Annotated in this window: 46 protein-coding genes, 1 tRNA gene, 1 pseudogene and 2 riboswitches (1 of these 50 running past the window's edge); of the genes and pseudogenes, 14 read left to right on the top strand and 34 right to left on the bottom strand. The window is 67.4% G+C overall.

What is annotated here, in order from left to right; translation table 11 throughout:
- On the bottom strand, positions 1–585 hold the beginning of the coding sequence (gene rnr, locus AC3WRN_RS05675; RefSeq protein ID WP_407071430.1) for a ribonuclease R. It extends 2,049 nt beyond the left edge of the window; only the first 585 of its 2,634 coding nucleotides appear in the window; its start codon is at positions 583–585; the stop codon falls past the left edge of the window.
- A 132-nt stretch (positions 586–717) separates the two neighbouring features.
- Between rnr and AC3WRN_RS05670 the strand changes: the two genes are divergently transcribed.
- Positions 718–804: transfer RNA gene (locus tag AC3WRN_RS05670), tRNA-Leu, on the top strand.
- A gap of 237 nt (positions 805–1,041) precedes the next feature.
- Here the strand turns inward: AC3WRN_RS05670 and AC3WRN_RS05665 are convergent.
- Complete coding sequence (locus tag AC3WRN_RS05665) at positions 1,042–1,449, bottom strand: VOC family protein (protein WP_492622235.1); 408 nt, start codon at positions 1,447–1,449, stop codon at positions 1,042–1,044.
- 124 nt (positions 1,450–1,573) lie between these two features.
- Positions 1,574–1,675: riboswitch (glycine riboswitch) on the top strand.
- Position 1,676: 1 nt separating this feature from the next.
- Positions 1,677–1,765: riboswitch (glycine riboswitch) on the top strand.
- Positions 1,766–1,810: 45 nt separating this feature from the next.
- Between AC3WRN_RS05665 and gcvP the strand changes: the two genes are divergently transcribed.
- Entirely contained in the window at positions 1,811–4,726 is a 2,916-nt protein-coding gene (gene gcvP, locus AC3WRN_RS05660) for an aminomethyl-transferring glycine dehydrogenase (RefSeq protein ID WP_492622234.1), read from the top strand.
- A gap of 108 nt (positions 4,727–4,834) precedes the next feature.
- Here the strand turns inward: gcvP and AC3WRN_RS05655 are convergent, their stop codons facing one another.
- The 3 genes from AC3WRN_RS05655 to AC3WRN_RS05645 form a co-directional block, all read right to left on the bottom strand.
- The gene (locus AC3WRN_RS05655; protein WP_492622233.1) at positions 4,835–5,773 is read right to left on the bottom strand and encodes a GGDEF domain-containing protein; all 939 of its coding nucleotides are present in this window, start codon (positions 5,771–5,773) and stop codon (positions 4,835–4,837) included.
- A 209-nt stretch (positions 5,774–5,982) separates the two neighbouring features.
- A complete protein-coding gene (locus AC3WRN_RS05650) occupies positions 5,983–6,741 on the bottom strand; it encodes an anti-sigma factor family protein (protein WP_492622232.1) in 759 nt (252 codons plus the stop codon).
- On the bottom strand, positions 6,738–7,229 hold the full coding sequence (locus tag AC3WRN_RS05645; protein WP_492622231.1) for an RNA polymerase sigma factor: 492 nt from the start codon (positions 7,227–7,229) through the stop codon (positions 6,738–6,740). The genes AC3WRN_RS05650 and AC3WRN_RS05645 overlap by 4 nt, the downstream gene beginning before the upstream one ends.
- A 120-nt stretch (positions 7,230–7,349) precedes the next feature.
- Here AC3WRN_RS05645 and AC3WRN_RS05640 point away from each other — a divergent pair, with 120 nt between their 5' ends.
- Together AC3WRN_RS05640 and AC3WRN_RS05635 are read left to right on the top strand one after the other, a co-directional pair.
- Positions 7,350–8,597, top strand: coding sequence for a S8 family serine peptidase (locus AC3WRN_RS05640; protein WP_492622230.1), 1,248 nt, complete (start codon positions 7,350–7,352; stop codon positions 8,595–8,597).
- A 106-nt stretch (positions 8,598–8,703) separates the two neighbouring features.
- Entirely contained in the window at positions 8,704–9,696 is a 993-nt protein-coding gene (locus AC3WRN_RS05635) for a hypothetical protein (protein WP_068091497.1), read from the top strand.
- A gap of 83 nt (positions 9,697–9,779) precedes the next feature.
- On the opposite strand, the gene AC3WRN_RS05630 is transcribed toward AC3WRN_RS05635, so the two are convergent.
- Positions 9,780–11,543 carry a type I restriction enzyme subunit R domain-containing protein gene (locus AC3WRN_RS05630; protein WP_492622229.1) on the bottom strand — a complete coding sequence of 588 codons (1,764 nt, stop codon included), beginning with the start codon at positions 11,541–11,543 and terminating at the stop codon, positions 9,780–9,782.
- A 90-nt stretch (positions 11,544–11,633) separates the two neighbouring features.
- Here AC3WRN_RS05630 and AC3WRN_RS05625 point away from each other — a divergent pair, with 90 nt between their 5' ends.
- Positions 11,634–11,822 (top strand): hypothetical protein, encoded by a 189-nt coding sequence (locus AC3WRN_RS05625; protein ID WP_153021657.1) that lies wholly within the window; start codon positions 11,634–11,636, stop codon positions 11,820–11,822.
- A 9-nt stretch (positions 11,823–11,831) separates the two neighbouring features.
- Here AC3WRN_RS05625 and AC3WRN_RS05620 read toward each other — a convergent pair whose 3' ends face one another.
- The 6 genes and pseudogenes from AC3WRN_RS05620 to AC3WRN_RS05595 form a co-directional block, all read right to left on the bottom strand.
- Positions 11,832–12,449, bottom strand: a complete 618-nt coding sequence (locus AC3WRN_RS05620; RefSeq protein ID WP_492622228.1) for a Fic/DOC family protein — start codon at positions 12,447–12,449, stop codon at positions 11,832–11,834.
- Positions 12,446–14,398 (bottom strand): DUF262 domain-containing protein, encoded by a 1,953-nt coding sequence (locus AC3WRN_RS05615; RefSeq protein WP_068091515.1) that lies wholly within the window; start codon positions 14,396–14,398, stop codon positions 12,446–12,448. Before AC3WRN_RS05615 ends, AC3WRN_RS05620 begins: the two co-directional genes overlap by 4 nt.
- Positions 14,395–14,796: a restriction endonuclease subunit S gene (locus AC3WRN_RS05610; protein ID WP_492622271.1), complete on the bottom strand. Its 402-nt coding sequence runs from the start codon at positions 14,794–14,796 to the stop codon at positions 14,395–14,397. Before AC3WRN_RS05610 ends, AC3WRN_RS05615 begins: the two co-directional genes overlap by 4 nt.
- 59 nt (positions 14,797–14,855) lie before the next feature.
- Positions 14,856–15,065: pseudogene (locus AC3WRN_RS05605) on the bottom strand (HD domain-containing protein); the annotation flags it as partial.
- 141 nt (positions 15,066–15,206) lie between these two features.
- Positions 15,207–16,280: an alanine racemase gene (alr, locus tag AC3WRN_RS05600; protein WP_492622227.1), complete on the bottom strand. Its 1,074-nt coding sequence runs from the start codon at positions 16,278–16,280 to the stop codon at positions 15,207–15,209.
- Positions 16,280–17,560, bottom strand: a complete 1,281-nt coding sequence (locus tag AC3WRN_RS05595; RefSeq protein WP_492622226.1) for a D-amino acid dehydrogenase — start codon at positions 17,558–17,560, stop codon at positions 16,280–16,282. The genes alr and AC3WRN_RS05595 overlap by 1 nt, the downstream gene beginning before the upstream one ends.
- 145 nt (positions 17,561–17,705) lie before the next feature.
- Between AC3WRN_RS05595 and AC3WRN_RS05590 the strand changes: the two genes are divergently transcribed.
- Positions 17,706–18,218 carry an Lrp/AsnC ligand binding domain-containing protein gene (locus AC3WRN_RS05590; protein WP_492622225.1) on the top strand — a complete coding sequence of 171 codons (513 nt, stop codon included), beginning with the start codon at positions 17,706–17,708 and terminating at the stop codon, positions 18,216–18,218.
- Positions 18,219–18,297: 79 nt separating this feature from the next.
- On the opposite strand, the gene AC3WRN_RS05585 is transcribed toward AC3WRN_RS05590, so the two are convergent.
- The 10 genes from AC3WRN_RS05585 to AC3WRN_RS05540 form a co-directional block, all read right to left on the bottom strand.
- Complete coding sequence (locus AC3WRN_RS05585) at positions 18,298–19,590, bottom strand: adenylosuccinate synthase (protein ID WP_492622224.1); 1,293 nt, start codon at positions 19,588–19,590, stop codon at positions 18,298–18,300.
- A gap of 62 nt (positions 19,591–19,652) precedes the next feature.
- Positions 19,653–19,835: a DUF2065 domain-containing protein gene (locus tag AC3WRN_RS05580; RefSeq protein ID WP_492622223.1), complete on the bottom strand. Its 183-nt coding sequence runs from the start codon at positions 19,833–19,835 to the stop codon at positions 19,653–19,655.
- A 10-nt stretch (positions 19,836–19,845) separates the two neighbouring features.
- A complete protein-coding gene (gene hflC, locus AC3WRN_RS05575; RefSeq protein WP_407071429.1) occupies positions 19,846–20,715 on the bottom strand; it encodes a protease modulator HflC in 870 nt (289 codons plus the stop codon).
- Complete coding sequence (gene hflK, locus AC3WRN_RS05570) at positions 20,712–21,782, bottom strand: FtsH protease activity modulator HflK (RefSeq protein WP_068091538.1); 1,071 nt, start codon at positions 21,780–21,782, stop codon at positions 20,712–20,714. Before hflK ends, hflC begins: the two co-directional genes overlap by 4 nt.
- A gap of 167 nt (positions 21,783–21,949) precedes the next feature.
- Positions 21,950–23,251, bottom strand: a complete 1,302-nt coding sequence (gene hflX, locus AC3WRN_RS05565; RefSeq protein ID WP_492622222.1) for a ribosome rescue GTPase HflX — start codon at positions 23,249–23,251, stop codon at positions 21,950–21,952.
- A 57-nt stretch (positions 23,252–23,308) separates the two neighbouring features.
- Entirely contained in the window at positions 23,309–23,596 is a 288-nt protein-coding gene (hfq, locus tag AC3WRN_RS05560) for an RNA chaperone Hfq (protein WP_063089731.1), read from the bottom strand.
- Positions 23,597–23,730: 134 nt separating this feature from the next.
- Entirely contained in the window at positions 23,731–24,699 is a 969-nt protein-coding gene (gene miaA, locus AC3WRN_RS05555) for a tRNA (adenosine(37)-N6)-dimethylallyltransferase MiaA (protein ID WP_492622221.1), read from the bottom strand.
- 167 nt (positions 24,700–24,866) lie between these two features.
- Entirely contained in the window at positions 24,867–27,029 is a 2,163-nt protein-coding gene (locus tag AC3WRN_RS05550) for a S46 family peptidase (protein WP_492622220.1), read from the bottom strand.
- A gap of 116 nt (positions 27,030–27,145) precedes the next feature.
- Positions 27,146–29,299 carry a S46 family peptidase gene (locus tag AC3WRN_RS05545; protein ID WP_492622219.1) on the bottom strand — a complete coding sequence of 718 codons (2,154 nt, stop codon included), beginning with the start codon at positions 29,297–29,299 and terminating at the stop codon, positions 27,146–27,148.
- A 199-nt stretch (positions 29,300–29,498) separates the two neighbouring features.
- Positions 29,499–31,646, bottom strand: a complete 2,148-nt coding sequence (locus AC3WRN_RS05540) for a hypothetical protein (RefSeq protein WP_492622218.1) — start codon at positions 31,644–31,646, stop codon at positions 29,499–29,501.
- 142 nt (positions 31,647–31,788) lie between these two features.
- Here AC3WRN_RS05540 and tdh point away from each other — a divergent pair, with 142 nt between their 5' ends.
- From tdh to kbl, 3 genes are all read left to right on the top strand, one after another.
- Complete coding sequence (gene tdh / locus AC3WRN_RS05535) at positions 31,789–32,823, top strand: L-threonine 3-dehydrogenase (RefSeq protein ID WP_201028717.1); 1,035 nt, start codon at positions 31,789–31,791, stop codon at positions 32,821–32,823.
- Positions 32,824–33,027: 204 nt separating this feature from the next.
- The gene (locus tag AC3WRN_RS05530) at positions 33,028–36,663 is read left to right on the top strand and encodes a DUF748 domain-containing protein (RefSeq protein WP_492622217.1); all 3,636 of its coding nucleotides are present in this window, start codon (positions 33,028–33,030) and stop codon (positions 36,661–36,663) included.
- Between the two features lie 87 nt (positions 36,664–36,750).
- A complete protein-coding gene (kbl, locus tag AC3WRN_RS05525; protein WP_492622216.1) occupies positions 36,751–37,950 on the top strand; it encodes a glycine C-acetyltransferase in 1,200 nt (399 codons plus the stop codon).
- Between the two features lie 73 nt (positions 37,951–38,023).
- On the opposite strand, the gene AC3WRN_RS05520 is transcribed toward kbl, so the two are convergent.
- From AC3WRN_RS05520 to AC3WRN_RS05510, 3 genes are all read right to left on the bottom strand, one after another.
- Positions 38,024–38,797, bottom strand: coding sequence for a pseudouridine synthase (locus AC3WRN_RS05520; RefSeq protein ID WP_068091559.1), 774 nt, complete (start codon positions 38,795–38,797; stop codon positions 38,024–38,026).
- 119 nt (positions 38,798–38,916) lie between these two features.
- Entirely contained in the window at positions 38,917–40,035 is a 1,119-nt protein-coding gene (locus tag AC3WRN_RS05515) for an OmpA family protein (RefSeq protein WP_492622215.1), read from the bottom strand.
- Positions 40,036–40,395: 360 nt separating this feature from the next.
- The gene (locus tag AC3WRN_RS05510) at positions 40,396–41,847 is read right to left on the bottom strand and encodes a bifunctional 2-methylcitrate dehydratase/aconitate hydratase (protein WP_068091564.1); all 1,452 of its coding nucleotides are present in this window, start codon (positions 41,845–41,847) and stop codon (positions 40,396–40,398) included.
- Between the two features lie 278 nt (positions 41,848–42,125).
- Here AC3WRN_RS05510 and AC3WRN_RS05505 point away from each other — a divergent pair, with 278 nt between their 5' ends.
- A complete protein-coding gene (locus AC3WRN_RS05505; RefSeq protein WP_492622214.1) occupies positions 42,126–42,848 on the top strand; it encodes a TerC family protein in 723 nt (240 codons plus the stop codon).
- An 81-nt stretch (positions 42,849–42,929) separates the two neighbouring features.
- Here AC3WRN_RS05505 and prpC read toward each other — a convergent pair whose 3' ends face one another.
- Together prpC and prpB are read right to left on the bottom strand one after the other, a co-directional pair.
- Entirely contained in the window at positions 42,930–44,075 is a 1,146-nt protein-coding gene (gene prpC, locus AC3WRN_RS05500) for a bifunctional 2-methylcitrate synthase/citrate synthase (RefSeq protein ID WP_492622213.1), read from the bottom strand.
- Positions 44,076–44,203: 128 nt separating this feature from the next.
- Positions 44,204–45,088: a methylisocitrate lyase gene (gene prpB / locus AC3WRN_RS05495; RefSeq protein WP_492622212.1), complete on the bottom strand. Its 885-nt coding sequence runs from the start codon at positions 45,086–45,088 to the stop codon at positions 44,204–44,206.
- Between the two features lie 163 nt (positions 45,089–45,251).
- Here prpB and AC3WRN_RS05490 point away from each other — a divergent pair, with 163 nt between their 5' ends.
- From AC3WRN_RS05490 to ahpF, 3 genes are all read left to right on the top strand, one after another.
- On the top strand, positions 45,252–46,568 hold the full coding sequence (locus AC3WRN_RS05490) for a dicarboxylate/amino acid:cation symporter (protein ID WP_492622211.1): 1,317 nt from the start codon (positions 45,252–45,254) through the stop codon (positions 46,566–46,568).
- 179 nt (positions 46,569–46,747) lie between these two features.
- Entirely contained in the window at positions 46,748–47,311 is a 564-nt protein-coding gene (gene ahpC, locus AC3WRN_RS05485) for an alkyl hydroperoxide reductase subunit C (RefSeq protein ID WP_492622210.1), read from the top strand.
- Positions 47,312–47,443: 132 nt separating this feature from the next.
- Positions 47,444–49,057, top strand: coding sequence for an alkyl hydroperoxide reductase subunit F (gene ahpF, locus AC3WRN_RS05480; protein ID WP_492622209.1), 1,614 nt, complete (start codon positions 47,444–47,446; stop codon positions 49,055–49,057).
- Between the two features lie 99 nt (positions 49,058–49,156).
- On the opposite strand, the gene prpE is transcribed toward ahpF, so the two are convergent.
- The 5 genes from prpE to AC3WRN_RS05455 all read right to left on the bottom strand — a co-directional run bounded on the left by prpE (position 49,157) and on the right by AC3WRN_RS05455 (position 55,848).
- Positions 49,157–51,052: a propionate--CoA ligase gene (gene prpE / locus AC3WRN_RS05475; RefSeq protein ID WP_068091580.1), complete on the bottom strand. Its 1,896-nt coding sequence runs from the start codon at positions 51,050–51,052 to the stop codon at positions 49,157–49,159.
- Between the two features lie 108 nt (positions 51,053–51,160).
- On the bottom strand, positions 51,161–51,799 hold the full coding sequence (locus AC3WRN_RS05470; protein WP_492622208.1) for a trimeric intracellular cation channel family protein: 639 nt from the start codon (positions 51,797–51,799) through the stop codon (positions 51,161–51,163).
- A 297-nt stretch (positions 51,800–52,096) separates the two neighbouring features.
- A complete protein-coding gene (locus tag AC3WRN_RS05465) occupies positions 52,097–53,326 on the bottom strand; it encodes a metal-dependent hydrolase family protein (protein WP_492622207.1) in 1,230 nt (409 codons plus the stop codon).
- A 217-nt stretch (positions 53,327–53,543) separates the two neighbouring features.
- A complete protein-coding gene (locus tag AC3WRN_RS05460) occupies positions 53,544–54,530 on the bottom strand; it encodes a malate dehydrogenase (RefSeq protein ID WP_492622206.1) in 987 nt (328 codons plus the stop codon).
- 118 nt (positions 54,531–54,648) lie between these two features.
- A complete protein-coding gene (locus tag AC3WRN_RS05455; RefSeq protein WP_492622205.1) occupies positions 54,649–55,848 on the bottom strand; it encodes a pyridoxal phosphate-dependent aminotransferase in 1,200 nt (399 codons plus the stop codon).
- Between the two features lie 212 nt (positions 55,849–56,060).
- Here AC3WRN_RS05455 and AC3WRN_RS05450 point away from each other — a divergent pair, with 212 nt between their 5' ends.
- Positions 56,061–56,327, top strand: a complete 267-nt coding sequence (locus AC3WRN_RS05450; protein ID WP_068091594.1) for a GlsB/YeaQ/YmgE family stress response membrane protein — start codon at positions 56,061–56,063, stop codon at positions 56,325–56,327.
- Between the two features lie 118 nt (positions 56,328–56,445).
- Here the strand turns inward: AC3WRN_RS05450 and AC3WRN_RS05445 are convergent, their stop codons facing one another.
- The gene (locus tag AC3WRN_RS05445) at positions 56,446–56,877 is read right to left on the bottom strand and encodes a YidB family protein (protein ID WP_068091596.1); all 432 of its coding nucleotides are present in this window, start codon (positions 56,875–56,877) and stop codon (positions 56,446–56,448) included.
- Positions 56,878–57,016: 139 nt separating this feature from the next.
- On the bottom strand, positions 57,017–57,526 hold the full coding sequence (locus tag AC3WRN_RS05440; RefSeq protein ID WP_492622204.1) for a peptidylprolyl isomerase: 510 nt from the start codon (positions 57,524–57,526) through the stop codon (positions 57,017–57,019).
- Between the last annotated feature and the right edge of the window lie 145 nt (positions 57,527–57,671).

Here is a 57,671-nt window from a genome sequence, read left to right as displayed (position 1 = left end):
GCCGACCAGCCGCGGCGAGCGGCGCTGCAGCACTTCGGCGATCGCGCCCTGCCGCCGGCCGCGCCGGTCGATGCCGACCACGCTGGCCAGCACGCGGTCGCCATGCATCACCGCGCGCATCTGTTGCGGCGACAGGTACAGGTCGTCGCCGCCCTCGTCCGGGCGCAGGAAGCCGTAGCCCTCGGCATTGGCCAGCACCACGCCGGCGATCAGGTCCAGCTTCTGCGTCGGCGCGTAGCCGCCGCGACGGCCCAGCAGCAGCTGGCCGTCGCGCACCATCGCGGCGAGCCGCTTGCGCAGTGCCTCGAGGTCGGTTTCCTCGTGGATATCCAGCGCCTCGGCGATGCGCGCCTCGGTCAGCAGTTCGCCGCGTTCTTCCAGCAGGGCGAGGATCGCCTCGCGGCTGGGAATCGGGCGCGCATAACGCTGCGCCTCGCGATCGGCATGCGGGTCGCGCACGGCGCCTGCGGCGGCCTTGCTGCGCTTGTCCGGCGCAGCGGCGGCCCGCGGCGCCCGTTTGGCGGGCTTCTTCGCGGAAGGCGCGTCGCCGGGATTGCCGGAACGGGGGGGAGTTTTTCTGGTCACTCAGGATCCTTGTGATGTTTGCGCCGCGGAGAATGCCACGTCGCCATGAACGGATGTGAAAAAGTGTTGACAAGCCGTCGGCAGGTGCCTAAATTACGCGGCTCACGCAGCTCGCCGAGCGACGTGACACCTGCCCAGGTGGCGGAATTGGTAGACGCACTAGCTTCAGGTGCTAGCGGGGGCAACTCCGTGGAGGTTCGAGTCCTCTCCTGGGCACCAATTGTAAACGAAGGCCGCCTCCCGAGGCGGCCTTCGCTTTTTCCGGGCTTGATTAAAGTCAGGAAGGCCGCCTCCCGAGGCGGCCTTCGCTTTTTCCGGGTTTGATTAAAGTCAGGAAGGCCGCCTCCCGAGGCGGCCTTCGTTTTTCCGGGGTTTGATTGAAGTCAGGAAGGCAGGCGGACAGTGCACTGTCCTACGGCGCGCAATCATGCGGGGCGGGCGCCGCCCGCCGGCTTTTCAGGTGGCCGCCGGTCCCTTCAGCTCGATCATGTTGCCCTGCGGGTCGTACAGGTAGATCGACGGGCCCTCGCCTTGCGCGCCATAGCGCGAGCCCAGCTCGCCGATGCGTACGCCATGCGCCTTCAGGTGCGCCAGGATCGCCGCCTCGCCGTAATCCTCCACGCGCAGGCACAGGTGGTCCATGTTGTGGCCTTCCTTGCCTGGTGCAGCGCCGCCATGGCGGCCGAGCTTGCCGTCGATGGCCACCAGGTCGATCAGCGAGGCGCCGGCGCGCAGCTGCACCAGGCCGATATCGTCCTGCCGGCGTTCCTCGCGGCAGCCGAGCACGTCGCAGTAGAAGCGTTGCATGGCCACGATGTCGATGGCGCGCAACACCACGTGGTCGATTTCGCCGATACGGATCATGGCTGCTCCGGCGGGTCGGGGGATGGGGTGTCCGAGCATAGCGCGGACCAACGATCGGGATTCCCTGAACCCCGCCCCGGCAAGCTGCAACACGCCCCGGATCCCCCTGTATAATCGCCGCGGTAAACGCATGGTGGGAGAAGCGGGCGGCCCGGAGACCGGGCACGTACCGCTGCCGAAGACGCAACGCCCGTAATCGCTCAGGCTCCCATACCATCATGTGCGAACACTCTGGAGAGACCGGTTGAATCCGGCGCCGAAGGGGCACGAAGCGCAGGCATCGCGTTTCCAAACTCTCAGGCAAAAGGACAGAGGGGCGCCCCGCGTGCGGCACGGCACGCGAGTCTTCGGATGCCCGCTCATGAGCCACAACTCCTCCCCTTCCCTGCGCGACCTCGAACACCACGGCGCGTTCATCGAACGTCACATCGGTCCGGACGACGCCGAGATCACGCAAATGCTGCACGTGATCGGCCACGATTCGCTGGAGTCGATGACCGACGCCATCGTCCCCGGCTCGATCAAGTCCGCCGCGCCGCTGGCGTTGCCGGAGGCGATCACCGAAGAGGAAGCGCTGGCCAAGATCCGCGCGATTGCCGACAAGAACCAGGTGTTCCGCAGCTTCATCGGCCAGGGCTACTACGGCACGCTCACGCCGAACGTCATCCTGCGCAACATCCTGGAGAACCCCGCCTGGTACACCGCGTACACGCCGTACCAGGCGGAAATTTCGCAGGGCCGCATGGAGGCGCTGATCAACTTCCAGACGATGTGCGCCGACCTCACCGGGATGGAGATCGCCAACGCCTCGCTGCTGGACGAAGCCACCGCCGCGGCCGAGGCGATGACCCTGGCCAAGCGCTCGTGCAAGTCGAAGTCGAACGTGTTCTTCGTGTCGAACGGCGTGCACCCGCAGACGCTGGAAGTGGTGCGCACGCGTGCCGAGCCGCTGGGCATCGAGCTGGTGGTCGGCGCGGACAGCGACGCGGCCGGCACCGAGGCGTTCGGCGTGCTGTTGCAGTACCCGGACACCTTCGGCAGCATCAACGATTACCAGGCGATCGCCGACGCCGTGCACGCGCGCGGCGGCCTGGTCGCGGCCGCCACCGACCTGCTCGCGCTGACCCTGATCGCCGCGCCCGGCGAATGGGGCGCGGACATCGTGGTGGGCAACTCGCAGCGCTTCGGCGTGCCGTTCGGCTTCGGCGGCCCGCATGCCGCGTTCATGGCCTGCCGCGACGCGTACAAGCGCTCGATGCCGGGCCGCCTGATCGGCGTGTCGATCGACACCGAAGGCAAGGCCGCCTACCGCCTTACCCTGCAGACGCGCGAGCAGCACATCCGCCGCGAGAAGGCCACCTCCAACATCTGCACCGCGCAGGTGCTGCTGGCGGTGATGGCCTCAATGTACGCGGTCTACCACGGCCCCAAGGGCCTCACCCGCATCGCCCGCCGCACACATCGCCTGGCCGCGATTCTCGCCGCCGCGCTGCGCCAGGCCGGCGTCGCCGTGGGCAAGGACTTCTTCGACACCTTGCACATCACCGGCGTCGATGCGGCCGTGCTGCACGCGAAGGCGGCAGCCGCACGCATCAACCTGCGCCGCATCGACGACAAGAGCGTCGGCTTCAGCCTCGACGAAAGCACCACCCGCGCCGACGTGGTCGCGCTGGCGGCGTTGTTCGGCGCGAAGATCGAAAATGTCGACGCCCTCGACGCCGCCACCGCCGACGCCCTGCCTGCTGCCCTGGTGCGCAAGAGCGCGTTCCTCACCCACCCGGTGTTCAACACGCACCACAGCGAGCACGAGCTGTTGCGCTACATGCGCGCGCTGGCCGACAAGGACCTGGCGATGGATCGCACGATGATCCCGCTGGGCTCGTGCACCATGAAACTCAACGCCACCGCCGAGATGATCCCGATCACCTGGCCGGAATTCGCCAACATCCATCCGCTGGCCCCTGCCGCGCAGACGCAGGGCTACAAGGAACTGATCGACGGCCTGGAAGCGATGCTGGTCGAATGCACCGGCTACGACGCGGTGAGCCTGCAGCCGAACTCCGGCGCGCAGGGCGAATACGCCGGCCTGCTGGCGATCCGCGCCTACCACCGCTCGCGCGGCGACACGCATCGCGACATCTGCCTGATCCCCGAATCCGCCCACGGCACCAACCCGGCCTCCGCGCACCTGTGCGGCATGACCGTGGTGGTGACCAAGTGCGACGGCAACGGCAACGTCGACGTCGAGGACATCCGCCGCGCCGCAGAGAAGTACAGCGACCGTCTCGCCGCGCTGATGATCACCTACCCGTCCACCCACGGCGTGTTCGAGGAGGACATCGTCGCCATCTGCGACATCGTCCACCAGCACGGCGGCCAGGTGTATACCGACGGCGCCAACATGAACGCGCTGGTCGGCGTGGCCAAGCCCGGCAAGTGGGGCTCGGACGTGTCGCACCTCAACCTGCACAAGACCTTCTGCATCCCGCACGGCGGCGGCGGCCCGGGCGTCGGTCCGTGCGCGGTGAAGTCGCACCTGGCGAAGTTCTTGCCTGCCAGCTTCCCTGCTGGCGAAGATCAAGAAGCGGCCATCCATGGCCGCACTCCTCACAACAGCCGCTCCGTAGGGATGGTCAGCGCGGCCAGCTTCGGCAGTGCCAGCATCCTGCCGATCAGCTGGATGTACATCACCCTGATGGGCCAGCAGGGCCTGCGCAAGGCCACCCAGGTCGCCCTGCTCAACGCGAACTACATCGCCAGGCGGCTGGAGCCGCACTACCCCACTCTGTACACCGGCCGCAACGGGCTGGTGGCGCACGAGTGCATCCTCGACCTGCGCCCGCTCAAGGACGCCACCGGCATCGGCGCCGAGGACGTGGCGAAGCGGCTGATCGACTTCGGCTTCCACGCGCCCACGCTGAGCTTCCCGGTGTCCGGCACCTTGATGGTGGAGCCGACCGAGAGCGAATCGCGTTACGAGCTGGACCGCTTCATCGACGCCATGATCCAGATCCGCGACGAGATCCGCGCGATCGAGGAAGGCAAGCTGGACCGCGAGGACAACCCGCTGAGGAACGCCCCGCACACCGCCACCATGGTCAGCGGCAGCGAGTGGACCCACGCCTACCCGCGCGAACTGGCCGCCTTCCCGCTGGCCAGCCTGAAGTTGCAGAAGTACTGGCCGCCGGTGGCCCGCGTCGACAACGTCTACGGCGACAAGAACATCATGTGCGCCTGCATCCCGGTGGATGCGTACAAGGAAGAAGCCGAGGCGTAAGCCAGGCCGCCTTGAACTGTAGGAGCGCACCCTGTGCGCGAAGCTCTTTCGCCACGTGACGAAGAGCTTCGCGCACAGGGTGCGCTCCTACGGGATTTACCGAACGGACTACCCAGCCACGATGCGGTTGCGGCCCTGCTGCTTGGCCTGGTACAGCCGCTTGTCCACCGCATCGATGAACGGCCGCAGTTCGTCGTCGTGGCTGGGAATCACGGTGCCCACGCCGAGGCTGATCGTCAGTACGGGCCCGATCGGGGACGACTCGTGCGGGACTTGTTCGGCCAGGATCAGCTCGCGGCAGCGTTCGGCCAGCTTGCCGGCGGCGGCCTCGTCGGTTTCCGGCAGCACCAGCACGAACTCCTCGCCGCCGAAGCGGGCCAGCAGGTCACGCGCACGCGTGGCCGCCGAGCTCAGCACCCGTGCCACGTGCTTGAGGCAGGCATCGCCCTCCAGGTGGCCGTAGCAGTCGTTGTACTGCTTGAAATAGTCGATGTCGATCAGCAGCAGCGACAGCGGCTGCCGGTTGCGCCGCGCGTTGCTCCATTCGAGCTCGATGATCGCGTCGAAACGCCGCCGGTTGGCGACGCCGGTCAGGCCGTCGCGGAAGGAGAGCTCCTCCATCTCCTTCTGCAGGCTGACCAGCTGCTGCTCGGTGCGCTTGCGCTCGCTGATGTCGAACATGAAGCCGATCAGCGAATCGACCGTGCCGTCGTGCCGGCGCACCACGTGCACCACGTCGCGGATCCACACGTAGTGGCCGTCGCGGGTCAGCGCGCGATAGTCGGCCTCATGGTCCACCCCCGCCTGGGACTGCGCCACGCAGAAGTCCACCACCCACTCGCGGTCTTCAGGGTGCATGCGGCTGGCCCAGTCGCCCACGCTCTCCCAGCTCGAGGGTACCCAGCCCAGCAGCGCCTCGATCTGCGGCCCGATATAGGCGAACTGCTTGCTGGCCCAGTCAATCTTCCACGGGATCGCCCTGGTCGATTCCAGCAGCGTCTTGTAGACGCCGCTGTCGGATTCCACCCTGCTCTCGATATCCACCATCTCGCCGCCCCCGGAATGTTCCTGTCTGTGCCGCGCAGGCCACGGCGCTTGCAAAATATATATCAGGCCATCGACGCGCCAGGCCACGTCCGGCAAGCCGGCTCGGCGACGTCGATCGACCGGGCGACAGAAGGCCCGCCACGCGGAATCTCCCGCTGGCGCAGGCAGCCGGCCCTTGCCGGGGAACAACGCGTTACGAGGATCCGCGCCTAGCGCCAGCCGGCGTCGCGTGCCGCCCGCTCCTGTTGCGCATCGAACACGTTGCCGCGCAGACGCGTGTCGACCGCGGCCTGCACCGCGGGCGGCAAGGCGCTCGCCGCCTGGCGCAGTTCGCCGCCTTCCGGCGGGGGCGCAGCACCGAGCACAGGCAGCGCCCAGCCCGCACTCTCGTGGCAGGCAAGGCCGGCTTGCGCCGGCGGGGAGCGCAGCACGAAGGTGCGGCAGATGCGCCCGTCGTTGCCGCGGAAACTCAGGCCGATCGCCACCGGGGCATCCGCGTCGGGTTCGCTCGCCAGCACCCGGTCCAGTGCGCGGTTCAGGGCGCCCGCGGCGAACGGCTGGCCGCCCTGCATGCGCACCAGGTCGCCGCCGGGCAGCCACCACCACAAAGCCACGGCGAGCAGCGCTACCGAGGCGGCCAGCGCGGCTCCCGGCACGAACCAGCGGCGGGCCGTGCGGCGGCGGGGCGTGCCCGTGCCATGCCTGCCCGCCGGCATGACGAGCGGCGTGGCCGGTATCGCTGCCTGCATGGATCGCGGCTGCAACAAGGCAGACAGACGCGCCGGCACCGGCTCGTCGAGTACGGGGGCGAACGCGGCGTGCAGTTGCGCGCGTACCGCGCGCGCCTGCCGCACGCGACGGGCCAGCACCTCGTCGTGCACCAGCGCGGCGTCGATGCGCGCGGCGCTGGCCGCGTCGAGTTCGCCATCCACGTAAGCCTGCAAGGTATCGTCGTCGATCGGGTTCATGCGTCTTTCCCAAGATGGGCCTGCAAGGTGGCGCGGGCGCGGGCCAGGCGGCTGGTGACGGTGCCCACCGGCACCTCCAGCAGTTCGGCGGCTTCGCCGTACGACATGCCCTCGACCAGCACCAGGGCCACCACTTCGCGATGGTCCGGCGGCAGCGCCGCCAGCGCCATCGCCAGTTCCAGCTGCTGCGCGGGCTGCGCGCTGGCGCGGTCGGCGGCCATCTCGCCGGCCTCCTCCGGCGCGAACAGGTGTTGCGACCTGCCGCGCGCACGCAACTCGTCCCGCCAGGCGTTGCGCGCGATCGCAAATACCCACCGATCCAGCGCGGCGTCCGGCCGCCACTGCGCGGCCCTGGCCAGCGCGCGCTCCAGCACCATCTGCACCAGGTCGTCGGCGTCGGCCGCCTGCCCCGCCAATGCCCGCGCCAGGCGGCGCAGGCGCGGCAGCAGCGGGATCAGTCCTTCGCGCACGGCGTCGCTCGAATTCACGCATCACCTTCCATTACGTCTGGAGGGGAGGATTCCTTCCCTCGCGCGCATCGGCGCGGTTCGAGGGCGTAAAGCGAGCCCATGCTAGCATCCGGCCCCGCTGCTCCCGAGGTCTCGGCCATGCCCTTGTACCGCCTATCCGCCATGCTCGCCCCGCTGCTCGCCATCGCGCTCGCCGTGGCCGGTGCGGCGCCTGCGCAGGCGCAGGTGCTCGGCCCGGTGCAGAGCCTGCCCAACCTGCAGGTGCCCGGCGCGGGCCTGCCCGGTGTCGTGCCCGCCTCGCCCTTGCGCAGCGTGGACGACCTGCTGCGCGGGCCATTGGCCCTCACGCGGAAATTGCAGGTCGATACGCTGCTGCGCAAGGAGCCGCGGCGCGTCGACGTCGATCCCCGCGGTGCGCCGATCCTGCGCGGCGAATTCCTCGCCATCGGCCTGTCGGATGCGCAACGCGATGCGCTGCAGGTGCTGGGTTTCGGGGTGGATCGCGAGACGCCGGCAGACGCGACGCTGGGGCTGGACTTCGTGGTGCTGCACGACACCCGCGGTCGCAGCACGGCCAGCGCCATGCGCGCCCTGCAGCGAGCCGCGCCGGATGCGGCCTTCACCTACCAGCACCTCTACCTGCCAGCGGGTACGGGCGAGGCGGCCCCTGCGACGACCACGGCGGTCCCGTCGTCCACTCCACCGGTGCAACGCGTGGGGCTGATCGATGGCGGCGTCGATCCGGCCGATCCCGCGCTGGCGCATGCGCACATCGAGCGGCATGGCTGTAGCACGGCCAATCCGTCGCGACACGGCACCACGGTTGCCGCGCGCCTCGTCGACGGCGATCCAGACACGCTGTATGCCGCCGACCTATGGTGCGGTGATGCGGTCGGTGGCGCCACCTCGAATCTTGTGGAGGCGCTGGCATGGATGGCGCGCGAGCGCGTGGCGGTGATCAACATCAGCCTGGTCGGCCCCGACAACCCGGTGCTCGCGCGCGCGGTGCAGGCGATGATCGCGCGCGGCCACGTGCTGGTCAGCGCGGTCGGCAACGACGGACCCGCAGCGCCGCCGCTGTTCCCGGCGGCGTACCCGGGCGTGATCGGCGTCAGCGGCGTCGACGCGCACGACCGCGTGCTGCCCGAGTCCGGCAGCGGCGACCAGGTGGATTTCTGCGCGTCCGGCGTGGTCGGCAGCGGCCGCGACGCGCTGCGCGGCACCTCGTTCGCGGCGCCGATCGTGGCGCGGAAGGCTGCCCGGCTGCTGGACGCTCCCCGCGAGGGCGCCGCGGCGCAGGTGCAGCGGCAACTGATCGACGAGGCCCGCCACCTCGGTGCCCCGGGCCACGACCCGCGCTACGGCTACGGCCTGCTGTCGCCCTGAATCTGAACACCGCCCAACCGCAGCCTGCCGGGATGGAAGGATCGTCCCGGCGCCGGCGTACAGGACCTCGGAAGCCGCGGATCGGCCGCAGGCAGGAGGTCCCCACATGCGCAACACGACCCTCAACAACAAGACCCTCAACACCACCCTGCTCGCCGGCGCGCTTGCCCTGGCCACGATGGTCCCGGTGCATGCCCAGGTGCTGGGCGGCGGCTCGCTCGCCGGCGGCATCGCCGGCCGCGTGGGCGGCCCCATCAATGCCACGATGGGCCAGGTGGGTGGCCGCATCGACGGCTCCGCGCACGGCATGGGCAACATCGACACCCCCGACATCAACCAGCGGGCGGCCGAGCGACGCGCGGAACGCCTGCGCCAGCGTGCCGCCGCAACCGCCGCCTCGGCCACGGGCACCGCCGCACAAGCCGCCCGCCAGGCGAACGGTCAGGCGGTCGCCGGTGCCGCCGCCGGCCTCAGCGGTGCGGCCGCCGCCAACGCTGGCAGCGGCAACCATGCCGCGCTGGATGGCGCGACGGAACTGGGCTCGTCCGCGACCGGCGCCGTCGATACCGCCGGCCCGCGCGACGCCGTGGCCGGTGCCGCCGGCCAAGCGGCCAGCCAGACGCGTTCAGCCGCCTCGGCGGCCGAACGCGGAACCCGCACCGCGCTGGACCGCGTGCAGAACGCACCCGCGAACGCCGAGGCATCGGCCAGCGCCGGCCTGAGCACGGCCGAGCAAGCGATCGCCAACGGCACGCAATCGACCCACGCCACCGGCGCAGACGCGGCAGGCAACGCATCGCAGGTAAGCTCAGTCGGCGCGAACGCCGCGAGCCAGCCGTCGGGTGAGGCGACGACCACGCAGCCGCGCCTGCTGCCGCGGACGTCCGGCGCCGTGCGCAACGCCGGGGACAAATCGGTCGACGTGTCCGGCTCGGGCGCAGCCCACGGCAACACGGATGCGAACGCCGGCCCGGCCGCGGGCACCAGCGGTTCGGCCAACGCCAGCGGCCACGCCGGCGCGCACGGCTCAGCCCGCAGCGGCATCTCCACCTCGGCGCAGGCCGACGGCAGCGCCGACGCCAGCGCGAATGCGCAGTAGCACTAAGCCAGCAGCACCGTAGAAACCAGGAGCCCCCGCTTGCGGGGGCTCTTTCGTCAAGCACAGGGCGGAAAGCTGAGCGCTTAGGTCAGTAGCTCCAATGCTCGTTGCGTACCGGCAAGCGATTGAGCATGTCGCGGCAGTCGCGCCAGGCGTGCCGCTTCGGTCACGTCGTTGCCCAGCAGAGGCAGCAAGGCCTCACGCTTGATGTGATTCTCCTTGGCAGCATTTCCACGCCAGTCCGCATGCCGCTCGCGTCTGACCGCCTCGTCGATGTCGACCGCCAGCTTCAGCTTGGGATCGGGCATGGGCAACGGGCCAGCCTCATCCTGGAGATTCATCGCTGCAGTCGGAGCCGGGGCCGGCGGCACCCTGAGGTTGTCGTAGATCGCCCGCAATCCCACGCTGCGTTTCAACGCTTCCGGAATGTCGTCAGCGTGGCCTGTCTGCACCTTGCCCACCAGGTCGGCGATCTTCTTCAGGTACTCCTCGTACTTGTCCGCCTGTTCCTTGCGGAACTTGATCACCTCGTCCAGCAGCGCCGACATCTTGGCGTAGTACGCCGGATTGTTCAGATGCTCCTGGATGATCTTGCTGCGCACATTGTTTTCGATGGTTTCGGCTATCGCGTCCTTGCTGCCCTTGATGCCCTCGGGCAACGTGCTGACCGCCTCGGCCATCCCGCTCCTGGCGATCAGATCCAGCAGCCCGAGATCGTCGAACGGAGAAATCTTCCGCGGTGCCTTCGCCTCGATATAGGTGTCGATGAGGTGGCGCATGTCCGCCTCGTACGGTTTCAGGTCGAGCGTCTCGCCGCTGGCCCGGCGAATGACTTCGCGAAGATCGGTGAAGCGCTTGACGTCGCCCTTGATGCGCTTGATGTCGCCTCCGTCGTAACCCGCCCCGGACAGGTCGTCAGCGAGATTTCCATACGCACGCAGCAACGCCACGGCGGCCTTGTATAGCGCCACCCGACGTGGCTCCCGCTCTTTCAGATCGGCAGGTATTTCCGTATTGCCACAGAAATAACGGATATGGTCCAGATCGTCTTTCGGTGGCTCGACCGGCTCGCACAACAGCACCAGTGACTCAAGCGCGCTATCCAGCCGCTCACGGCCTTTCTCCAGGCGATCCTGCATCAGCACGTCCGGATCGACACCGCCCGCACTGTGGTCCAGTTCGGACGAATACACCTGCAGCGCACCGGTGCCCTGTTCGTTCACCAGCTTCTTGAACAGGTCCTTGTAGTCGACGATGTAGCCAAAGTCCTTGTCGTCGCCATCGAGCCGGTTGGTGCGGCAGATCGCCTGGAACAGCCCGTGATCCTGCATCGACTTGTCGATGTAGAGATACGTGCATGGCGGCGCATCGAAGCCGGTCAGCAGCTTGTCCACCACGATCAGCAGCCGCATGTTGGACGGCTGTTCGACGAACAGCTTCTTGGCGCGATCCTCGTAGGTTTCCGTCTTGCTCTTGCCCGGCTGCGCTTCCACGTCTTTCAGCAGATCGGTATAGGTCTTGTAGATGACCTGCTTGTCGGTATCGTTGTTGGCGCCGGTTTCCTCCACCGGTATGCCATAACGAAGCAATTGATAGACGGCCTGATTGTTCTCGTACAGGGTGCGGCTGGGGTTGTCCGCTTCGGTGTGCAACTTGTGCAGCGCCACGCCGATTTGTACTGGGGAGCAGCCGCGCCGGGTCAGCCAGTCGCTCAGCAGGCCGTCCTCGATCTGGCGATTGTTGTCGCGGTCACTCCAGTCGCCGAGCCTGTGATACTTCAACTCGTCCTGGAACAGCGCCATCACGCGATTCTGGGTGACCCGTTCCGGCTTGCTGATGTCATTCATTCCCTGCCCCCGTACTCAAGCTGGATTCCACGCCGCCAGCCTTCCGTTTTCGTGCCAATTAGCACGACGCTACCCGGTATAATGGGCACCATGAAACCTGCCAAGCCTACCGCCCTCGCCAAACCGCGAGGCGCTGCCAAAGCGCCGAGCCAGAAGGCGATCACCCGTGCGGTGACCAGCTCCACGGCCATCGAGACGGGCAAGAGCATCCGCCAGCTAGAACGCACGCTGCGCAACAGCAAGACAGGCAAGTTCTTCGACATCAAACTGGCCCGCTGAAAACCTGGCTCAATCGGTGCGCGCCAAAGCCACCAGTTGCCGCATCGCCGAGTAGTCGCCAGCCATGCCGGCGTGGATTGCCTTGAAATACCCGTCCTTGTCCGCGTCCCACGCACTGTAATCCAGCGGTCCCTTACCTGCCTGCACCGACATGACGTCCGCCAGCAGCCGCGACAGCCGTCCGTTCCCCTCACGAAACGGATGGATCAGGATGAATTCCACATGGGTCACAGCGATCGCTTCGAGCAGCGCGTCATCGCTGAAGTCGTGGCAAGGGGTGAAGCGCGCGAGGCAGTCGCGTTCGAATACGCTCAACAGGCGCGGGATCTGTGCTGCTGCCGCGAACTGGAAATCACCCTTGCCCATGTTCACGGAACGCTCCTGGCCGGCCCAACCGTAGACGTTGCCCAACCAGCGCCGGTGCCAGGTTTTCAGGTCCACCACGCGCAAGCCTCGATCCGGCAAATCCTCGACCAGCACCGCCCGATAGAGCTGTTCAAGCAGCAGCAGCTCGACGGCATCCATTTCTTCGCTGTCGGTGATACCGAGCTTGTTGCGCAGCACTTGGTCGCCGGAACCCGGCTCATAGGCACCTTGCGCTTCCCCTGCATCGTAGCGGTTGCTCACGCAGGCGCATCCTCCACCACCACCTCGGTCATCACGTACTGCTGAAACTCGCCCACGTCGGTGAAACAACGAAACCCCGCCTGGCTGGCGATCGCGATCGTTCCCGCGCTCTCGTTCAGCAGTACCGCTACGGGCTGGCTGAGCTCCTCTTGCAAGCCGCTGGGCCAGACCAGATCGAAAACCGCCTTCTGCTCACCGGTGTCAGGGTCGGAGAAATCAAACGCCAGCTCGCCACGCGGCAAGCCCTGCTGCTCCACCCAGTCGTTCAGTGCTTCAAGCTGCTGCTCTTCCCCTTCGTCCGCGATGCCACCGCTGACCGCTGCGGCGGCAGGGGCCGCCAGCGGCCGACCGGCCATCCAGCGCGTATCCCCATGCAGCAACTCGGTCATGCACTGGTTGACCGCATCGGCGAGCAGCGCCCTGCGTGCATCGAGAAAGGCCGGGTAGTTCTCGATCTTCCACAGCAACGGATCCATCGGAATCCACTGCGAGGCCAGCGCGCCGGGGTGCGCCTGCTCGATCTGCGGGAAGTACTCCTCCGGCAGCCGATCGCTGATATTGAGGTTGGTGTCCTTGGTCAGAAAACAGAAGTTGGCCAGCGCGTTCACGTCCACGCGCATGAATTTCTTCTTGTAGAGCTGCGCCTTGGGGAAGATGTGGTGCACCTCCAGCTTGCTCATCTTGCCGAGCAGGCTGGATTTCAGCGCCAGGCCGGTGCCCCAGTCGCGGGCGTGGCTCATCCGGGTCAGCAGGTACAGCACGGGATAGAAGCGCGCGCCGAGGCTGGAGCCGGTGAAGTTGCCCGGCTCCACGCTGAGCCCGCCGTGCCACAGGCGCAGTTGCTCCAGCAGTTTGTCCAAGCCGCCATCGGCGCCTTCCAGCGCGCCGAGGTCCTGGTCGATGAACGACTCGGTGGAACCGGAGAAGCGCCCCCACATGCCGGCCTGGGCAAACCAGAACAGCAGCTTGTCGCGTTCCTTCTCGTTGATCTGGCCCGGGCGCTGATCCAGATAGCGCACGATCACCGGCACGCCGAAGCGGCCGAAGAACACTCGGTCGTGATCCAGTCCGAGCCGGCCACCGATCAGGTTCAGGCTGGTGTCGATGTATTTGGTGGCCCGCTTCAGGCCGTTCCGGACTTCGTCGGCGGTCTTGCCATCCAGAAACTGGAACTTCGCCTCGCCGGTCAACACCGTGTTTACCGAGCGCAGCAACCAGTCCAGGTTGAAGTGGTAGCCCGCCCCATCCCACTCGGCCAACTTGGCCTTCATCATGTCGCGCGCTTCGGGCCAGTCGGCGCAGATCTTGGCCAGCGCGAGATCACCCTTGGAGAGCTTGGTGCCGCCGCTGTTGACGCGGTTGAAGATGTCGACCACCACATCCAGCGTCTTGTCCGCGCCAGTCACTTCCTCCACATGCAGGTCGATGTCGGCCACACTCAGCAAACGACCGAGGCGTGCCACGTACTCGCCAATCTTCGGCGCCAGCTCCGGCTGCGTGCCGAGCCGGGTCACGAACTCGCCCAGCCCCGTCGTGCCCTTCTTCATCAATTCGGTCACGTCGACCCACAGCGGATCGTCACGCATCTTCACCGGCTGATAAAACGCAAACGTCTGCTCGTCCAGATGAAAGCGCAGCCCGGCGAACACCTGCTTGTTGCCATCGAAAAACCGCGGCGGCTTGCCGCGCATCACGCCATACAGCGAGGTCATCCGCTGCTGGCCATCCAGCAGCAACTTCACCACGCCCGCCGCCAGCTGGCCGTCGCCGCGATGGGACGCCGCATTCGACTCGGTCACCCATACCAGCAACCCGCCCACCGGATGGCGGCGATACAGCGAATCAAACAGGCCGCGTATCTGGTCACGGTTCCACACGTAGCCGCGCTGGAACTCCGGCAGCGCCATGTGCCCGCTGTCGATGTGATCGAGGATGGTGGAAATTCTCATACGAGGCGAATCCTTCCGGTGAGCAGCTCCTGCATCATGCCCTGCTTGAGCTGACGGGTCTTGGCGAGGCGGGTTTCCAGTTCGACGAGCTCGGTGTCCATGTCGGTGAGGATGGTGGCGATGGCGGTTTGCTCTTCCACGCAAGGCAGAGCGATCTCAATCGAAAGCAACGCGGGCTTGGAAATATTCTTCATGCTTCCGCTGGTTCCCGTCGCGCTCTCCTTGATTCGTCGGCTGTAGTCACTGCTACTGAGCACATATCCGAGCCATGTAACGTCAATGTCCAACTCGGGACGAAACCGAGCCATCCACACTCGATCTGGAAGAAATAGCATCGGATAATCTGCATCTACATAAGCCACTTCACCAACGAGATCAGGTGTATTCATCCGACTTATTAGAATCGTGTTTCGGACGACACCGACTCGAGTGCGCTGCCAGTCTCGGTGCGCGATTACCTTACATTGCGAAGATATGAACCTCCCAGGGTGTCGTGCAGCAGGCCGGCGATGGCCTGGTCCTCGTTGCCGCCGAATTCGATCACCAGGCTGGCCACGCCGAGCAGGTGGTAGAGGTAGGGGATGTTCGAGCCCTTGCGGCATTGCGCGGCGTGGGCGATGCGGGCGTAGTCGACGGCCTGGCTGAAGCGGCCGGTGAGTGCGGTCATGGCGTTCCCCCGGTTGGTTCCATCGCGCGATGGTGGCAGCGGTGGGTCGCAGGGGGCGAGATCGGGATTGGAGGGGCCGAAGCTTAAAAGCTTCCCCCCCTCCCAGCCTCCCCCTGCAGGCAGGGGGAGGAATTGGAACGCTCACTCGCCGACGTAGCTGCGCGGCACGCGCTTCAGTCCGCACAGCAGCTGGTACGCGCTGTTGTCGCTGTGCAGCGCCAGTTCGCTGACCGATACCTGCCTGCCCCACAGTTCGACCTCGCTGCCGAGGCCGGCGGCGGGGTGGTCGGTGAGGTCGACGGTGAGCATATCCATCGACACGCGGCCGACCAGTGCGCCGGGCCGGCCGTCGATGGCGACCGGGGTACCGTTGGGGGCGAATTGCGGGTAGCCGTCGGCGTAGCCCATCGCGACGACGCCGATGCGGCTGGGGCGTTGGGTGACGAAGCGGGCGCCGTAGCCGATCGGTTCGCCTGCCGCCAGGTCGCGCACGCCGATCACCTTCGAGGTCACCGTCATCACCGGCTGCAGGCGGTCGGCGACCGGATGCGGGCCGGCGAACGGCGTGGCGCCGTACAGCATCAGGCCCGGCCGCGCCCACTCGCCCTGCGCGGTGGGCCAGCCGAGCAGCGCGGGGGAATTGCTGAGGCTGGCGGGCAAGTGCAGCTCGTCGCACACCTGGTGGAACAGCGCGCGCTGCTCGTCGGTGCGGGTGCAGTCGAGTTCGTCGGCGCGGGCGAAGTGGGTCATCGCCACCACCTCGCGCACGTACGGCATGGCCTGCAGGCGCTGCAGGCTGGCGCGGTAATCCGCTGCGGCCAGGCCCAGCCGGTGCATGCCCGAATCGAGCTTCAGCCAGAGCGTGAGTGGTTTGTTCGGGCGAGCGCGCTCGATCGCGTCGATCTGCCACTCGGCCTGCACCGCGCACCACAGGTCGTGGGCGTCGATCAGTGCCAGCTCGTCGGCCTCGAAGAAACCTTCCAGCAGCAGGATCGGGGCGTGGATGCCGGCCTCGCGCAGTTCCAGCGCCTCCTCGATGCAGGCCACCGCGAAACCGTCGGCATCGCTTTCCAGCGCCCGCGCGCAGCGCACGGCGCCGTGACCGTAGGCGTCGGCCTTGACCACGGCCAGCGCCTTGCGTCCGCCCAGCTCGCGCGCCAGGCGATAGTTGTGGCGCAGTGCGGCCAGGTCGATCAGGGCTCGTGCCGGGCGCATCAGGCATGGACTCCGGTGGACGGACGGGTACTGTAGCGCGAGATATCCAGGCCCTCGCTGCTGATCTGCGGCTGGCGCCCCGCGATCAGGTCGGCCAGGTAGCGGCCGGAACCGCAGGCCATGGTCCAGCCCAGGGTGCCGTGGCCGGTGTTGAGGTAGAGGTTGTCCAGCCGGGTCGCGCCGACCACCGGCGTGCCGTCCGGAGTGGCCGGGCGCAGGCCGGTCCAGAACGTGGACTGGCTCATGTCGCCACCGTGCGGGTAGAGGTCAGTGACCACTTTCTCCAGGGTGGCGCGACGGCGCGGCGACAGCGACAGGTCGAAGCCGGACACCTCGGCCATGCCGCCGACGCGGATGCGCTGGTCGAAACGGGTCACCGCCACCTTGTAGGTTTCATCGAGGATGGTCGAGGTGGGTGCCATCGCCGGGTCGGTGATCGGCAGGGTCAGCGAGTAGCCCTTCAGCGGGTATACCGGCAGGCGGATGCCCAGCGGCGCCAGCAGTTGCGGGGTATAGCTGCCCAGCGCCAGCACGTAGCGGTCGGCGCGTTCGAGCTTGCCGTCGATACGCACACCGGTGAGGCGGCTGCCGTCGTGTTCGAGTTTTTCCACGGTGGCGCCGAAGCGGAATTCGACGCCGGCTTCCTCTGCCCGCGCGGCGAGCCGGCGGGTGAACAACTCGCAGTCGCCGGTCTGGTCGTTCGGCAGGCGCAGCGCGCCGCTGAGCTGGTCGACCACCCCGGCCAGCGCCGGCTCCACCCGCACGATGCCGGCACGGTCGAGCAGCTCGTATGGCACGCCGTACTGCTTGAGCACGGCGATGTCCTTGGCTGCGTCGTCCAGCTGCGCCTGGGTGCGGAACAACTGCACGGTGCCGAGCTGGCGGCCCTCGTAATCCAGCCCGGTCTCGGCGCGCAACTCGTCGATGCAGTCGCGGCTGTATTCGGACAGGCGCACCATGCGCGCCTTGTTGATCGCATAGCGGCTGGCGGTGCAGTTGCGCAGCATCTGCAGCAGCCACAGGTATTGCCGCGGGTCGAGGCCGGGGCGGATCGCCAGCGGCGCGTGGCGCATGAACAGCCACTTCAGCGCCTTCAGCGGCACCCCGGGGGCGGCCCACGGCGAGGCGTAGCCGGGCGAAATCTGGCCGGCGTTGGCGAAGCTGGTTTCGCGGGCCGGCGCGCTTTCGCGATCCACCACGGTCACCTCGAAACCGGCGCGCGCCAGGTACCACGCGCTGCACGTTCCGATCACGCCGCTGCCCAGTATCAGTACCCGCATTGCGCTCCCCCTTCCGCTGTTGGCCTGCGGACCAGCCGCAGGAGTGAAGCTGGCGAGTATAGGAACGATCGATCAGGCTTGTTTTCTGTCTTTTGTCATATTAACGGGTAATATCACTGACAAATCGGCAATCCATGGTGATGCTATGGCGGTGAAGCGGCGGGAATTCGACAAAATCGACCGGAAAATCCTCAGAGTGCTGCAGGACGAAGGACGGATCTCGTTCACCGAGCTGGGCGAGCGCGTCGGCCTGTCCACCACGCCGTGCACCGAGCGCGTGCGCCGGCTGGAGCGCGACGGCGTGATCACCGGCTACCACGCGCGGCTCGACCCGCACCTGGTCGGCGCCGGCCTGCTGGTGTTCGTGGAGATCAGCCTGGCCTACAAGTCAGGCGACATCTTCGAGGAGTTCCGCAGCGCCGCGCTGCGCCTGCCCAACGTGCTGGAGTGCCACCTCGTCTCGGGCGCGTTCGACTACCTGATCAAGGCGCGCATCTCGGGCATGGCCTCGTACCGCAAGCTGCTCGGCAACACCTTGCTGACCTTGCCGAACGTGCGCGATTCGAAAAGCTACATCGTGATGGAAGAGATCAAGGAGACGCTCAGCCTGCCGGTGGGCGAGCGCGGCGGGCGCAGCGAAGGCGACGCCGCGGGGTAGCAGGAGGTCGGTCCGGCGACGGAAACGGACAGGCCCCGCATGGCGGGGCCTGTCGGCATGACGCGCGGAGCAACGACGATCAGGCGAACGGGTCGTCCAGGCTGATGGTGTCGTCGCGGTCGGCGCCGGTGGCGACGAGAGCCAGGCGGCAACCGGAGAGTTCCTCGACCGCGCGCAGGTAGGCGCGGGCGGCGGCGGGCAGCTTGTTCCAGTCGCGGATGCCGGCGGTGGATTCCTGCCAGCCGGGGAACTCCAGGTAGACCGGCTTGCACTCGGCCCAGCCGTCGGCATCCAGCGGCGCCAGTTCGCGCCGCTTGCCCCGGTATTCGTAGGCGATGCAGACCTTGACGGTTTCCAGGCCGTCGAGCACGTCGAGCTTGGTGATGGCCAGGCCGTTGATGCCGTTGATCTGGGTGGCGCGCTTGAGCGCGACCAGGTCGATCCAGCCGCAGCGGCGCGGGCGGCCGGTGCTGGCGCCGAACTCGTTGCCGACCTTGCGCAGGCGCTCGCCCATCTCGTCGTTGAGTTCGGTGGGGAACGGACCGCTGCCGACGCGGGTGGCGTAGGCCTTGCAGATGCCCAGCACGTAGTCGATGTCGCCCGCGCCCACGCCGGTGCCGGCCAGCGCACCGCCGATCGTGGTGTTGGACGAGGTGACGTAGGGATAGGTGCCATGGTCGATGTCGAGCAGCGCGCCCTGCGCGCCCTCGAACAGGATGTTGCCGCCGTCGCGGCGCACGTCGTGCAGGATGGTGGCGACGTCGTCGACCAGCGGGCGGATGTACTCGCCCCAGGCCAGCGCGTCCTTGAGCACGGCGTCGTAGTCGACCGGCTCGGCCTTCAGCCACTGGGTGAGGATGAAATTGTGGTAGTCCACCGCGGTCTTCAGCAGCGCCGGCAGCTCGTGCGGGTACATCAGGTCGGCCACGCGGATCGAGCGGCGGGCCACCTTGTCCTCGTAGGCCGGGCCGATGCCGCGGCCGGTGGTGCCGATGGCCTTGCCGCCGGCGGCGATCTCGCGCGCCTTATCCACCGCGATGTGGTACGGCATGATCAGCGGCGTGGCCGGGCTGATCTTCACGCGTGAACGCACCTCGACGCCGTTGGCTTCGAGTTCGGCGACCTCATTGATCAGCGCCTCGGGCGAGAGCACCACGCCGTTGCCGATCAGGCACAGCGCATCATCGCGCAGGATGCCCGAGGGGATCAGGTGCAGCACGGTCTTCTTGCCCTTGATCACCAGCGTGTGGCCGGCGTTGTGGCCGCCCTGGAAACGCGCCACCGCGCTGACCCGCTCGGTCAGCAGGTCGACGATCTTGCCCTTGCCCTCGTCGCCCCACTGCGCACCCAGAATGACTACCGACTTGCCCATGCTGCATTACTCCGAGATGTTCTCGATCAGGTTGGTGGCGCCCCGCAAAGGGGTCGCACGTATCAATGGAAAAACCGCAACGGCATCAGGCCGGCCGCCATCGCGCCGGCGCCGAACTGCCGCAGCTTACGCGGCGGCAGTTTCAGCGCCTCGTGCGCCATCGCCCGCCAGCCTTCGGGCGCCGCGAACGGCAGCAGGCCTCCGAGCACCAGCAGCAGGCAAGACGCGGCGACGAGCTGGTGCATCGCCATCGACTCAGCGCTTCGGCGCAGGCTGCCCGAAGTAGCGCAGGAACTCGTCGTCGGGCTTCATGACCAGCACTCCCTTGCCGTCCTCGAACGAGGTGCGATAGGCGGCCAGGCTGCGATAGAACGCGAAGAATTCCGGATCCTGGCCGTACGCCTGGGCGTAGATCACCGCCGCCTGTGCGTCGCCCTCGCCCTTCACCTTGGCCGCGTCGCGCTGGGCGTCGGCCCTCAATACCTGGCCCTGGCGGTCGGCGTCGGCCTGGATCTTCTCGGCCGCTTCCTGGCCGGTGAAGCGCAGTTCGTTGGCCAGCTGCAGGCGTTCGGCGCGCATGCGCTTGTACACCGATTCGCTGACCTCGTTCGGCAGGTCGATGCGCTTGATGCGCACGTCGACCACGGCGATGCCGAGGTTCTTGCGCGCCGAGGCGTCGGTCTGCACACGCACCCGTTCGGTGATGTCCTTGCGTCCGCCGGAGATCAGGTCAGGCAAGGTGCGCGCGTTGAACTCGAAGCGCAGCGCGTCCTTCACGATCGGGGTGAGTCGCTGCGCCGCCTGCAGCTGGTCGCCGCCGGTGGCGCGGTAGTACGCGGCGTTGTCGGCCACGCGCCACTTCACGTAGAAGTCGACGTTGACGCTCTTCTTCTCTGAGGTGAAGTAGCGCTCCGGCGGCGCGTCCAGCGACAGGATGCGCTTGTCGAAGTGCATCACCTGCTGCATCACCGGCAGCTTGAAGTGCAGGCCCGGCTGGTAGTCGGTGCGCACGATGCGGCCGAACTGCAGCAGCAACGCGCTGTGCCCTTCGCCGACCACGAACATGCTGTTCAGGCCGAGCAGGACGATGACGAGCGCGACGATGGCGGAACCGATCCTCATCATGGCTGCGTCCCCTTGCCGGCCGTATTGCCGGTCGGTGGCGACACCGCCGCACCGACGGTGCCCGCGTCAGGCTGCGCCGCCGCCGGCGAGCCATGCAGCGCCGGCAGGTTGATGATGTTGCGGCCGCCGGAGCCGTCGATCACCTTGGGGTTCTTCGCCATCACCTGTTCCATCGTCTCCAGCCACAGCCGCTTGCGGGTCACTTCCGGCGCGGCCTTGTACTGCTTCAACAGCAGGTCGAAGCGCGTGGCATCGCCGGTGGCGCGGGCGACTCGCTCGGCCTTGTAACCCTCTGCCTCGGCGGCGATGCGCGCGGCATCGCCGCGCGCCACCGGAACCACCTTGCTGGCGTAGGCCAGGGCGGCGTTCTCGATGCTCTGCTTGTCTTCGCGGGCGTTGTTGACGTCGTCGAACGCGTCCTTCACCTCGTTCGGCGGCGCCACGTTCTGGAAGCTGACCTCGGTGACGCGCAGGCCGGAATCATAGGTATCCAGGGTCTTCTGCAGGGTTTCCTGCGCCTGGGTGACCAGGCTGGCGCCGGCGGCGGACAGGATCTGGTCCATGTCGCTGCTGCCGATCACCGAGCGTACGGCGGCCTCGGCGGCAGCGCCGATGGTGCCGTCCGGGTCGTTCAGCGAGAACAGGTACTTGCGCGAATCGTCCACCTGGTATTGCACAGTGAAATCGATCGTGATGATGTTTTCGTCCTTGGTCAGCATCGCCACCTTGTCGGTGACCGAGCGGATCCGCGTGGCCTCGACCTTGGTGACCGATTCGATCGGCTGCGGCAGCTTCAGGTGGAAGCCCGGCGGCAAGGTGCGCGAATACTCGCCGAAGCGCAGCACCACGCCGGCCTGGCGCGCGCCGATGATGGTGTAGCTGCTGAACAGCAGGCCGACGATGAGCAGCACCACCACGCCGGTGAGGATGCTGCCGGGGCCCTGCCCCAGCTTGCCCAGGTGCTTCCTGGCGTTGTTGAGCAGGTCGTCCAGCGGCGACTTGCCGCCCTGGCGATTCCTGTTCCACGGATCACGTTGCCCGTTGTTGCCGGGTTCATTCCATGCCACGAGTCAGTCTCCTTGGGGCCGTCGGGAGGCCGGCAACCACGGCCGGAACACGCGTTGCACCGGGTTGTACACAAGATCCAGCCTGAGCTGTCGGGTGCCGCGCCGGCCGCCTTCCGCAGCCGCGCAAACATCGGGGATTCTAGCAGAGCGCGGCTCGCGCCGGGGCGTCATTCCGCCACGGCCAGCAGCTGTCGCAGCAGCCGGGTCTCGGCTGCGTCGCCGCCGCTGATCGGAGCGATCACGCTGCGCGGCGCGTCGATGTGCAATTGCCAGCCGTGCTCGTCCACCGTCTCGTTGCGGATCGCGCCGGCGGCCTTCAGCCGCGCATGCAGGCGGCCGGCCGACAGCGGCAGCTGCAGCGCCGACTGCACCCGCTCGCCGCCGAGCAGCTCGCCCAGCGCCTGCCGCAGCAGGCCCAGCCCGGCACCGGTGGCGGCGGACAGCCACACCCGCACCGGCCTGCCGTTGCCGTCGCGCTCGATCCGCGGTTCCGCGCCGGCCAGGTCGATCTTGTTCATCACGTGCAGCTGCGGCACATCGCCGGCGTCGATCTCCTCCAGCACGTTGTCCACGATGTGGTGCAGCCGCTCGCGTTCCTCGTCGGCGGCGTCGCTGACGTGCAGCAGCAGGTCGGCGTCGCGCGCCTCGGCCAGGGTGGCGCGGAACGCGGCGACCAGGTCATGCGGCAGCTCGCGGATGAAACCGACGGTGTCGGCCAGCACGGCCGGGCCGCAGCTGAGATCCTCCAGCTTGCGCACGGTGGGGTCGAGCGTAGCGAACAACTGGTCGGCGGCGTAGACGTCGCCGGTGGTCAGCGCGTTGAACAGGGTGGACTTGCCGGCGTTGGTATAGCCGACCAGGGCGACCCGCGGCACCGTGTTGCGCAAGCGCGCACGACGCTGCTGGCCGCGCTGGGTCTGCACCTTCTCCAGCCGCTTGGTGAGCATCTTGACGCGCTCGCCGAGCAGGCGGCGGTCGGTTTCCAGCTGGGTTTCGCCCGGGCCGCGGTTGCCGATGGCGCCGCCGCGCTGGGCGTCCAGGTGGGTCCAGCCGCGTACCAGCCGGGTGGCCAGGTGCTTCAACTGGGCCAGTTCCACTTCCAGCTTGCCCTCGTGCGAGCGGGCGCGCTGGGCGAAGATGTCCAGGATCAGGCCGGCGCGGTCGACCACGCGGATGCCCAGGTGCTTTTCCAGGTTGCGTTCCTGCACCGGGGTCAGCACGTGGTCGACCAGCACCAGGTCGGCCTCCAGCGCGCGCGCGGCCTCGGCCACCTCGTCGGCCTTGCCGCTGCCGATGTAGTAGCGGGGGTTGGGATCTTCGACGCGGGCGCCGATCACGCCCAGCACCTCGGCCCCGGCGGATTTCACCAGTTCGGCGAACTCCGCCGCGCGCCGCGCCGCGTCGCCCTCGCCGCGCGAATGCGGCAGGACCAACACGGCGCGGTCGCCTTTCTTCTGTCGGTCAAACACGAGTGGGCACGGTCCTTCGGTAGCAGACCCACTTCATGCGGGCTGACACCCCGTCTATCAAGCGTCCGCGTCGGTGGAGGCGGACAGCGCGTCGGCGTTATGGTCGTGGCCTTCGTGGCCCTCGTGGCCATTGCCGATACGCACGTTGCGGCTGGGCACCACGGTGGAGATGGCGTGCTTGTAGACCATCTGGCTCACCTGGTTGCGCAACAGCACCACGAACTGGTCGAACGATTCCACCGTCCCCTGCAACTTGATGCCGTTGACCAGATAGATGGCTACCGGCACGCGTTCACGCCGCAATGCATTCAGAAACGGGTCTTGCAACGACTGCCCCTTGGACATTTCTTGTTCTCCCCTTGCCTCGGACAGACCGGAGAAAAAACGCCGATGGCGCCCCGGCCCAACATGTAACGGGATGTTAGCTGCTTTCAAATGATTGATGAAAGGAGATTTTCGCGCCACGCAAGTGCGCGGGGTCACGCTGGCAGGCTTGGCAGGCCCGGTTGGCCCAGAAACAGCTGCACCGCGGTGGCGCCGCAGGCGGCCAGGCCGGGCTGGTCCGGGTCGAACAGCCGGGCGCCGACCTCGCTGCGCAGCCAGGTGATCTGCCGCTTGGCCAGCTGGCGGGTGGCAAAGATGGCGCGGTCGCGGAACCCGGCCGCGTCGGTCTGGCCATCCAGATGCTCCCACGCCTGCCGGTAGCCGACCGCGCGGATCGCGGGCAGGTCGGCGTGCAGGTCGCCGCGCGCGCGCAGCGCGCGCACCTCGTCCAGGAAGCCTTCCGCCAGCATGGCGTCGAAGCGCCGGGCGATACGATCGTGCAAAACCTGCCGGTCGGCCGGCAGCAGCGCCAGCTTCAGCACGCGCCACGGGAAGTGCATTGCCGCGCCGCCGCGTTGCAATTCGGACAGCGGCCGGCCGGTCAGTTCGATCACTTCCAGTGCGCGCTGCAGGCGTTGCACGTCGTTGCAGCCGATCCGGCCAGCGGCGACCGGGTCGAGGCGCGCCAGCCGCGCATGCATGGCCGGCCAGCCGAGTTGCCCTGCCTCGGCGGCCAGTCGTGCGCGGGTCGCCGGGTCGGCCTCCGGCAAATCGGACAGCCCCTGCTGCAACGCGCGAAAGTACAGCCCGGTACCGCCGACCAACAGCGGCACCCTGCCCCGTGCGCTGATGCGCTGCATCACCGGCAGCGCGTCGGCGCGGAAATCCGCCGCCGAATACGGCTGGCCGGGATCGCGGATGTCAACCAACGCGTGCGGATAACGCGCCAGGGTCGCCGGATCCGGCTTCGCCGTGCCGATGTCCATGCCGCGGTAGACCAGCGCCGAGTCGACGCTGACCAGGTCCAGCGGAAACCGCTCGCTCAGCTCGCACGCCAGCGCGGTCTTGCCGGAGGCGGTGGGGCCCATCAGGAAGATGGCGAGGGGACGGGTGTCGAGCGGCATCGGGCCAGTGTAAATGGTGCAACGCCACCGTGTAGGAGCGCACCCTGTGCGCGAATGCTCTTCGTTACCTGACTAAAAGCATTCGCGCACAGGGTGCGCTCCTACGCCCGCATATGCGAAGGCCCGCGTCGCCGGCGCGGGCCTTCGTGGTCGCGCGAACGAGCGGCTTACTTCGCCGGCACGCCCATTTCCCTGAGCAGGTTGTCGGCGTGGTCGAGGTGGTGCATCACCCACAGCATGTAGCGCACGTCGACCTGGATCGAGCGGTTGAGCGCTGGGTTGAACAGCCAGTCGCCGCTCACCGACTCCCAGTTGCCGTCGAACGCCAGGCCGACCAGCTGGCCGTTCGCGTCCATCGCCGGTGAGCCGGAGTTGCCGCCGGTGATGTCCAGGTCGGCCAGGAAGTTGACCGGCAGCGTGCCCAGCTTCGGCGACGCATAGCTGTCGAACGCCTTCGCCTTGATCGCGGCCAGCTCGGCCTTGGGCGAGTTGAACGGCTCCACGCCGGTGTCCTTTTCGACGATGCCCTGCGCCGTGGTGAATGGCGCGTAGCTGACGCCGTCGCGCGGCGCCACGCCCTGCACGTTGCCGAAGGTGACGCGCAGCGAGCTGTTGGCGTCCGGGTAGACCGGCAGGTGCTGCGCATCCTTCCACGCGATCATCGCCTGCATGTAGCGCGGGCGCAGCTTGCTCATCTCGCCGGCGCGGGCATCCTGGGCGTCCTCGAGCTGCTTGAGCTGCGGCTGCACCGCGCGGGCGAGCTTGAGCATGCTGTCGCTGCTGGCGTCGATCGCCTTGCTGTCGGCCTCGAACCATTTCATGCGCGCGTCGACGTTGCCGAGCTGGCTGCCGGCATACAGCGCGGCCACCTTCTGCTTCAGTTGGGCCTCGGTCTTCGCCCCGTCGAGCCACGCGTCCAGCGCAGGCAGGTGCTGCGCCTGCGGCAACGCCACGTAGCGCTGCAAGCCATAGACCATGAATTGCTGGTCGACGCCCGGATCGTAGCGGCGATCCATCTGCTTCAGACCGCCCTCGATGCGCACCCAGTCGCGCTGCTGGTAGCCGGCGTCGCGGTCGAGGTCGGCCTTGGGCCGTTCCTTGGCCAGGTGGGTCAGGCGGACCGCGGTGCTGAACAGCGACGCGCGGCTGACCAGGCCGATGGCCAGGTCGCGCTCGCGATGGGCCTGGTCGGCGGCGATCTGCTGGCGCAGCTGGCCGACATCGGCCGCCAGCGCGGTGTTTTCGGCGCCGCCCTGCTGCTTCAGCCACGCTTCCAACTGCGCTTCCTGGGCACGCTTCACCGCGACCGCGTCGGCGCGATGCAGGCCTTCGAGCTGGCCGCCGAAGTTCTTCAGGTAGTTGTTGAGGCCGGCGACCATGCTGGCGTACTTCACCGCCACCTTGGGATCGGCCTTGCCGGCGGTGTTGATGATGTTGAGCGTGTCCTCGTACACCTTGATCTGGGTCGGGTAGACCCAGTCGATCGAGCTCTGCACCTCGTCGGCGAGGCGGTAGCGGTTGGTGCGGCCCGGGTAGCCGACCACCATCACGTAGTCGCCCTGCTCCACGCCATGCGGGTTCACTTTCAGCACATGCTTCGGCCGGTACGGCACGTTGTCCTTGGAGAAGGCGGCGGACTTGCCGTCCTTCGAGACGTAGGCGCGCAGGTAGCCGAAGTCGCCGGTGTGGCGCGGCCACATCCAGTTGTCGACGTCGCCGCCGAACTTGCCGATGGATTCCGGCGGCGCGTAGACCAGGCGCACGTCCTTGATCTCCAGCTGCTTGATCAGCTGGTAGCTGTAGCCGCCGTGGAAGGTGTAGACGTCGCAGCGGTAGCCTTCCGTCTCGCAGTCCCTCACCTGTTGCTTGATCGCCTGCTCGATCGCCTTGTAGCGCTCGGCGCCGCTCATGCCGTCATTGAGCTTCGCGGTGATCGCCTTGCTGACGTCGCGGATCTCCTCGGTGACGAAGATGCGCGAAGACGGGCCGGCGGAGAGTTCGTCGGCCTTCGTCTTTGCCAGGAAGCCCTTCTCGATCAGGTTGTTCTCCGGCGTGGAGTTCAGCTGCAACGCGCCATAGACGCAGTGGTGGTTGCTCACCACCAGGCCTTCGGGCGAGACGAACGAGGCGGTGCAGCCGCCCAGGCTCACGATCGCGCCCATCGGGTAGGCGGTGAGGTCGGTCAGCGTCTTCGGATCGAGCTTCAGGCCGTGCTGTTGCAGCGTGGCGGCGATGCCCGGCAACTGGGCAGGCTGCCACATGCCTTCGACGGCATGGGCGGACGAGATGAGGCCGACGGATGCGGCAGCGGCAAGCAATAGACGGCGCACGGGGAATCTCCTGATGAAAGCCGGCCCCGGGAGGCCGGCGAAAATGGCGCAATAACTTTCGACTTATGCCCGAGCCGGGCGACCGCGGCATATGCCGCAAGTCATGCCCGCGACATTCAGCGCGCCGGCACGCCCAGCTCCTGCAGCAGCCACGGCGCCGGGTAGACCTTGTCCATCAGCCAGCGCATGTAGCGCATGTCGACGTGGATCGCGCGCTTGTAGCGCGGGTCGAACATCCAGCTGGCGCTGACCGCCTCCCAGTTGCTGTCGAAGTTGAGGCCGACCAGTTCGCCCTTCGCGTTCAGCACCGGCGAGCCGGAGTTGCCACCGGTGGTGTCGAGGTTGCTGAGGAAATTCACCGGCATGACGCCCGACTTCGGGTCCAGGTAGCCGGCGTAATCGGCCCTGGCGATCGCATCGAGCAGCGGCTTCGGTGCATCGAACGGCGCCACGCCGGTGTTCTTCTCGACGATGCCGGCGGTGCTGGTCAGCGGCTCGTAGCCCACCGCGTCGCGCGCCTTCAGCGCCGTGACCTTGCCGTAGCTCACACGGAGGGTGGAGTTCGCATCCGGATAGACCGCGCGGCCCTGCTGCTGGCGGTAGGCGATCAGCGCCTGCATGTAGGCCGGGCGCAGCCGCAGCAGGTCGCCGTCGCGCACCTTGCGTTCGTCGTCGCTGCGCAGCAGGGCGGGCTGCAGCTTGGCAGCCAGTCGCAGCAGGCTGTCGTCGGTCGCGGCCAGCGCCGCCGCGTCGGCATCCATCCAGTGCAGGCGCTGCGCCTCGTTGCCCAGCCTGGTGGCGGCGTAGACGCGATCCAGCGTGGCCGCCAGCTCGGCCGGGGTACGGCCGAACGCGGCATCGAACTCCGCCACGTGCTGCGCCGCGGGCAATTGCTGGTAACGGGTCAGCAGTGCGCCCAGCAGGCGCTTCTCGACGGCCGGATCGTAGCGGCGCTGCACCTGGCGCAAGGTACTGGCGATCAGCTCCTCGTCGCGCTGCTGGTAGCCGTTCTCGCGTTCGGCATCGGGCTTGGCGCGCTCGTGCGCCAGCCGCTGCAGGCGCAGCGCCGAGCGCATCAGCTGGGTCTGCGACTGGATCAGGCCGAGCAGCAGGTCGCGCTCGCGGGTGGCGTTGCCGCCGGCGATCAGCGCCATCGCCGCGTTGATCTGCGGGCGCAGCGCCTTCGCCGTGCCCTGGCCGTCCAGCCAGGCCAGCATCGCTGCCTCGTCCTGCTGCCGCACCGCAACTGCATCGCTGCGCTGCAGGCCGTCCAGCTCGCCGCTGAAGCGTTTGATGCCGTTCTTCAGCGACTGCAGCTGCGAGGCGTAGCGGACCTTCGCCTGTGCGTCCTTCTCGCCGGCGTCCTCGATCACGTCCTGCAGTTGCTTCATCGCCGCCACCGACGCGGGCAGGCGCCATTGCACCTGGTCGGCGAACTCGGCGGCGCTGCGGTGGCGGTAGGTGATGCCGGGATAGCCGGCCAGCATCACGTAGTCGCCGGCGTTGACGCCTTCGCGGGCGATCTGCAGGTGCGCCGGCGGCGTGTACGGCCGGTTGTCCTTCGAGTAATCCGCCGGCTTGCCGTCCGGACCGACGTAGGCGCGCAGCACGGTGAAGTCGCCGCTATGGCGCGGCCACACGAAGTTGTCCACCTCGTCGCCGTAGTTGCCGATCGCGCGCGGCGGCGCGTAGACCAGCCGCACGTCGCGCAGCTCCAGCTGCTTCACCAGGTAGAAGTCGCGACCGTAGAACATGGTGGCGACGCTGCAGCGCATGCCGTCCTCGTGCTCGCACGCGGCGACCAGCGCCTTGCTCGCCGCGTCCACCGCGTCGTAGTAGGCGCGCCCGGTCTTGCCGCGGGCATGGGCCAGCACCTGGTCGGTGACCTGGTCGAAGCCGACGGTGACGCGCAGGCGGAAGTCCGGGTTGGCCGGCAGCTCCTCGCCGCGGTCGGCCGCCACGTAGCCCTGCTCGATCAGGTTGCGCTGCGCGTTGCTGTTGTACTGGATCACCCCGAACGCGACGTGGTGGTTGGTCAGCACCAGGCCCTGGTCGCTGACGAAGGCGCCGGTGGCGCCGCCGACCTTGACCACCGCATTGAGCGGCGCCCTGGTGAGATCGGCCAGGTCGGCCGGGATGCCGCGGAAACCGGCGCTGCGCAGTTGCCTGGCGATATCCGGCAACTGGGAAGGCATCCACATGCCTTCATCGGCCTGTGCCGCCGGGGCCAGCATCATCGCCACCGCCAGGCCCATCGTCTTCAAGCGCATTCGTTTTTCCCCTTTGGGTGATCGCATAAACTTGCGACCTTAGAACGAAGCGACCGGCCCGGCAACGCTGCACTGCACACCGTCGCGGGGATGGCGTCACGCTGTGGATGGCCCACTTGGACCGCGTATCGCACGGACGGGCCCGCCACCGATCATGGCCGGTGCCCTTCGGCCACTGCGGCGCCGGTGTCGGGAAGAATCACCGGCAGGGCTTCTCTCCGGCCGCGCCCGCCGCGATTTCCGGCGGCGGCAGCGCCAGGAATACGGTGCTCCACAGCTGGGCGGCGTTGGATTCGTCCTCGTGCGCGCCCTCGGCGCCGAACGGCTCGATCCGGTAATGCCCGCCGACATACGACCACGACCACAACTCCGAGGTGCGCACCGCATCGGCGGCGCAGATGGCCCGCCACAGGCGCGCTTGCGCCTCGGCCAGATGGGTACGGGTGGTCGCAGGCAGATCGCTGCGGGCGAGCTGGCGTCGCAGGCCGGCCGCCATCACCGCCTGCTGCCAGGCCCAGATCACGGTGCCGTGGTAGGCGTTGTTGCCGAAGCGCGACCATACGTCGCGACCGGCGTAGGCGGGATTGGCGACCAGCATCCCCGCATCGGTCATCAGGCCGGCCGGGAACGGCCGCATCAGATTGCCGACGTCGCGATCCAGCACGGCCGCATCCGGCCGGCCGAACAGCAGGCGAAAACCCTCGTCCGAGTGCAGTACCGGGACCGGGTGGCCCTGGGCGTCCAGCGAAATGGCGGGAAATTCGAGGGCGGAGTCGTCCAGCGCCTTCAGGGCCGGCGCGTCCGGCACACCGATCTGTCTGGCGTAGTCACGCACCTGCTGCGCGGCGCGCTCCCTGGGCAGATGCACCGCGAACAGGGCACTGGCGTGCTGTTCCCAGCCGCCGGCGCCCGATGCAGCCGAGCGCAGGCGTTCGCGCTGCGCCGGCGTGGTGTAATCGTCCAGCAGGCCGGCATCGAGGAATTCGCCGATCGCGCGCAACGCGGCAGGCATCCAGACCGTGTTGACGTCGTAGGGATAACGACCGCGGCCGATGCCCTCGTTGCTGTCGCGCCACTGCCCCACCGGGCTGTTCGGCTTGAGCGCGATCAGGTTCGCGTACACCGGCTTGCGCGCGAAGGCTTCGCTGCTGGCGGCGACGAACAGCAGGTTGCGCGCCAGCGCATCGCCATGGCGTTGCCCGTCGACCTTGCCGGCCAGGAACGCACGGGCGCCAGCGCGGCCGCGTGGGTCTTCCAGCAGCCACGCGGCGGCGACCGGCGGCAGCATGTAGTCGTCGTCGACCATCACATAGTCGTAGATGGGTTTGGCCGACGGCTTGCCCTGTTCCTTGAGGTGCTGCAGCACCGCGAATTCGCCGATGCCTTCCTCATGCGCGACCTGACCGCCGGGCGAGAGCCGCGCCAGCACCGAGGCGATGCCGGCGTCGACCGCGGCCGGCTGCAGCACCGGCATCAGCAGGCGCAGCGACATCAGCGTGTCGCGGCCGAAATAGGTATCGAAGCGCCAGGAGCCGGCGAGGAACTTCTCGCGGTAGCTGAGGAACTGCAACGCCTGGCGGCTGCGCACGTCGGCCCGCGCATGCTCGTTGAGCAGGTTGGTGAACGGCGTCAATGGGGTCTCGCCGGTGCTCGCCTCGATGCGCAGGTGCAGCGGCTCGCCCGCGCGGTTCGGGCGCAGCAGAATGCGGCTGCCATCGCGCTGAAAGCGGCCGTTGTCCGTGCTCAGCGCAATGGCATAGCCCGGCGCGCCGTCCAGCCGATTGCGCCGCCATTGGGCGGAGCGCTCCGACAGCTGCGGCACCGCGGCGGTCTGTGGCGGATAGCCCTGGCCGAGCTGGTAGTCGCGCAGCACGCGGACGCTGCCCAGCACCGCGTCCTTCAGCACCAGCTCATCGGCCGCGACGCTGGCCTCGGCGACGATGCCGTTCCAGGCGTGGCCGTCGACCATGCGGTGTTCCCCCTTCACCTCGCCCAGCGTCCAGCGCACCGGCGCGACGGTCGGCTCGAACCACACGCCCGCGCCGCTGTCGCCGGCCGGGAACGCCACCAGCACGCGCGGCTTGTTGCCGGAGCTGAGCAAGAGGTGGGCGGCGATGTCGCCATCCTGATAGAACGCATTCTCGATGCGCCCTTCGGCGATGCGGAACTGCAGCGGCGCCGACGCGGCCCGATCGGTAGCCAGCGCCGGCGATACCGCCGGCACCGCCAACAGCGCGACGGCCAGCAGCGCCACCCATCGGCGACGCAGCGAGGAAACGACGGCGGGCAACAGCAGCCTCGGATCGGCAGCTGCGGTCGTCGTGAGGCCTGTCGTCTTGAAGCGCATGCGTTTCTCCTGCAGCTGGTCGAAGAAATTTGCAACCTTAGATTGAAGCAGCCGGCGCGGCAACGCTGCACTGCACGAAGGCGGCAGCCTGCCCCGCCTCCTATAATGGCCGTTTCCCCGCCCTCTTCCCACGGAAATTCCCATGCCGCAGACGATGAAAGCCCTGGTCAAGCGCAAGCCCGAGCAGGGCATCTGGATGGAAGACGTGCCGCTGCCCGAGGTCGGCCCGAACGAGGTGCTGATCAAGATCGAGAAGACCGCGATCTGCGGCACCGACCTGCACATCTACAAGTGGGACGAGTGGAGCCAGCGCACGATCAAGCCCGGCCTGACCATCGGCCACGAGTTCGTCGGCCGCATCGTGGAGATCGGCCCGGGCGTGACCGGCTACAAGGTCGGCGACCGCGTCTCGGCCGAGGGCCACATCGTATGCGGCCACTGCCGCAACTGCCGCGCCGGCCGCCAGCACCTGTGCCCGAACACCATCGGCATCGGCGTGAACCGCAACGGCGCGTTCGCCGAGTACATGACCATGCCGGCCTCGAACCTGTGGCCGATCCCCGACCAGATCCCGTCCGAGCTGGCCGCGTTTTTCGACCCCTACGGCAACGCCGCGCACTGCGCGCTGGAGTTCGACCTGATCGGCGAGGACGTGCTGATCACCGGCGCCGGCCCGATCGGCATCATCGCCGCCGGCATCGCCAAGCACGTGGGCGCACGCAACGTGGTGGTCACCGACGTCAACGACTACCGCCTGAAGCTGGCCGCCGAGATGGGCGCCACGCGGGTGGTCAACGTCACCAACCAGTCGCTCCGGGACGTGATGAAGGACCTGCACATGGAAGGCTTCGACGTGGGCCTGGAGATGAGCGGCAACCCGCGCGCGTTCAACGACATGCTCGACTGCATGTACCACGGCGGCAAGATCGCCCTGCTCGGCATCCAGCCCAAGGGCGCCGGCATCGACTGGGACAAGGTGATCTTCAAGGGCCTCACCCTGCAGGGCATCTACGGCCGGCGCATGTACGAGACCTGGTACAAGATGACCCAGATGGTGCTGACCGGGTTCCCGCTGCAGAAGGTGCTCACCCACCAGATCCGCATCGACGACTTCCAGAAGGGCTTCGACCTGATGGACGCGGGCAAGTGCGGCAAGGTGGTCTGCTCCTGGGGCTGAGCGCGGGCGCACCTCGAATTCACGGAGCGGCGATGCCCGTTTCGTGAATGTCGCCGGGCCACCCTAACCGCTGCTGACGCAGGCGTCGGCCGATCCTTCACCCATCCCGGGCTTCTCCGTACACTGCGCCGATCCGGGCGGGATGGCCGACAGCCGGCATGGCGCATTCCGCGCCACTGGGCCGGGTGCCCATGGGGGTTGTCCATGATCGATCGTCATTTTCTCGCCGGGCCACGCTGGGTCGCCGTGCGGGAACGCGCCGAGAGGCTGTACCGCTCGCACCGCCTGCGCCGCAACCTGGTGATCGCCGCGATCGTGCTGCTGGTGTTCGGCCTGCTGGGCTTCTTCGCGGCGCCGCCGATCATCCGCTCGCAATTGCAGACACGGCTCGGTGCGGCACTGGGGCGCACGGTGACGATCGGTGCTGCGCACCTCAACCCGTACACGCTGCGACTGGACCTGGACCAATTGCACATCGCCGACGCCGACGGCCACTCGCCGTTCGTGGACGTGGACCGGCTCACCATCAACGCATCATGGACCTCGCTGTTCCGGCTGGCGCCGGTACTGGACGAGCTGGCCGTGCAACGGCCGCGGATCCGCCTGGTACGTACCGGGCCGCAGCGCTTCAATTTCTCGGACATGGTCGAGCGATTCTCCCGTCCGTCCGACCCGAACGCGAAGCCGGCGCGCTTCGCGCTCGCCAACATCAGCGTGCACGGCGGCGACATCGCGTTCGACGACCAGGTGCTGAAAACCAGCCACCGCGTCGACCGGATCGAGGTGGGAGTTCCGTTCCTGGCGAACCTGCCGGCCGATACCGACCTGTTCGTGCAGCCGCTGCTGGCGATGCGCGTGGACGGCAGCCCGTTGCGCATCGAGGGCCAGACCAAGCCGTTCGCGAACAGCCGCGAATCGGTGATGACGTTCCAGATCGACCACCTGGACCTGCCGAAGTACCTCGCCTACGCGCCGACGCCGCTGCCGGTCGCGGTGCCCCGCGGCCAGCTGTCCGGCAAGCTGGAACTGCATTTCGTGGTGGCCCAGGGCGGCAACCAGTTGCGCCTGGGCGGCGGCCTGGCCCTGGACGATTTCGCGCTGAACAATCCCGACGGCGTGGCGTTACTGGAACTGGGGCACGGCACCGCCGAACTGGTCGACGTGCAGCCGCTGCAGTCGCGCTACCACCTGGGCACGATCTCGCTGGACAAGGCCACCCTGCACTACCACCGCACCGCCGGCGGCCACAGCAACTTCGATTCGCTTGCCGCACCCGCCCCACCCGGGCCGGCCGGCCGGCCCACCGAGGTAAGGATCGACACGCTGAGCCTGAGCGCCAGCCGTTTCGACTACGCCGACCTCGGCTCCAGCGGCGATGCGCCCGGCACGCTGCAACTGGAGAACCTGCACGGCACGCTGCGCGGGCTGTCTACCGTGGCGGCGCCGGCAGCCGCGCTCGACATCGCCGGCCAGCTCAACGGCGGCGGCGTCGCCGGCAACGGCGGCCTCGATCTCGCCGCCGCGCGCTTCAACGGCAAGCTCAAGCTGCAGGGCGTGCAGATGGCGCAACTGCAGCCGCTGGCGCTGCCGCAGCTGAAGGCGACCGTCGCCGGCGGCACGCTGGATGCCGATGGCCAGTTGCGGGCCGAATGGGGCAAGGCAGTGAACCTGCACCTGGAACCGGCCGCCCTCGCGGTGAACGGTCTGGCCCTGAAACGGCGCGACGGCCAGGCCACGCCGCTGGCCTGGAAATCGCTGCAGCTGAAGATCGCCACCCTCGATCTCCTCAGCCGCGAGGCCCGCCTCGACAGCGTGCTCGTCGACGGGTTGAAGCTGGACCTGCAGCGCCAGCGCAACGGCACGATCGACCTGGCCGCGCTGATGGGCGCGCCGCCGGCGCCGGCGAAAGGCGGCACGGCCGCAGCGGCACCGGCGTGGCGCTGGAGCGTGGCGAACCTGCAACTGCAGGACAGCGACGTGACGTTCAAGGATCTCGCCGCCGACCGGCCGATGCCGCTGATGGTGCATGCCGACCACTACAGCATCGACGAGCTGTCCGACGACCTGCGCAAGCCCCTGAAGCTGGCGCTGACCGGCAAGCTGGGCAAGGGCAACTACGGCGTCGAAGGCAGCGTGAAACCGCAGCCGCTGGAAGCCGACCTGCACCTGAAGGCCACCGGCGTGGACATCGCGCCGCTGCAGTCGCTGATCAGCGTGCCGCTGAACGTACACATCGCCAGCGCCCTGCTCAGCCTGGACGGGCGCGTGCGCTACAGCGACCGGGGCAAGGCTCCGGCCTGGGTGGACTACCGCGGCCAGGCCACGTTCGGCCGGGTCCGCATCCAGGACAAGCTGACCGGCGACGATTTCCTGCGCTGGCACTCGCTGACCGCCTCGGGCATGGCCATCCGGCTGGGCCAGGGCGCGCCGCGCGCCGACATCGGCGGCATCGCGCTGAGCGACTTCTACACCCGCGTGATCATCAACGCGAACGGTCGCCTGAACCTGCAGGACGTCGTCGCGAATCCCGCGGCGGCCCCGGTATCGGTGACCCGCGAACAGGGAGCCGCGGCAACCCCGGCCAAGCCCCGGCCGGCCCCCGCGACGACGACCGCGCCGGCCGCCGCGGTGGCCGCGGCACCGAACGCGGGCCCGGCCGCGGAAATCCACATCGGCCAGATCACCCTCGCCCGCGGCGAACTGAACTACACCGACAACTTCATCAAGCCGAACTACACCGCGAACGTCACCGGCCTCACCGGCAAGATCGGCGCCTTCGGCACCACCGGCGGCACGCCGCCGGCGGAGCTGGTACTGCAGGGCAAGCTCGACGAAAACTCCCCGGTGGACATCAACGGCACCATCAACCCGCTGACGCCGGTGGCCTTCCTCGACATCAAGGCGAAGGCCGACGGCGTCGAACTCTCGCACCTGTCGCCTTACTCGGGCAAATACGCGGGCTACCCGATCACCAGCGGCAAGCTCAACGTCGACGTGCACTACCAGCTCGACCAGCGCAAGCTGGCCGCGAACAACCATATCTTCATCACCCAGCTGACCTTCGGCGACCGCATCGAAGGCACCGGCGCGAGCCACCTGCCGGTGAAGCTCGCGGTGGCACTGCTGAAGGACACCGACGGCAACATCGACCTGAACATCCCGGTGTCCGGTTCGCTGGACGATCCGCAGTTCAGCATGGGCAGCTTGGTCTGGCATGCGTTCGTGAACCTGATCACCCGCGCCGTGACTTCGCCGTTCCGCCTGCTGGCGTCGATCGGCGGCGGCAACAAGCCCGACCTGGGCTACGTGGAATTCGCGCCGGGCTCGGCCGTGCTCGATGCCGGAGCCAGGTCGCGGCTGGAGCAACTGGTGGCATTCCTGCAGTCCAAGCCATCGCTGGCTCTGGACATCTCGGGCCGCATCGACCCCAGTGTCGACGAGAACGGCCTGCGCAAGGTGATGGTCGACGACCTGGTGCGCCAGGCCAAGGCCGACGACGACGGCAAGCACGAGGATCCGGCCACGCTCCAGCTCACCCCCGACGAATACCAGCATTACCTGGTGCGGGTGTACAAGCGAGCCAAGTTCCCGAAGCCGAAGAACATCATCGGCCTGACCAAGTCGCAGCCGCCGGAGGAAATGCACCAGTTGCTGGAAACCAACATGGCGGTCGATGCCGAGGCCATGAAAAAGCTGGCCGAACGCCGTGCGCTGGCCGTGCGGGCGTGGCTGAAGGGCAAGCTGGACGACAAGCGGATGACGCTGCAGGCACCAAAGCTCGACGCCAAGGGCATCGAGGACAAGGGCAAAACGACGCGCGTGGATTTCGGCTTGCACTGACGCAGCGACGGGAGCGGGGCCGGCCGCTCGTCCCCTGCCCGCGGCAGGCCGCTACAATGGGTTTTTCCCGAGGCCCGGAACCCTGCCATGACCTACTCCGCCAAGGCGCGCTACGCCAGCGAACTGGACTCCATCCGCGAACAGGGACTGTTCAAGGCCGAGCGCATCATCACTTCGCCGCAGTCCGCCGAGATCGAGCTGGAAGGCGGCCGCAAGGTGCTGAATTTCTGCGCCAACAACTACCTGGGGTTGGCCGATCACCCCGAAGTGATCCAGGCCGCCAAGGACGCGCTGGACACGCACGGCTTCGGCATGGCCAGCGTGCGCTTCATCTGCGGCACGCAGGACCTGCACAAGCAGCTGGAAGCGAAGATCGCGGCGTTCTTCGGCACCGAAGACACCATCCTCTACGCCGCCTGCTTCGACGCCAACGGCGGCCTGTTCGAGCCACTGCTGGGCGAGGAGGATGCGGTGATCTCCGACGCGCTGAACCACGCCTCGATCATCGATGGCATCCGCCTGTGCAAGGCCAGGCGCTTCCGCTATGCCAACAGCGACATGGCCGACCTGGAGGCCCAGCTCAAGGCGGCCGACGCGGCCGGCGCGCGCACCAAGCTGATCACCAGCGACGGCGCGTTCTCGATGGACGGCTTCATCGCCAAACTCGACCAGATCACCGCACTGGCCGCAAAGTACAACGCCATGGTGCACATCGACGAGTGCCACTGCACCGGCTTCCTCGGCGACACCGGCCGCGGCTCGGCCGAGGTCAACGGCGTGATGGACAAGATCGACATCTTCACCGGCACCCTGGGCAAGGCACTCGGCGGTGCGCTGGGCGGTTTCACCACCGGCCGCAAGGAAGTGATCGAGCTGCTGCGCCAGCGCTCGCGCCCGTACCTGTTCTCCAACTCGCTGCCGCCGCACGTGGTCGCCGCCGCGATCAAGGTGTTCGACATGCTGGCCAGCGCCGGCGACCTGCGCGACAGGCTCAAGGAAAACACGCGCCATTTCCGCGAAGGCATGACGCGGGCCGGCTTCGACATCAAGCCGGGCGTGCACCCGATCGTGCCGGTGATGATCTACGACGCCCCGAAGGCGCAGGCCATGGCCACCGCCCTGCTGCAGGAAGGCATCTACGTCACCGGCTTCTTCTACCCCGTGGTGCCGCAGGGCCAGGCGCGCATCCGCACGCAGATGAGCGCGGCGCACACCCGCGAGCATCTCGACCGGGCCATCGACGCGTTCACCAGGGTAGGCCGGAAGCTGGGCGTGATAGGCAATTGACAGCACGCCACGTCTTGTAGGGCGGGCACTGCCCGCCGGCTTTTGACGGCCAGAGCGGCGGGTGGTGCCCGCCCTACAAGACGTGGCGGGCGTCGAGCGCTCTCACTTCACCCTCACTCAGTTGACGCCACTGCCCTTTCGCCAGTTCGCCCAACACAAGCGGCCCGATCGCCACCCGGACCAGGCGCAGCACGTCGAAACCCAGTGCGCCCAGCAACCGGCGGATGTGCCGGTTGCGCCCCTCGTCCAGCACCACCTCCAGCCAGGCGTTCTTCTCGCCCGTGCGCAGCAGCGACACATGGCGCGCCCTCAACCAGTCGCCGGCGTCCTCCGCGCCTGCCAGCATCGCCGCCAGGACCGATGCGTCCGGCTTGCCCGCCACCTGCACGTGATAGGTCTTGTCCAGGTGCGTGGCCGGGTCGGTGATGGCGGCCGCCCAGCCGGTGTCGTTGCTCAACAGCAACAGGCCCTCGCTGGCCTTGTCCAGCCGGCCCACCGGTCCCAGCCATGGCAAGCCGGCGGCAGCCAACGCGGTGTAGACGGTGGCGCGCCCCTGCTCGTCGGACGCGCTGACGACCAGCCCGCGCGGCTTGTTGAAGGCGACATAGACACATTCGGCGGACTTCACCACCTGGCCGTCGACGGCCACCTTTTGCCGATCGATCAAGGTCGGATGGTGGGGATCGCGAACCACCCGGCCATCCACGCTGACGCGACCGTCGCGAACCCACTGCTCGGCCTGGCTGCGCGAGCACGCGCCCAGCTTGGACAACACGCGTGCCAACCCGTGCCGCGGCGGCGGCGCGGCGGCGGCAGGAGGTGCGGGGCGGAAAGACGGACGAGACATCGCGCTAGGGTATAGGCCGGGGCCACGATGCGACAACAAGACGCACCGCGGCCACAGGGGAGCAGCCAAAAAAACCCGGCCGAAGCCGGGTTTTTTCATTGCTGTGTCGCGCGGTCCGGTTACTGCTTGACCTGCAGTTCCGTACGGCGGTTCTGCGCACGGCCGGCGTCGGTGGCGTTGTCACCGATCGGGTCGTTCTTGCCGTGGCCGATCGGGCCCTCCAGGCGGCTGGCAGCGATGCCGTGGCTGGTCAGGTAGTCGTACACGATCTTCGCACGACGCTCCGACAGGCTCTGGTTGTAGGCATCGGTACCCTTCGCGTCGGTGTAACCGGCAACCGTCACCTTCACCTGCGGGTAGCGCTGCAGGGTGTCGATGGCCTGGTTCAGCACGGCGATCGAATCGGCGCTCGGCTCGGCCAGCGACTTCGAGATGTCAGTCTCGCCCTTCTTCGGGCGATCGAACTTGAAGTTCACGCCGCGCAGGTCGATCACGACCTTCTGCGGGCAACCGTCCGGGCCGACGATGGTGCCGGCGGGCGTGCCCGGGCACTTGTCGTCGCAATCGTTGACGCCGTCGTGGTCGCTGTCCATGGTCGAGCAGTCAGCCGGCGGCGGGGTGGCCGCTACCGGAGCCGGAGCTGCTGCCGGTGCGCCGAAACGCGAAACGATGCTGAAGCCCAGGAACCAGTCGCCGTAGCCGCTCTTCGCCGGCTGGGACTTGTCGTCCCAGTCGTAACGGTAGCCGGCTTCGGCACGGAAATCCGAGCTGTCGGTGATCGTCTTCGACACGCCGCCGCCCAGCTCGGCAGCCGGCGACCAGCCCTTGTCACCGGAGTTGTGATGGTTGCTGCCCATCACGCCGGCGAGCAGGTACGGACGCCAGGCGTTCCAGTCACCCATGTAGTAACGCACGGCTGCGCCGACGTTGTTGTTGGACCAGCTGCCGCCACCGACGCGGGAATCACGATTGCGCTTGGTGCGGTCAATGAACCCGTCAATCGAGACATTCGGCGCGATGAAACGACCTACGCCCAGGCCGTAATAGAACTGGCGGCTGTTGGTATTGCGATCGGTGTCGTTGTAGTAACCGCCCACGGTCGGCGCGATATACCAACGGCCGTCATAGGAAGACGTGGCAGCGGTGGTACCGGCGGGAGCAGCGGTGTCCTGCGCATGAACGGCACCTACGCCGCCCAGGGCCAGCGCGATCAGAAAATACAAGCCCTTACGTTTCATCAGGTGTCTCCTCGTTTATTAGATTTCGCATCCGTTCAACCCCAACCGGAAGTCGCACGTCAGAACTGAACTACTTCATTCAGGACTCTTGCAGCCCCTGCTTGGTGTTTTCCTGCAACAAGCGGCGGAGAGTGTAGCAAAATCGTTAAGTGGGTAGTGCTTTAACATCGTTGCCACACCATTCTGGTGAGGCTTTGTTCAGGAAAGTTCAGTGGCTTGCACGTGATCGATCCGCGTATGGAAGCTGATGTCGCATATAGCCCCTGCATTGACGCTGGATCCCCAGGTGGAAGCGGATTGGCAAGGCAACAGCCGACATGTGGCGGCTGCCTTGCCGTTAATTATCCACTCACACCGTCTTTACAATGTGAAGAGCCCGAAGAACTGCTGCAGCGGCATGGCGTCCAACTGCGCCGGATTCTCGACCGCCGCCATGATCGCCTTGACCTGGTGCGCCGGAAGCTGGCCGCGCATGGCCGCCTCGAACTTCCGCAGCAGCACCGGGATGCCTTCGGCGCGACGCTTGCGGTGGCCGATCGGGTAGTCGATCGACACCTTCTCGGTGCTGCTGCCGTCCTTGAAGAACACCTGCACCGAGTTGCCGATGTAGCGCCTGGCGGGATCGAAGTAGTCCCGGGTGAATTGCGGGTTCTCGACTACCGTCATCCTGTCGCGCAACGCGTCGATGCGCGGATCGGCGGCCACGTCGTCGTTGTAGTCGCTGGCCACCAGCCGGCCGAAGATCAGCGGCACCGCCACCATGTACTGGATGCAGTGGTCGCGATCGGCGTAGTTCGCCAGCGGACCGGTCTTGTCGATGATGCGGCAGCCGGCCTCCTGCGTCTCGATCACGATCTTCTCGACCTGGTCGAGCCTGCCGGCCACTTCGCCATGCAGCTTCATCGCGCACTCCACCGCGGTCTGCGCGTGGAACTCGGCCGGGTAGCTGATCTTGAACAGCACGTTCTCCATCACGTAGCTGCCGAACGGACGCTCGAACTCGAACGGCTTGCCCTTGAACGCCACGTCGTAGAAGCCCCAGGTCTTCGCCGACAGCGCTGACGGATAGCCGACCACGCCGCGGTAGACCGCGTTGATCGCGTGGGTCACCGCGCGGCGGCAGGCGTCGCCGGCAGCCCAGCTCTTGCGCGGGCCGGTGTTCGGCGCGTGGCGGTAGGTGCGCAGCGCGCCGTTGTCGATCCAACTGTGCGATACCGCGGTGACGATCTGCTCCTTGCCGCCGCCGAGCATCGCCGTGGCCACCGCGGTGGAAGCCAGCCGCACCAGGATCACGTGGTCCTGGCCGACCCGGTTGAAACTGTTCAGCAGCGCATAGCAGCCCTGGATCTCGTGCGCCTTGATGGCGTAGCCGAGCACGTCGCGCACGGTCAGCGGCTGGCCGCCCTCGCGCTCCGCCTTGCGGCTGAGGTAGTCGCCCAACGCCAGGATGCTGCCGAGGTTGTCCGATGGGTGGCCCCATTCGGCCGCCAGCCAGGTGTCGTTGAAATCGAGCCAGCGGATCTGGGTACCGATCGCGAATGCCGCCTGCACCGGATCCAGCTCGTGGCTGGTGCCCGGCACGCGCGCACCGCCCGGCAGCGTGGCACCCGGCACCAGCGGCCCGAGGTGCTTGACGCACTCGGGGAACTTCATCGCCAGCATCGCGGTGCCCAGCGAGTCCAGCAGCATGTAGCGCGCGGTGTCGTAGGCTTCCTTCGAGTCGATCTGGTAATCGACCACGTAGTCGGCGATGTCGACCAGCGGCTGGTCGGGATCGGGACGGACGGCGGAGCGGATATCGTGCGCACTCATGGCGGATCTCGCGGCAGGGGAAAACCGCCATTTTAGCCGACCGGCATGCACCCCGTCGCTTGACCGCGATCGCGCCGCCCCCGACAATTCGGCAACACACCCCCCAAAAGGGAGTAGTTCCCGCGGCGGCTTCGCCTGCCCCGGTGTGGTGATCGTCAACACGGGCGATGCTTCGCTCCGGTCACCTCGGCAGCCATGCTGCGAACGAGACTTTTGCGGTGGCTGCGGGCCGCGCGCGTCCGCAGCTACTGCAATGTCCGACGCGCATGGAAACGCCCATGGAATTCACCAGTCCCGACTTTCTCTCCGGCCTGCTGGCCATCATCCTGCTCGACCTCGTTCTCGCCGGCGACAATGCCATCGTCATCGCCATGGCCGCCGTCCGCCTGCCCAGGGAACTGCAGAGGAAGGCCGTGTTCTGGGGCACGTTCGGCGCCGTCGCGGTTCGTTTCGTGCTCACCGCCGTCGTCGTCTACCTGCTCAAGCTGCCGGGACTGATGCTGGCGGGCGGCGTGCTGCTGCTGCCGATCGCCTGGAAACTGCTGAGCCACGGTGACGGGCAGAGCCCCGACATCAAGGCCGGCAACACGTTCTGGGCGGCATTGCGCACGATCATCGCCGCCGACGCGCTGATGGGCATGGACAACGTGCTGGCGATCGCCGGCGCGTCGAAGGGCCACCTCGTCCTGGTCATCCTTGGCCTGCTGATCAGCGTGCCGCTGGTGGTCTGGGGCTCGACCCTGATCCTGAAGCTGATCGACCGCTTCCCGATCATCATGTACGTCGGCGCCGCCGCGATCGCGATCACCGCCGGGCGCATGATCACCCACGACCCTCTGCTCAGCGGCTGGTTCGACGCCCGCGGCTGGGCGAAGTACGGCCTGGATGCGCTGGCGGTGATCGGCATCTGCGGCGGCGGCTGGCTGGTGCAGCGGCGACGGTCGAAATCCGCTCCTCGCGGGACGGCGCCACACGACGGCCCCGCCCTGCCCGGGGGCTGAGCGGATGGCCGGCGACGGCGACGGCCGCATGGAAAAGGGAGCCATCCGGCTCCCTTTTCCTTAGCGTCTCGAGGCGTGCGATCAGCGCTTGTCGATCGGCACGTAGGCCTGGTCTTCCGGGCCGGTGTAGTTCGCGCTGGGGCGGATGATCTTGCCGTCCTGGCGCTGTTCGATCACGTGCGCGCTCCAGCCGGAGGTGCGTGCGATCACGAACAGTGGCGTGAACATCGCGGTGGGCACGCCCATCATGTGGTACGCGCTGGCCGAGAACCAGTCGAGGTTCGGGAACATCTTCTTGAGCTCGCCCATCACCTTCTCGATCCGTTCGGAAACGTCGAACAGGGTCGGGTTGCCGCCGTCGGTGCACAGCTTGCGCGAGACTTCCTTGATGATCTCGTTGCGCGGGTCGGACACCGTGTACACCGGGTGGCCGAAGCCGATGATGATCTCCTTGCGCTCGACGCGGGCACGGATGTCGGCTTCCGCGTCATTGGCGTTGCGGTAGCGCGCGATGATCTCCATCGCCACCTCGTTCGCGCCGCCGTGCTTCGGGCCGCGCAGCGCGCCGATCGCGCCGGTGACCGCCGAGTAGATGTCCGAGCCGGTGCCGGCGATGACGCGGGCGGCGAAGGTCGAGGCGTTGAACTCGTGCTCGGCGTACAGCACCAGCGACTTGTCCAGCGACTGCGCGTGCAGGTCGCTCGGCTTGCGCCCATGCAGCAGGTGCAGGAAGTGCGCGGCGATCGAGTCGTCGTCGGTCTCGGTCTCGATGCGCTTGCCGTTGTGGCTGAAGTGGTACCAGTACAGCAGCATCGAGCCGAAGCTGGCCATCAGGCGGTCGGCGATGTCGCGTGCGCCGGTGACGTTGTGGTCGTCCTTCTCCGGCAGCACGGTGCCGAGCACCGAGCAGCCGGTGCGCAGCACGTCCATCGGGTGGGTGGCAGCCGGCAGCAGTTCCATCGCCGCCTTCACCGGCGCCGGCAGTCCGCGCAGGCGCTTCAGCTTGGCTTTGTAGTTCTGCAGCTCGGTCCAGTTCGGCAGCACGCCGTGCACCAGCAGGTAGGCCACTTCCTCGAAGCAGCCCTTGGCGGCGAGATCGTGGATGTCGTAGCCGCGATAATGCAGGTCGTTGCCGCTGCGGCCGACCGTGCACAGCGCAGTGTTGCCCGCGGCCACGCCGGACAGGGCGACGGATTTCTTGGCCTTGGCTGGGACTTGCTCGCTCATCGGGTGTCTCCTGTGATGCAGGGATTTCGAACGGTGGAAACGGAGCGTGTAGGAGCGCACCCTGTGCGTGAAAGCTCTTCGCGAAAAGCGTCATCGCGCACAAGGTGCGCTCCTACAGCGCCAGCGTGTCAGCTCTTGTGGGAAAACAGCGTGTCGAGCTTGTCCTCGTAGGCGTGATAGCCGAGGAAGTCGTACAGCTGCTCGCGCGTCTGCAGGGTGTCGATGATGTTCTTCTGCGTGCCTTCACGGCGCACGGTCTCGTAGAAGTTGAGCGCGGCCTTGTTCATCGCGCGATAAGCACCGCAGCAGTACAGCGCGATGTCCACGTTCGCCGAGCGCAGCTCGTCGGCAGTGAAGAACGGGGTGGAGCCGAACTCGGTGAGGTTGGCGAGGATCGGCACCTTCACCGCGGCCTTGAACCTGCGGTAGTCGTCCAGCGTCTTCATCGCCTCAGGGAAGATCATGTCGGCGCCGGCCTCCACGTAGGCCACCGCGCGCTCGATCGCCGCGTCGATGCCTTCCTTCGCCGCCGCGTCGGTGCGCGCCATGATCACGAAGCCGGGATCGGTGCGCGCGTCCACCGCCGCCTTCACGCGGTCGACCATCTCCTCCTTCGGCACCACTTCCTTGCCCGGGCGATGGCCGCAGCGCTTCTGCCCGACCTGGTCTTCGATGTGCACCGCGGCCACGCCGACGTTGACGAAGGAACGGATCGTGCGCGCGATGTTGAACGCGCCGCCCCAGCCGGTGTCGATGTCGACCAGCAGCGGCAGTTGGGTGGCGTCCACGATGCGGCGGGCGTCGGTGAGCACGTCTTCCATCGTGCTGATGCCCAGGTCGGGCATGCCCAGCGAATTGGCGGCCACGCCCCCGCCGGACAGGTACAGCGCCTTGTAGCCGACCCGCTTGGCCATCAGGCCGGCATAGGCAGTGATCGCGCCCATGACCTGCAGGGGCTGTTCGGCGGCGAGGGCTGCGCGAAAACGTGCGCCGGGAGATGCTGGCTGTGTCATGTGGCCTCCATCAAAGCGCCCATTTTAGCCCAGCCAGTCCGCGGCCGGGATTGGACCTTCCGCCATGCGCGACGGGGTCGCCACGGCATCGGCCCGGCTGGGTCCATGCCGCGGCGCAAGTTCCTGCGTGACGAATCCGTCGCCACCCCGTACATTCAGCCGGATGAGCACATCGACTCCTCTCGCAAAACGCATTCTCTGGGGCCTGGTGATCGGCGTGGTGGCCGCCGTGGCCACGCTGGGCATCGGCCAACTGCACCCGCCCACGCTGGCACTGATGCAAAAGGTGTCCGGCGCGGTGTTCGACCCGTTCGGGCAGATCTTCCTGCGCATGCTGTTCTTCGTGGTGATCCCGCTGGTGTTCACCTCGCTGGCCTCCGGCGTGGCCCAGCTCGGCCGGCTGGACCGGCTCGGCCCGCTGGCCGGCCGGACCTTCCTGCTGTTCTTCCTCAATATGGGCATCGCCGTGGCGATCGGCCTGGCGATGATGAACACGGTGCAGCCGGGCCACCACCTGGACGAGCAGGCGCGCATCCAGCTGATGCAGGAATACGGCGGCAGCGCGCAGCAGTCGATCGACAGGAAGGCGGCCCAGCCCGGCATGAGTTTCGGCACGCTGGTGGAGATGTTCATGCCGCGCAACCTGGTCGGCGCGGTGGCCGGCCCCAGCCGCGACGCACTGGGCGACGTGCTGCCGCTGATCGTGTTCGCGATCCTGGTCGGTGCCGCCGCCACCCAGCTCAGAGAGAAGGAACGCCGGCGAGTGCAAGCCGCGCTGGACACGATCACCGACCTGATGACGAAGATCGTCGGCTTCGCCCTGCAATTGGCGCCGTACGCGGTACCGGCGATGATCTACAGCGTGATCGTCAAGGTCGGCGTGGACGTGCTGCTGGCGCTGTCCGTGTTCGTGGTCGGTTGCACCGTGGCGCTGGCGCTGCACCTGTTCGGCACCATGTCGCTGTGGCTGCGCTTCCTGGCCGGGCGTTCGCCACTGGAGTATTTCCGGCAGATCCGGCCGCTGCTGATCACCGCGTTCTCGACCAGTTCCAGCAACGCCTGCCTGCCCGCTTCGCTGGCGGTGGCGCATGACGATCTGAAACTCGCCCCCAGCACGGCCGGCTTCGTGCTGCCGCTGGGCGCCACCATGAACATGAGCGGCACCGCCCTGTTCGAAGGCTGCGTGGTGTTGTTCGTGGCGCAGGCGTTCGGCGTGGAACTCACCCTGAGCCACCAGGCCATCCTGATGCTGCTCTCGGTGCTCAGTGCGGTGGCCGTGGCCGGCATCCCGGGCGGCTCGCTGCCGATGATCGCCGGCCTGCTGGCCACGTTCGGCATCCCGCCCGAAGGCATCGGCATCATCATCGGCGTCGATCGCATCCTCGACATGATGCGCACCACGGTGAACGTGGGCAGCGACATCGTCACCGCCACGGTGGTCGACCACCAGCTGCGCGACCGCCTCGCGGCCGCGCCGTAACCCCTCGCGCGTGGCGCGGCCGGGCGGCGGGGCCTTGAAGCTGCTCCGCCCGGCCTCACCTCTGGATGGCCTAACGATAGCCACGACCAATCGCAACCATGCCAACAATCAATTAGATTTATGAAATCGCAGGCCATAGCATTCCTCCATCCTTCAACCACCACGGGAAGCAAGCAACGATGTCCCTGATCAACACCGAAGTGAAACCGTTCAAGGCCCAGGCCCTCAAGGCCGGCAAGTTCATCGAAGTCACCGACGCCAACCTGAAGGGCAAGTGGTCGGTCGTGTTCTTCTACCCGGCCGACTTCACCTTCGTCTGCCCGACGGAACTCGAAGACCTGGCCGACAACTACGCCGAGTTCCAGAAGCTGGGCGTGGAGATCTACTCGGTGTCCACCGACACCCATTTCGCCCACAAGGCCTGGCACGACACCTCCGACGCGGTGAAGAAGATCCAGTACACCATGGTCGGCGACCCCACCGGCACGATCAGCCGCAACTTCGAGGTGATGATCGAGGAAGCCGGCCTGGCCGACCGCGGCACCTTCGTGATCGATCCGGCGGGCAAGATCCAGATCGTCGAGATCAATGCCGGCGGCATCGGCCGCGACGCCTCCGAGCTGCTGCGCAAGGTCAAGGCCGCGCAGTACGTCGCCGCCCATCCGGGCGAGGTCTGCCCGGCCAAGTGGAAGGAAGGCGAGAAGACCCTGGCCCCGTCGCTGGACCTGGTCGGCAAGATCTAAGCGGTACCGCGCCATGCGCCACGGGCCCGGAGTTCTTCCGGGCCCGCACTACCGAAACACAAGCATGAAGCGACGCCCGGGTCCGCCCGGGTGCTCGCCACGCACACCCCGAAGAAACCTACGGAGTCCGCCATGTTGGATGCCAACCTCAAGACCCAGTTGAAGGCCTATCTGGAAAAGGTCACGCAGCCGATCGAGATCGTTGCGTCCCTGGACGACAGCGCCAAGTCCGCCGAACTGAACGAGCTGCTCGAGGAAATCGCGGCGCTATCCGACCGGATCAGCCTGGTCCGCCGCGACGACGACGCGCGCAAGCCCTCGTTTGCGATCAATCGCACGGGCACCGACATCGGCGTGCGCTTCGCCGGCATTCCGCTGGGCCATGAATTCACCTCGCTCGTGCTGGCCCTGCTGCAGGTCGGCGGCCATCCGTCCAAGGCCGCGGCCGACGTGATCGAGCAGGTGAAGAACCTCGACGGCCCCGCCCCTGATGGCGTGTTCCGCTTCGAGACCTATTTCTCGCTGTCCTGCCAGAACTGTCCGGACGTGGTGCAGGCGCTGAACCTGATGAGCGTGCTGAACCCGAAAATCCGGCACGTCGCCATCGACGGCGCGCTGTACCAGGACGAAGTCGAGGCACGCCAGGTGATGTCGGTGCCCACCGTCTACCTCAACGGCGAGGTGTTCGACCAGGGCCGCATGAGCCTGGAGCAGATCCTGGCCAGGCTCGACACCGGTGCCGCGCAGCGCGAGGCCGAGAAGATCGAGGCCAAGGACGCGTTCGACGTGCTCGTCGTCGGCGGCGGCCCGGCCGGCGCCGCGGCGGCGATCTACGCCGCGCGCAAGGGCATACGCACCGGCGTGGCGGCCGAGCGTTTCGGCGGCCAGGTGCTGGACACCATGGCGATCGAGAACTTCATCTCGGTCACCGCCACCGACGGCCCGAAGATGGGCATGGCGCTGGAGCAGCACGTCAAGGAATACGACGTCGACGTCATGAACCTGCAGCGCGCCGAGAAGCTGGTGCCGGCCAGCGACGCCACCGGCGGCCTGGTCGAAGTGCAGCTGGCGAACGGCGCCACGCTGAAATCGAAAACCGTGATCCTCTCCACCGGCGCACGCTGGCGACAGATGGGCGTGCCCGGCGAAGACCAGTACCGCAACAAGGGCGTGGCCTATTGCCCGCACTGCGACGGCCCGCTGTTCAAGGGCAAGCGCGTGGCGGTGATCGGCGGCGGCAACTCCGGCGTGGAGGCCGCGATCGACCTGGCCGGCATCGTGGCCCACGTCACCCTGGTCGAGTTCGACGGCAAGCTGCGCGCGGACGAGGTGCTGCAGCGCAAGCTGCGCAGTCTTCCCAACGTCGACGTGGTCGTCAGCGCGCAGAGCACCGAGGTGCTGGGCGACGGGCAGAAAGTCACCGGCCTGGTCTACAAGGATCGCGTCGATGGCGTGATGCACAGCCTCGAACTGGAAGGCATCTTCGTGCAGATCGGCCTGCTGCCGAACACCGAATGGCTGAAGGGCACGCTGGAACTGTCCCAGCGCGGCGAGATCGTCATCGACGCACGCGGCCAGACCTCGCTGCCCGGCGTGTTCGCTGCCGGCGACGCCACCACGGTGCCGTACAAGCAGATCGTGATCGCGATGGGCGCCGGCTCCACCGCAGCGCTGGGCGCGTTCGACCACCTGATCCGCAGCCCGGTGGCCGCCGCGAAACCGGAAAAGCAAGCGGTGGCAGCCTGACCGCAAAAAAAACGGGTGTAGGAGCGCACCCTGTGCGCGATGGCTCTTCGCGTCGATCGACATCAGAGCCATCGCGCACAGGGTGCGCTCCTACGCGGATCAGCTGCCCTGGTCGGGGCCACGCTCCAGCGCACGGCGGATATCGTCCAGCGCGCCCGGATCATCCAGCGTGGACAGATCCCCCGGATCACGCTGCTCCGCCAGCGCCTGCAGCGAGCGGCGCAGCAGCTTGCCGGAACGGGTCTTCGGCAAGGCATTCACCACGTAGACGCGCGACGGTTTCGCCACGCCGCCGAGCTGGTCGACTACGCGCTGCTGCATCGCCTTCGCCACCGCGCCGGCGCCGTCGCCGGCGTCCTGCTTGAGCGTGGCGAACACGATCGGCACCTGCCCTTTCAATTCATCCCTCACGCCGATCACCGCCGCCTCGGCCACTGCCGGGTGGCTGGCCACCGATTCCTCGATCTCGCGCGTGCCCAGGCGATGGCCGGCCACGTTGATCACGTCGTCGGTACGGCCGAGCACGAACGTGTAGCCGTCCTCGTCGCGCACGGCCCAGTCCAGCGAGCTGTACAGCAGCTCGCGGAAGTGGCTGAAGTAGCTGTGCACGTAGCGGTCGTCGTCGCGCCACACGGTCGTCAGGCAACCCGGCGGCAGCGGCGGCTGGAACACCAGCACGCCCTTGGTTCCGGCCGCGACTTCCTTGCCGGTGTTCTCGTCGATCACCTTCATCCGGTAGCCCGGCGCCGGCAGGCCGGGCGAGCCGAACTTCACCGTCTTCAGCTCCAGCCCCGGCATCAGGGTGATCGCCGGCCAGCCCGTCTCGGTCTGCCAGTAGTTGTCGATCACCGGCACGCCGAGCGCGCCGGTGATCCACTGCGCGGTCGGCTCGTCCAGCGGCTCGCCGGCGAGGAACAGCCATTTCAGCTTCGACAGGTCGTACTTCTTCAGCCAGCTCTCGTCCTGCTTCTTCAGCACGCGGATCGCGGTGGGCGAGGAAAACATCGTGCGCACGCCGTACTGCTCGCACAGACGCCACCAGATGCCCGCATCCGGCCGCGTCGGCAGCCCTTCGTACAGCAGGGAAGTGGCGCCGCCGATCAGCGGACCGTAGACGTTGTAGGAATGCCCCACCGCCCAGCCCACGTCCGAGGTGGCGAACATCACCTGCCCCGGCGCGATGTCGAACACCTGGCGGATCGACAGCGCCATCGCCACCGCGTAACCGCCCACGTCGCGCTGCACGCCCTTCGGCTTGCCGGTGGTGCCGGAGGTGTACAGCAGATAGCTCGGCTCGTTCGACTCCAGCCACGCCACCGGCACCTCGGCATCCTCGTGGCGCGCGCGCAGCTCGGCGTAGTCGAGGTCGCGCCCGGCCACCCGGGTCATCTGCGGATCGAGCTTGCGGTCGACGATCAGCACGTGCGGCGGCGGCGCCGAGGCCTCGTTCAGCGCCGCGTCGACCAGCGGCTTGTACGGAATCACCTTGCCCGCGCGCATGCCGGCATCGGCGCAGACCAGCAGCTTCGGCTGCGCGTCGTCGATGCGCAACGCCAGGTTGTGCGCGGCGAAGCCGCCGAACACCACCGAATGGATCGCGCCGATGCGCGCGCAGGCCAGCATCGCGAACACCGCCTCGGCGATGTTCGGCAGGTAAATCACCACGCGGTCGCCCTTGCCCACGTCCAGCGACTGCAGCACGGCGGCGAACGCGTTCACCTCGCGATGCAGCTGGCGGTAGGTGAACTCGCGCGTGATGTCGGTCTCGCTGGAAACCGCCACCAGCGCCAGTTGCTCCGCGCGTTCGGCCAGGTGCCGGTCGACCGCGTTGTAGCAGAGGTTGGTGGTGCCGCCGACGAACCAGCGACGGAACGGCGGGTTCGACTGGTCGAGGATCTGCCGCGGCGGCGTGTCCCAGTGGATCAACCGGGCCTGCTCGGCCCAGAACTGCTCCGGCGCTTCGACCGACTGCCGGTAGAAATCCTCGTAACGCATGCGCGCGCTCCCGCGGTCTCGATGCCACAGTCTGTACCAGAGCCGCCGCGGCAAGGCAGTCGACCATGGTCGAAGCGTCGTACCCGCGAAGCCGCCCCCGCCGGCGGGTCAATCGGGAGGTTGGTGTCCCCGCCTGGAAGGGAACGTGGGCAACTGCCAGCCGTATTTCAGCGACAGCTGGCGCAACCCGCTGCTGAGCAGAATCCCCACCCAGGGCACCCATTGCGTCGACCAGCCGAAGTGTTCGCCGGCGACCTCGAAGCCCGCACCCAGCAGGGCCGCCGAGGCGTAGATCTCCTTCTGCAGGATCAATGGCACCCGGTTCAGCAATACGTCGCGCATCACGCCGCCACCGACGGCAGTGACCATGCCCAGCAGCACGGCGGTTTCCATGTTCTGCCCGTGGAGCAAGGCCTTGTGCGCGCCGGCGACCGCGAAGAAACCCATGCCAAGGCCGTCGAAGAACCGCACCGGATGCGCGAGGCGCACCACCCACGGATAGGCACCGATGACCGCCAGCACGGCCAGGATCGATACCGCCATGTAGCGCCAGACGGACAAGCCCGTGGGCGGAATCGCCCCGATGCACAGGTCACGGACGATGCCGCCGCCGCAGGCCACGAGGAAGGCCAGGGCGATGATGCCGAACAGGTCGAGGTTGCGCTGCTTCGCTGCCGTGGCGCCGCTCAACGCGAACACGAAGGTTCCGGTCAGATCCAGCAACGCGAACAGCAGCGTCTCGTTCATGCAGCGCACCCGCCCGGCCCCGGCCGGACCGGCGCGGCCGCCGGCATGGCGTGCAACCCGGCCGCCTGGGTCCATGGCCGGACCGGCGCAAGTCCGCGGGCGCCATCGCCGAACCGGCCCATGGAGGTCGGTACGGCACCGGCAGTCGCCTGTGCATGGTTGCCGGTCAACGGATAATTGCTCAGCATGGTGAACTCCGGGTCGCGCTCCGCGCATTCATGATAGTGACCTCGCGGTGGCGGGAACCAGCAGGGCTGGTCGAGCGGCTGGCTGCCGGCGCGCATCCGGCCTTCGGCGTCACTGGAGGGGATCGTAGGTTCCATGCCGGTAGATACGACCGGCGCGCATCACGAAGTCCACGCTCGCCGTGGCCGCGATGTCGGCAATCGGGTCACCGGGCATCGCCACGATGTCCGCCTGCCGACCGGGTTCGATCACGCCGATGTCGTTCCGCTGCAGCAGTTCGGCCGCGACGCTGGTGGCCGCCTTCAGCGCGCGCAGCGGGGGCAGCCCGGCGGCCACCATCGCCTGGAACTCGAGGATGCCGTGGCTGAAGGGGAACATGCCGCAATCCGTGCCGTAGGCAATCTTCGCGTGGCTGTTCGCCATCCGCCGCTGTGCGGTCTCGATGGCGTCCACATCGCGGCTGAACTTCCAGGTCGCCTGTGCGGGAAGCCGGTGCGCTTCCAGCAAGACCTTGTCCTCGCGCGTCATCTGCATGGTCGGCACCAGGAAGGCTCCGTTCTTCTCGGCCATCCGGATGCCCTCGTCGTCGATCAGGTAGCAATGCTCCAGGCTGCGCGCACCGGCCCGCAGCGCCTGCCTGCATCCCTCGGCTGCCCCGGTGTGCACCGCCACCGGCAAGCCCAGCTGGTGCGCCGCCTCCGCCAGGCACTGCATTTCTTCTTCGAACCAGGTCACCCGCGCCGGGTCGTCGCCGAAGCTCATGTAGCCGCCCGTGTTCATGGTCTTGATCCAGTCGCCGCCGAAGGCATGCTCCATGCGCACCAGTTCGCGAATCCTGCCCGGCGAGTCGGCCACCTTCGACAGGCCCAGGTGGCAGCGGCACGGGAACGCTCCCTGCATGTCGGCATGCCCGCCGGTGGCGCTGATCATGTGCGCGGCGACGACCAGCCGCGGGCCATGCACCAGTCCGCCGTCGATGGCGTCGCGCAGATTGACCGTGGGCCATTCCGCATCGAGCGTGCCCATGTCGCGCAGCGTGGTGAATCCGCAGCGCATGTACTGCTGCGCCAGATGCAAGCCGCCCAACGCCTTGGTCGCCGGACACTGCAGGGTCTGCTGGCGCAGGTTGAGGCCGTCGATGCAGAGATGGACGTGGGTGTCGATGAACCCCGGCATGACCGTGCGGTCGGAGAGGTCCACCACGCGGGCACCCGACGGATGCCCTGTCGACGCGCCCCGCTCGACGATGCGACCGTCTTCGATGCGTATCTCGACCGGGCCGGTGAGCGCGTCGCCGATGCCGTCGAACAGCCTGCCGCATACCAGGATAGTCGCAGCCATTCCCGTACCTTCCGCCGCCCGGCCGCCATCACGACACCCCGCTGTTCCGGCGTCTGCCCGGAAACGCCGGCGGGCCCCTGCAATCGCGGCGATTTAAGCAAGAAGGCATGTACAAGCTGCGTGACGGCCGTACCCCTACTTCGCGTCAAGCGGGCGCAAACGACGACGGGCCGGCAAGCCGGCCCGTCGATCGCCTTCCCGTTCCGGGAAGGGCGGCTTACTTCTTCGCGAACAGGTGCTCGACGCCGGCGCGCTCTTCGCGCAGCTCCTTGTCGGTGGCGTCCATGCGGGCGCGCGAGAACGCGTTGATCTCCAGTCCCTGCACGATGGCGTACTTGCCGTTCTTTACGGTTACCGGGTAGCCGTAGATCACGCCCGGGGCGATGCCGTAGGAACCGTCCGAAGGGATGCCCATCGAGACCCAGTCGCCCTCTTCCGTGCCCAGCGCCCAGGTGCGCATGTGGTCGATCGCGGCCGACGCCGCCGACGCCGCCGATGAAGCGCCGCGCGCCTTGATGATCGCCGCGCCGCGCTGCTGCACGGTGGGGATGAAGTCGCTCTCGTACCAGGCCTGGTCGACCAGCGACAGCGCCGGCTTGCCGCCCACGGTGGCGTGGTACAGGTCCGGATACTGGGTGGAGCTGTGGTTGCCCCAGATCGTCATCTTCTTCACGTCGGTGTTGTGCTTGCCGGTCTTCTCGGCGAGCTGGCTCTTGGCGCGGTTGTGGTCGAGGCGGACCATCGCGGTGAAGCACTTCGGATCCAGGTCCGGGGCGTTCTGCTGGGCGATCAGCGCATTGGTGTTGGCCGGGTTGCCCACCACCAGCACCCTCACGTCGCGCTTGGCATGCGCGTTCAGCGCCTTGCCCTGCGGGCCGAAGATCGCACCGTTCGCCTCCAGCAGATCCTTGCGCTCCATGCCGGGTCCGCGCGGACGGGCACCGACCAGCAGCGCGTAGTCGACGTCCTTGAACGCGACGTTGGCGTCGTCGGTGGCGACCACGCCGGCCAGGGTCGGAAACGCGCAGTCGTTCAGTTCCATCACCACGCCCTGCAGCGACGGCAGCGCCGGGGTGATTTCCAGCAGGTGCAGGATCACCGGCTGGTCCGGGCCCAGCATGTCGCCGGCGGCAATACGGAACAGCAAGGCATAACCGATCTGGCCGGCGGCGCCGGTGACGGCAACTCGAACGGGGGCTTTCATGGACAGTGACTCCTTCTTGGGATGTTCATTTTATGTAGGGGCGCACCCTGTGCGCGATGCTTTTCGTCACGTAGCGAAGAGCCATCGCGCACAAGGTGCGCTCCTGCAGGTGATGTATTCAGCTCAGCTCGGCGAAGAACTGCTGGATGCGTTGCAGGCCCGGCTGCAATTGTGCGGTCGGGCAGGTGTAGGAAATGCGCATCGCGCGCGGCTCGCCGAAGGCGGAGCCCGGCACGCAGGCGACGCCCTTGGCTTCCAGCAGCGCGGCGCAGAACTCCACGTCGTTGTGGATCCTCGTGCCGCCATGGCTCTTGCCGAACGCCACGGAAACGTCGGGGAACGCATAGAACGCACCCTGCGGCCGCGGGCAGACCACGCCGGGGATCGCCTCGAGCGCGGCGACCACGATGTCGCGCTTGCCGGCGAACTCGGCGCACTTCGCCCGCGGGATGTCCTGCGGTCCGCTGAACGCGGCCACTGCCGCCGCCGTGATCACTTCCGGCAGGCTGGTGATGTGGTTGGAATTGAGCGTGGTGATGGCCTTGGCCACCGCCTCGGGGCCGGCCACCAGGCCCACGCGCCAGCCCGGCATGCCGTAGGTCTTGGACACCGAGTCGACGAAGATCACCCGCTCGCGCAGTTCGGGCCGGGCGAAAACGAAGTTGTGGTAGCCGATGCCGTCGAACACCATCGAGTTGTAGATGTCGTCGGTGATCACCCAGGTGTCTGGGTGCTTCGCCAGCACGTCGGCCAGCGCGGCGATCTCCCCCGTGGTATAGACCATGCCGGTGGGGTTGGACGGGTTGTTGAAGAGGAACACCTTCGGCTTGCGCGCCAGCGCGGCATCGAGCTGGGCCGGGGTGAGCTTGTAGTTCTGCTCCGGCCCGCAGTGCATCACGTTGGCCTTCGCGCCCACGATGTCGGCGATGTCGCGGTAGGTGGTCCAGTACGGCGCGGCGAAGCAGATCTCGTCGCCCTCGTCCAGCAGCGCCTCGGCCAGGTTGTACAGCACCTGCTTGGCGCCGATGCCGATCGACAGGTTCATCCTGGTGTAGCCGGTGAAGCCCAGCGCCTCGATGTGCTTGAGGAACGCGTCCAGCAAGGCCTCGGCACCGCGGTTGCTGCCGTACTGGCCGGAGTCGTGCGACAGCGACTCGCGCGCGGCGGCGTACACGTGCTCGCCCGGCAGGAAATTCGGCACGCCGATGGAGAAGCTGATGATGTCGCGGCCCGCGGCCTTGAGCTGCTTCGCCTTCTCGGCAATCACCATGATCGCGCTGGGTTTGGCGCGGCCGACGCGCTGGGCGAGATGGGGCATGGGTTCCTCGACGTCAGGGGGTGCGGTCTGCAAACCCGCGAATTTTAGCATGCGGCGCTGCGGCATCCAGCGAGCCGCAAAACCTTGCGACATCAAGTGCCTATGGCGCAATTCGGCCAAATCCATGCATGATGCGGACGCCGCCGCACCATCGTGCACACGGTCGCTGGTGGAATTGGTCGAGTCAACAACAACCCGGGAGGTAGATGTCCATGTTCCACCTGATATGGTCCATCATCGTTGGCTTCTTCGTCGGTCTGATCGGCAAGTTTCTCCTCGTCCACATCTTCCATGCCGACATACACCTCGGCTTCTGGCTGACGGCCATCGTCGGCATCGTAGGTTCGGTCATCGGCGGCCTGATCGGCAGGATGATCAGCGCGCCGCCGCCCGATTCCAAGTTCCATACGGCCGGCTTCCTGATGTCCATCGTGGGCGCCGTCATCCTGCTGCTGGTCGTGCACTTCGTGGTCCACTGACCGTCGTCGGCAGCCGGGGCGCGAGCGTCCGCCTCGGCAGGCCGTGCAAAAAAGAAAACGGCGGGGTGACTCCCGCCGTTTTCTTTTCGTGAACCGCTCCGGTTTCAGGCCGGCTGTTTCAGGCCCTGCCACCGATCAGCTTGCCGGCAAGGCCTTCAAGCATGCCGAGATCGAAACCGCCGCCCTGCTGGCCGGCAGCCGGAGCCTGGCCATCCGGCGTCAGGTGATCGACCGCATGCGGCAGCACCTGCGACAGCCCGTTGAGCACCACGCTGGGATCGACGCCGAGCTTGCTGGCGGCCTCCTGCACAACCGAGCCCATGCCGCCACTCTGCAACGCCTGGCCGAGCTGCTCGCCGGAAACCGGCTGATTGGCGCCGGTGCCGATCCACGACTGCACGGCATCGCCCAGCCCGTGCTGCTGCAGCATGCTGGCCAGGCCCTGCACCCCGCCGGCCTGCTGCAGCAGCTGGCCGGCCACGCCGATCAGCGAACCCGTCCCGCCGGCCTGTTGCCCCTGTCCTCCGAGCAGACTGTCGAGGAATGACATGGTCGTTCTCCTTCATCAAGTGAATGGGTGCGTTGCCTGCCGATCATAGACACGCGAAACCGCATTTGTCATGACGTCCGCGCACAAAAAGAAACCGCCGGCTGGGACCGGCGGTTTCCTGTGCATCCATGGCAAGAATTCAGCCGCGCCGATCGAGCACCGCGTTCCATTCCGCCACGCGGTCGGCCTGCGCCGCCAGCAACGCGTCGACATCGCCCTCGACGGTGACCTTCCCGATCGTGTCGCCCTGCCGGATCGCGTTGACCACGTCCATGTCGGCCGCGTCGACCACTTCGCCGAACACGCTGTGCTTGCCGTCCAGCCACGGCGTCGGACCGTGGGTGATGAAGAACTGGCTGCCGTTGGTACGCGGGCCGGCATTCGCCATCGACAGCACGCCCGGCTTGTCATGGCGCAGCGACGGGTTGAACTCGTCCTCGAACTTGTAGCCCGGACCGCCGCGGCCGCTGCCCTCGGGGCAACCGCCCTGGATCATGAAATCGGCGATCACGCGGTGGAACGACAGGCCATCGTAGTAGCCGCGACGGGCCAGGTTGACGAAGCTGGCCACCGTCACCGGCGCCCTGTCTTCATGCAGGCGCAGGCGGATCGGGCCGCGGTTGGTGGTGAAGGTGACGTTGATGGTCATCGCGAATCCTTGGGTTTGAAAGCTGCTTCGCGCCACGACACGGGCACGAGGGCTGCCAAGAATAACCCAGCGCACCTGTAGGAGCGCACCCTGTGCGCGAATGCTTTCCGTCACGTGACGAAGGGCATTCGCGCACAGGGTGCGC

This window comes from Rhodanobacter sp. FW101-FHT13A11 (genome assembly GCF_058790335.1).
Note: the sequence above shows the minus strand (reverse complement) of the source record. Positions and strands in the feature narration are given on the sequence as shown.

Bases quoted from the DNA above. Each gene is read 5' to 3' on its own strand.
- AC3WRN_RS05665 (WP_492622235.1), bottom strand. From the start codon at position 1,449: ATGATCCGTATCGGCGAAATCGACCACGTGGTGTTGCGCGCCATCGAC.
- gcvP (WP_492622234.1), top strand. From the start codon at position 1,811: ATGAGCCACAACTCCTCCCCTTCCCTGCGCGACCTCGAACACCACGGC.
- AC3WRN_RS05655 (WP_492622233.1), bottom strand. From the start codon at position 5,773: ATGGTGGATATCGAGAGCAGGGTGGAATCCGACAGCGGCGTCTACAAG.
- AC3WRN_RS05650 (WP_492622232.1), bottom strand. From the start codon at position 6,741: ATGAACCCGATCGACGACGATACCTTGCAGGCTTACGTGGATGGCGAA.
- AC3WRN_RS05640 (WP_492622230.1), top strand. From the start codon at position 7,350: ATGCCCTTGTACCGCCTATCCGCCATGCTCGCCCCGCTGCTCGCCATC.
- AC3WRN_RS05635 (WP_068091497.1), top strand. From the start codon at position 8,704: ATGCGCAACACGACCCTCAACAACAAGACCCTCAACACCACCCTGCTC.
- AC3WRN_RS05630 (WP_492622229.1), bottom strand. From the start codon at position 11,543: ATGAATGACATCAGCAAGCCGGAACGGGTCACCCAGAATCGCGTGATG.
- AC3WRN_RS05625 (WP_153021657.1), top strand. From the start codon at position 11,634: ATGAAACCTGCCAAGCCTACCGCCCTCGCCAAACCGCGAGGCGCTGCC.
- AC3WRN_RS05615 (WP_068091515.1), bottom strand. From the start codon at position 14,398: ATGAGAATTTCCACCATCCTCGATCACATCGACAGCGGGCACATGGCG.
- alr (WP_492622227.1), bottom strand. From the start codon at position 16,280: ATGCGCCCGGCACGAGCCCTGATCGACCTGGCCGCACTGCGCCACAAC.
- AC3WRN_RS05595 (WP_492622226.1), bottom strand. From the start codon at position 17,560: ATGCGGGTACTGATACTGGGCAGCGGCGTGATCGGAACGTGCAGCGCG.
- AC3WRN_RS05590 (WP_492622225.1), top strand. From the start codon at position 17,706: ATGGCGGTGAAGCGGCGGGAATTCGACAAAATCGACCGGAAAATCCTC.
- AC3WRN_RS05585 (WP_492622224.1), bottom strand. From the start codon at position 19,590: ATGGGCAAGTCGGTAGTCATTCTGGGTGCGCAGTGGGGCGACGAGGGC.
- AC3WRN_RS05580 (WP_492622223.1), bottom strand. From the start codon at position 19,835: ATGCACCAGCTCGTCGCCGCGTCTTGCCTGCTGCTGGTGCTCGGAGGC.
- hflC (WP_407071429.1), bottom strand. From the start codon at position 20,715: ATGATGAGGATCGGTTCCGCCATCGTCGCGCTCGTCATCGTCCTGCTC.
- hfq (WP_063089731.1), bottom strand. From the start codon at position 23,596: ATGTCCAAGGGGCAGTCGTTGCAAGACCCGTTTCTGAATGCATTGCGG.
- miaA (WP_492622221.1), bottom strand. From the start codon at position 24,699: ATGCCGCTCGACACCCGTCCCCTCGCCATCTTCCTGATGGGCCCCACC.
- AC3WRN_RS05545 (WP_492622219.1), bottom strand. From the start codon at position 29,299: ATGCGCTTGAAGACGATGGGCCTGGCGGTGGCGATGATGCTGGCCCCG.
- AC3WRN_RS05540 (WP_492622218.1), bottom strand. From the start codon at position 31,646: ATGCGCTTCAAGACGACAGGCCTCACGACGACCGCAGCTGCCGATCCG.
- tdh (WP_201028717.1), top strand. From the start codon at position 31,789: ATGCCGCAGACGATGAAAGCCCTGGTCAAGCGCAAGCCCGAGCAGGGC.
- AC3WRN_RS05530 (WP_492622217.1), top strand. From the start codon at position 33,028: ATGATCGATCGTCATTTTCTCGCCGGGCCACGCTGGGTCGCCGTGCGG.
- kbl (WP_492622216.1), top strand. From the start codon at position 36,751: ATGACCTACTCCGCCAAGGCGCGCTACGCCAGCGAACTGGACTCCATC.
- AC3WRN_RS05520 (WP_068091559.1), bottom strand. From the start codon at position 38,797: ATGTCTCGTCCGTCTTTCCGCCCCGCACCTCCTGCCGCCGCCGCGCCG.
- AC3WRN_RS05515 (WP_492622215.1), bottom strand. From the start codon at position 40,035: ATGAAACGTAAGGGCTTGTATTTTCTGATCGCGCTGGCCCTGGGCGGC.
- AC3WRN_RS05510 (WP_068091564.1), bottom strand. From the start codon at position 41,847: ATGAGTGCGCACGATATCCGCTCCGCCGTCCGTCCCGATCCCGACCAG.
- AC3WRN_RS05505 (WP_492622214.1), top strand. From the start codon at position 42,126: ATGGAATTCACCAGTCCCGACTTTCTCTCCGGCCTGCTGGCCATCATC.
- prpC (WP_492622213.1), bottom strand. From the start codon at position 44,075: ATGAGCGAGCAAGTCCCAGCCAAGGCCAAGAAATCCGTCGCCCTGTCC.
- prpB (WP_492622212.1), bottom strand. From the start codon at position 45,088: ATGACACAGCCAGCATCTCCCGGCGCACGTTTTCGCGCAGCCCTCGCC.
- AC3WRN_RS05490 (WP_492622211.1), top strand. From the start codon at position 45,252: ATGAGCACATCGACTCCTCTCGCAAAACGCATTCTCTGGGGCCTGGTG.
- ahpC (WP_492622210.1), top strand. From the start codon at position 46,748: ATGTCCCTGATCAACACCGAAGTGAAACCGTTCAAGGCCCAGGCCCTC.
- ahpF (WP_492622209.1), top strand. From the start codon at position 47,444: ATGTTGGATGCCAACCTCAAGACCCAGTTGAAGGCCTATCTGGAAAAG.
- prpE (WP_068091580.1), bottom strand. From the start codon at position 51,052: ATGCGTTACGAGGATTTCTACCGGCAGTCGGTCGAAGCGCCGGAGCAG.
- AC3WRN_RS05470 (WP_492622208.1), bottom strand. From the start codon at position 51,799: ATGAACGAGACGCTGCTGTTCGCGTTGCTGGATCTGACCGGAACCTTC.
- AC3WRN_RS05465 (WP_492622207.1), bottom strand. From the start codon at position 53,326: ATGGCTGCGACTATCCTGGTATGCGGCAGGCTGTTCGACGGCATCGGC.
- AC3WRN_RS05460 (WP_492622206.1), bottom strand. From the start codon at position 54,530: ATGAAAGCCCCCGTTCGAGTTGCCGTCACCGGCGCCGCCGGCCAGATC.
- AC3WRN_RS05455 (WP_492622205.1), bottom strand. From the start codon at position 55,848: ATGCCCCATCTCGCCCAGCGCGTCGGCCGCGCCAAACCCAGCGCGATC.
- AC3WRN_RS05450 (WP_068091594.1), top strand. From the start codon at position 56,061: ATGTTCCACCTGATATGGTCCATCATCGTTGGCTTCTTCGTCGGTCTG.
- AC3WRN_RS05445 (WP_068091596.1), bottom strand. From the start codon at position 56,877: ATGTCATTCCTCGACAGTCTGCTCGGAGGACAGGGGCAACAGGCCGGC.
- AC3WRN_RS05440 (WP_492622204.1), bottom strand. From the start codon at position 57,526: ATGACCATCAACGTCACCTTCACCACCAACCGCGGCCCGATCCGCCTG.